Source organism: Roseobacter sp. AzwK-3b, from assembly GCF_000170875.1.
Taxonomy (GTDB): domain Bacteria; phylum Pseudomonadota; class Alphaproteobacteria; order Rhodobacterales; family Rhodobacteraceae; genus Roseovarius; species Roseovarius litoreus.
In genome coordinates this window covers 793,110-847,370 of the sequence record NZ_ABCR01000001.1, presented here as the reverse complement: position 1 = coordinate 847,370, position 54,261 = coordinate 793,110, and the positions used below count along the sequence as shown (strand labels likewise).

The following is a 54,261-nucleotide window of genomic DNA, read 5'->3' as shown; positions in this document are numbered from 1 at the left end:
GCCACGCAGATCGACGGGATGCAATGGAAACCGGCATCGTTCTATGCGGTCTATGTGGGGTTTCGGTGTGTTTATGAGTGAGGGGTTGGTGTTGGGTGGGTGAGAGCTGGCTTTTGCGGACCTTAATGAGAGTGTCCGACCTTTTGTGTATGAGTGATCCGGTTCATGCTTCACCAAAAGGAAGCATGAATGACCATCTCGAAAGAACTCCTCGACGAACTGCTGAAGGGCGTGGAGCGCCCTGAAGACCTGCTTGGCGATGCCGGGCTGATGAAAGAGCTGAAGATCAAGCTCATGGAACGGATGCTTGGTGCCGAGCTGACGGCGCATCTTGGCTATGAAGAGGGCAAGGACGCGCCGACGGACCAGAAGAACCGTCGTAATGGCACATCGGCCAAAGTGTTGAAGGGCCACGACGGCGAGATGCCGATTGCCGTCCCCCGCGACCGGGACGGCAGTTTTGAGCCCGAGCTGGTGAAGAAGGGCCAGACCCGGATCGACGGGATGGATGACAAGATCATTGGGCTCTATGCCGCCGGGCTGACGGTGCGCGACATACAGGCTCATCTGCTCGATCTCTATGGCCTGAAGGTGTCACCCGACCTAATCAGCCGCGTCACCGATGCCGTTCTGGACGAGGTCCGCGAATGGCAAAGCCGTGCGCTGGACCGGATGTATCCCATCGTGCTTTTCGACGCGCTACGGGTGAAGATCCGCGATGCAGACAGCCGAACGGTCAAGAACAAGGCCGTCTACGTCGCTCTTGGCGTCACCCGTGATGGCCAGCGTGAGGTTCTGGGCCTGTGGATTGCCGAGAACGAGGGGGCAAAGTTCTGGCTCTTGGTGATGAACGAGCTGAAAAACCGAGGCGTCCAGGACATCCTGATCGCCGTCGTGGATGGGCTGAAAGGCTTCCCCGAGGCGATCACAGCGGCCTTCCCTGACACGATGGTCCAGACCTGCATCGTGCATCTGGTGCGCCATTCTCTGAACTTCTGCTCCTGGAAGGACCGCAAGGTGGTGGCCGTCGACCTGCGCCGGATTTACAGCGCTCCAACCGCCGATATGGCTGAGACCGAACTTGATGCTTTTGAAGAAAAATGGGCTGGAAAATACGCCTCCATCGCCCCGGCCTGGCGTAGGGCATGGCAAGAGGTGATCCCGTTCTTCGGCTTCGATCCAGCGATCCGCAAGATCATCTACACGACGAATGCCATAGAAAGTCTGAACCGTGTGATCCGCAAATCAATCAAGACGCGCGGCTCCTTCCCGAGCGACGAGGCGGCGACCAAGCTGATCTATCTCGCCATCCGCAACTTTGAAAAGGATGGCAGAAATGTCAGGGAATGGTTTGCAGCCCGTAACCAGTTCGCCATAATGTTCGGCGAGCGCTTCGACGCTTGAGTATCTGAAACCGCGTGGACCGGGGCAGATACACAAAGTTCAGGACACTCCCGACCTTAATTCCCACTGCGACTAACCGCAGCTACGAGTCCAACGCGATCATCAGTCGAGAATACAGCATCCAGTCCTAAGGGCGGAGAGCGGACGCTCGCTGCACCTTGCACGTATGTCTGTTTTGGTCCGGGTGCGAAGCCCCCCCATGCTCCAGAAGCGACCGCAACGCCGCGCACTTCGAAAGATGCCAAATTTTCGGCACATTTCTCTTGCAATAACCTTATATATCCATGGCTTGGAGATTTCGATGGCGCAGCCTGTGTCAGTGCTTGTCGATGGTGACAACATCAGCGGTAAGCACGCAGGAAAAATTCTTTCAGTCGCCGCTCAGCACGGCGAGCCAACTCTGGTTCGGGTCTATGCCGATGCACAGCGTCCCTCTGACTGGCATAGTGCGATTGGATACCGAATGCTGCATTCGGGAACGGGTAAGAACGCCGCCGACATTCTTCTGGCACTGGATGCGCTGGAATTGCTGCTGGCCAAAAATATGCGCTGTTTCGTAATCGCAAGTTCTGACGGTGATTTTACCCACCTGGCAACCAGATTGCGTGAGCACGGAGCAAAGGTCATCGGGATTGGTGAAGTAAAGGCGCCCAGCGCCTTTCGTGCATGTTGTAGCGATTTTGTAGAAATCGGCACGCCGCTGCACGTGCGTCTGGTGCCGGAGCCGCCGACGACTGTCACGGCGCTCGACCAGAAGATCCGGGCCATGATTGCGGCGCACAGCAAGAAAGGCATGGGCATGCACATCGCTGAACTCGCCCCGAAGATGCATACCCAACATGGGATTCGGATCAGCACATATCCCGAGCGGAGTTGGCGCGCCTACCTGGCTGCGCGACCATCACTCTACGAACTGGACCCTCGCGGCCCTGAAGCCATGGTTCGCTTCCGTCCCGAAGGCTTTACTCACGCAGCGTAAGCGCCAAACGGCATCCGGCGCGAGCCTGTCCTTGGTCACGTTACGGCTAAAAGCATGAATGACAGAAATGCGGCTTGCGGCTGCAGCCTCTCAGGGTGGCGCTGGATGTCGGCTCAGGGCCGATAGTGGTGGTTAGGTCCGCGCAAGCCAAGGTCTGAAAAGTCTGCACTGCCGACCTTGGCTCCGACAAGAGCGAACGACCGCCCTCCAACACCCGCTGCCAACCCCACCGCCTGGCACCCCCGGACACCTAGAAGCCGTGCAGTCTCTTGGCCCATTGGAAGCCGATGAACACGCCTTTGATACGGGGCAGGATGACCAATGCCAGAGCCGTGGAAAACGCCACCATGAAGAGCGCAACCCAGAGGGGCCGGGGCGTGAAGAGTGAATAGATCAGGCCGAACATCGGAAAGACGATGGCAACCACGACCAGCAGGGTGAAATAAGCCGGGCCGTCATCGGTGCGCGCATGGGTGAGATCCTGTCCGCAATGGGCGCATTGATCTTGGACCGTGAGGTAGCCGGAGAGGACTTTGCCCTGCCCGCAGGATGGGCATCTCAGCATGGCCCCTCTGAAGATCGCTTGTCGTGTGTCGCGTTGGTCGTCCATATGCCTGGCGCTTTCCAGTTTGTCGCTGCCTGACGGCAACAGGCGCATGTCATCGCACGAGGCTCGCCGGACAGCAACAGGGTCAGAAGAGGTGTCTTTGGAGGCGCGAACGCGCATGAGCGCCCCCTCCCGCGGGCCAAAAACCGGCCCCTGCCCTATAAATCCTGATGTGTCTGCCGTTTGAGTGTTGGAACAAGCGGGACGGAACGCATGACAGACACAGAGTTTCAGCCGGCAAGGATGCCGGCCAATGAAGAGCGGCGGTTGGCTGCGGTGAAGCGCAGCGGGCTGATGGGGAGCAAGGCGCTGTCGAGGTTCGACATCTATACCGAGCTCTTTCGGCATATCGCGGGGGTGCCTGTGTCGTATACGGGCCTGCTGGATGAGGCGCGGCAATATTTCCTGTCGGAGAATTTCACCGGCTGCCTGACCGGCGCGACCGAGGTGGCGCGGGAAAACACGATCTGTCAGCACGCGTTGCTGGATACCAAGCCCGTCATCGTGGGCGACATGCGCCAGCACCCCACATTCAAGGCGCATCCGCTGATTACGGGCGATCCGCATTGGGTGTTCTGGGCGGGCTTTCCGCTGGTCACGGCGGAAGGCTACGTTCTGGGCACGATCTGTGCGGTGGATTTCGAGCCAAGAGAGTTGAGCGAGGATCAGGTGGAACTGTTGAGCGGGGTTGCGGCGGAGATGGTGCTGAGCATTCAGATGCAGACCGACCGGCAGGAGCAGACGGCGCGCGATTGCGAGCGCATCCTGCGGGAATTTCAGAACGCCGGTCTTAACGAGACGGGCACGGCGCGGGCGTTTCTGAACCTGTGCATGGGTCAGCCGGTGGCGCGGGAGGAGCGCACGTCGCTGCTCGCGCTTGGGCTGGCGCTGGAGACCGAGACCGGTCTGGAGCTGAGCGAAGAGGGCGCGACGCTGAAGACCGGAAACGGCCTTGGGCCGACGGACTACAAGCGGGCGGTGTCGCCGCTGAAGAACACCGAGTTGCTGGACGCGATGTTCGCGCTTCTGGATTGAGAGGGATCGCGACATGTACAGTCGGGTTTATACGCTGCGCTTCAAGTCCCTCGATCAGGCCAAGATCGGGGTGTCGCTTCTGTCCGAGGAAATCGGCGGCGCGATCGCGGAGGCCAATATCTCGAGCCTGAGCATCCTGATCGACAAGGGCGCCACGGTCACGCTGATCGTGCGGTTCGACCAGCAGGACGAGCTGGATGCCTTCGTGAAAGGCAAGATCGACGTGCTGCAACGGCTCAAGACCGCGTTTGAGCTGACGGAATATAGCGAAAGCACGGCGGTGGCGGTCTATCTGTTCGACCGGGAGGCCGGGTCGCTGAGCTGATCGAGAGATCATGAGGGCTTGCCCTGACGCCCCGTCCCGGGCAAGCCTGTGCAGGATATGGAGATCGGACCTTATATCCTGCTGGCCTCGCTCGAGGGGGCGGTGACGGCGGCGGTGCTGGCACTGACGGCGGTGGGCCTGTCGCTGGTGTTCGGCGTGATGCGGGTCGTCAATATCGCGCATGGAGAGTTCTTCATGCTGGGAGCGGTGATCGCATGGTATGTCGCCCATTGGATGGGCGGGCATCCCGCACTGGGCTTTGTCGCGGCACTGGTTGTGGCGCCGCTGCTGGTGGGCGCGATCGCGGTGGCGGCCGATATGACGATCCTCAAGCGGCTGGACTATGATCCCGAGCGCACGATCGTGGCGACCATCGGGCTTCTTTACATCATCCAACAGCTGACGCTGATGAGCTATGGCCCCGAGGCCCGCCCGGTGGAGGCGCCGTTCAACCAGCGCATCGCCCTGCCCTGGATCGAGAGGGGCGAGAGCGGCTGGCAATTCTATTATCCGTGGGGGTTGTCGACGACCAGCTACAAGCTGGCGGTGATCGGTGCTGCGGGCGCGGTGCTGTGCGGGGTGTGGGCGCTGATGACACGCACCCGCATCGGGCTGGTGATGCGCGCCACGCAGGCTGACCGGGAGATGGCGGTGGCCTTCGGCATCCCGGTGGAAAAGGTCTATGCGCTGGTCTTCGGGCTTGGCGCCGGGCTGGCGGCGCTGGCGGCGGTGCTGATCGTGCCCATTCAGCAGGCGCATTACCTGATGGGGGCCGATCCGCTTTTGTTGTCGTTCATCGTGGTCATCATCGGAGGGCTTGGCAGCCTTCCCGGCACGGTGCTGGCGGCGGTGCTGATCGGGCTGAGCGACGGGATCATCTCGGTCTTCTTCTCGCCGACACTGGCCGAGATCCTTGCGACACTGCTGGTCGGGCTGGTGCTGGTGTTCCGGCCCCAGGGGCTTTTCGGGACGCGGGCGGCATGAGCATCGAGACGCGGCGGGTTCTGGCCCTGCATGGCGGGCTTGTGGCTCTGCTGATCGGGCTGCATTTCGTGCTGCCGGCCTATCACCACGGCAATCTGGCGCGGATCATGGTGCTGGCGAGCTATGCGATCGGCTACAACATCCTGTTCGGCTATACCGGCCTTTTGAGCCTTGGTCATGCGCTGTTCTTTGCGGCGGGCATGTATGGCATGGCGCTGACCATCCAGCATGCGGGCTTCACCCCGGCGCCGGCGCTGTTAAGCGGGATCGTGGCGGGCGCGCTGGTCTCGGGGGCGCTGGCGCTGCTGGCGCTCAGGACGACGGGCGTGGCCTTCATGATCGTGACGCTGATGTTCGCGCAGGCGGGATATCTGACGATCCTCTATTTCGGAGAGTACACGCGGGGCGACGAGGGCTTCGTGATCCAGACTGCACAGCGCGTGCTGTGGGGCATCGACCTGAGCGATCCGGCAAACCGCTATTTTGCGGCGCTGAGCCTGTTTGCGATCTGCCTTGGCCTGAGCCTGTGGCTGGTGCGCGCGCCCTTTGGCCGGGTGCTGGTGGCGATCCGCGAAAACGAGGAGCGGGTCAGGATGCTGGGTTATGACACCTATGCCCACAAGCTGGGCGCGATGGTCATCTCGGGCACGATGGCCGCCGCGTCTGGGGCGGTTTACGGGCTGCTCTTCGGCTATGCCGGGGCCAGTTTCGCCAGCGTGCAATATTCGATCTTCCCGCTTCTGTGGGTGCTTCTGGGGGGCGCGGGCACGGTGCTTGGCCCGTTCATCGGCACATTGTTCATGTTCTACCTCATCGATCTGAGTTCGGGGATCACCAGCGCTTATATGCTGATCGCGGGGGTCACGCTGGTGGCGCTGACGCTTTTTGCGCCACAGGGGCTGGCCGGAGAGGTCCGGCGCCGGATCTGGAAAGGTCTGCCATGAGTGGCGCGCTGCTGTCGACGCGCGGCCTGTCGAAGCGGTTCGACGGGCTGCAGGCGGTCACGGACGTGGATTTCGATCTGGCGCGGGGCGAGGTGCGGGCTTTGATCGGCCCGAACGGTGCTGGCAAAACGACGCTGGTGGGGATGATCTGCGGACGCGTGGCCCCATCGGCGGGGACGGTCCTGTTCGACGGCGCCGACATCACCGGCCTGCCCGCGCATCGCCGCATCCGGCGTGGCATGGCCTATACGTTCCAGATCACCTCGGTCTTTGCGGGGCTGAGTGTGCATGAGAATGTGGCCCTTGCCGCAAGGCGGCGTCTGACGGGGGCTGTGCGCGTGGACGCGGCGGTGTCCGAGGCGCTGGCGCGGGTGGGCCTGAGGGATCGCAGCGAAGAGGAGGCGGGCAACCTGAGCTATGGTCATCAACGGCTGCTGGAGATTGCCATGGGACTGGTGCAGGCGCCCCGGCTGCTGATCCTCGACGAGCCGACGCAGGGCCTGTCGGATGGCGAGATCGAAGGCTTCAAGGCGCTGATCCGCGAGGTGAGGGAACACGCGGCGATCCTGCTGATCGAGCATAACATGCATGTGGTGATGGAGCTGGCCGACCGGGTCACGGTGCTGAATTTCGGCGCTGTTCTGGCCGAAGGGACACCTGCGGAAATCCACGAGAACCGCGCCGTGCAGGCGGCCTATCTGGGGACGGGATGATGCTGCGGCTGGAGGCGATCAGCGCAGGCTATGGCAAGGCGCAGGTGCTGCGGGCGTTTTCGCTGGACGTGGCGCAAGGCGAGATCGTCTGCCTGCTGGGGCGCAACGGGGCGGGCAAGACCACGGCGATGAAGGCGGCGATGGGACTTTTGCCGCTGATGGGGGGCGCGTGCTGCTGGATGGCGAGGAGATCAGCCGACGGCCCGCCCATGAGGTGCCGCGCGCCGGGCTGGGATATATCCCGCAGGGTCGGCGCCTGTTCACCGGGCTGAGCGTGGCGCAGAACCTCGAGATCGGGTTGCGGGCGCGGCGATCGGGGCGCGACACGCTGGAGGAGGTGCTTGAGCTGTTCCCCCGCCTGCGCGAGCGGATGGACCAACCGGCGCAGACCCTGTCGGGCGGCGAACAGCAAATGTTGGCCACGGCGCGCGCGCTGTGCCTGAGGCCCAAGGCGCTGCTGCTGGATGAGCCGACCGAAGGCCTGCAGCCGTCGATGATCGACGCGATCCGGCAGGTGATCGTGACGCTGCGCGAGGCGGGCGTGGCGATCCTTCTGGTGGAGCAGAGGGTGGATGCGGTGCTGTCGGTGGCGGACCGGGTGGCCTTTCTTGAAAACGGGCGCGGCGGCGCGGTGATGGAGGCCAGCGCGCTGCGCGAGGATCACGGTCTTGTGGAGCGCTATATCGGGGTATGAGCCTTGCGGCGCGCGACGCAGGGGGCCCTGCCCCCGACGCTGAAATCCCTCAAGGGGGATTTCAACGCTTCCCCCGGGATATTTCAGGCCAGAAGAAACGACAGGGCGCTGCGGGGGATTGCGGTCAGAGGAAGCTGCCGAAGGGCAGGAAGCGCACCGGGGTTCCCGGGGTGATATGGGCAGCACCATCGGGCAGTTCGACAAGGCCCTCGGCCCAGCTGAGGCCGCTGATCCGGCCCGAGCCTTCGGATTTGAACACCTCGGCGCGGCCATCGCGCATCCGCGCACGCAGATATTCGCGGCGGCCCGGTTTCTTGGATTTCTCGAAGGCGGCGGGCAGATCGAAGCCCTGCGGCGCCTGCCAGTCCGCGCCGCCGAGACGCGCCATGGCGGGGCGCGCGAAGATCAGCGTGCAGACAAGCGCGGCCACAGGATTGCCGGGCAGGCCGAAGACCGGCGTGCCGGACCACAGGCCAAGCGCCAGCGGGCGGCCCGGTTTGACGGCGATGCGCCATTCGGTCATAGCGCCCGCCTCGTTCAGCAGGGCTGAGACATGGTCTTCGTCGCCCGAAGAGGCGCCCCCGGAGGTGAGGATCACATCGGCCCCCGATGCACCCCGGTCAAGGGCGGCCCGCAGGGCGGCGCGGTTGTCGGGGACGCGGCCCAGATCGAGCGCCTCGAAGCCGAATTGCTGCACGAGGCCCAGAAGCATCGGGCGGTTGGCATCGAAGATCTGCCCGAGCCCTGCGGGATCGCCCGGCTCGACCAGTTCGTCGCCGGTTGAAATGACAGCGACACGCAGGCGCTCATGCACCGGTAGGCTGGCGTGGCCGGTGGCGGAGGCCAGCGCGAGATCCGCCGGGGTCAGGCAGCGGCCCGCGGAGAGGATGGGGGTGCCGGCGGTCACGTCTTCGCCGGCGCGGCGGGTGTTGGCGCCGGGCTTGAGGCCGGGGCGGAAGGCGATATGGGTGTCGGTGGCGGTCACATCCTCTTGCAGGATGACGGTATCGACACCTTCGGGCAGCGCGGCACCGGTCAGCACGCGGATCGCATGGCCGGGCGGCACGGCGCCGTCAAAGGGCAGGCCGGCGGCGGCGCGGCCCTGGACAAGGGGCAGCACCTGATCGCCGGTGGTGAGCGAGGCATGGGCGAAGCCGTAGCCGTCGACGGCGGTATTGGGCTGGGGCGGGTTGGCGCGCAAAGCGGTGACATCCCGCGAGAGGATGCGGCCAAGCGCCCCGGAGAGGGGCAGCTCGGTCTGTGCGACGACCGGGTGCAGGCGGGTGCGCAAGAGCGCCAATGCGTCGTCCACCGGGGTCCAGTCCACACCGGCGGGCAGCGCGAAGCAATCGTCGCGCAGCGGCGGCGGCGCCAGCGGGGTGGCGGCGCCCGTTTCGGCGGTGGCCGCCTGTTCGAGTTTGTCCTCATTGCCAAGGCCCATGATCCAGCCCTCCTCGGGTGCGTCCACCTGCAACATGGCGCGCAGCGCAGGCGCAGGCAAGCGCGAGAGCGCCCGCGCCAGCAGACGGACCTGATGCGCATCGCGAATGCCGCCCTTAGCCTCGGCGCGTTTGACGGCGCCGGCGATCAGGCTGGGCCAGATTTCGACGAAGGCCACCGGCGCCTCCAGAGGCTCGAACGGCCAGACGGCGATCTGTCCTGCAAAGCGGCGCCGCAACCGGGCCAGAACCGGCAGGCCCATCAGCACCTGGGAGCCAACAGCGCCTGCACCGGCCAGTTGCCAGCAGGTGAAGCTGCCGGGGGCGGCGCGTTCCACGGCGCGGCGATCGGGAAACGGGTTGGCGTAGCCTGCCTTGGTGCGCGGCAGGCCCGCAATGTCATGGCGGGGGCGCGCATTGCCCCAAAAGGGGCCACGACCCTGTCCAAAGGCGCGATTGATGGCGCCTGCGACCTCGAACCGGTTATTGGCGCGGGGCGTGTCGGTGATCCGCTGATCGAGCCAGTCCCAGACGCCGAGGGGATCGGCCTGCCCGGTGAGCGCCTGCGCAAAGCCCGACGGATAGGCGAAGGGGAAATCGAAGCCGATCAGGAGCCTGCGGCCCGCCGAGCGTTCGGTGTCGATCAGGGTGGCGAGGGCGGTTTCCGCCGCGGTGCGGTTGCGCAGATAGGCGGGCGGCTGGTCCTGCCCCTGCCGGGTGACGCCCAGCCAGATCGCATCGCGGCGCGGGCGCGGGCCGGTGTCGTTGCCGCCCGACCAGTCGACGATCGCGACCGTGTCGAATGGGGTCACAGACCGACCTCGGACAGGATGAAATCGGCGATGGCCACGGTGTCGTCGAGATCGAATACCGGACGGTCCAGATCGAGGGCCGTGTCGCTGGCCACGGCGCGCACGGTGGGATCGTCGGGCGCGATCAGGGGATTGCCGGTGACGGCGCGATGCGCTTCGACCTTGGGATGGGTGTCACGCTTGTAGCCTTCGACGAGGATCAGATCGACGGGCGAAAGCTTGGTCAGCAGATCGGCCAGGGACGGCTCGGGCGTGTCGCGCAATTCATGCATCAGGGCGACGCGATTGCGCGAGGCCAGAAGCACCTCGGTCGCGCCGGCGATGCGGTGACGGTGACTGTCCTTGCCGGGGTGATCCACATCGAAGCTGTGATGGGCGTGCTTGACCGTCGAGACGGAAATGCCGCGGCCCGTGATTTCGGTGACGAGGCGCTCCATGAGCCCCGTCTTGCCGGCGTTCTTCCAGCCGACGACGCCGTATATCCTCATGACGCGGACTCCAGCATGGCCCGTGCCTGTTGCAGGTCCTCGGGCGTATTGACGTTGAAGAAGGGATCGCCCGGCCCCTCGAAGAGCGCCTCGCGGCCGGAATGTTTCTCGGTCCAGAGAACGACCTTGCGCAGCCCGTCCGAGAGGGCGCAACGCAGATCGTCCCGCAGGGCGACGGGCCAGAGGCCGAAGGTGGGATGACGGATCAGCCCGGAGCGGCTCATGGATTTGGTGTGTTCGTTGTCGGGGCGCGATGTGGCGGCCAGCACCAGCGGATGCGTCATGTCCCGCCCCTCATGGAGCAGGCGGGCGACCAGGTCGGAGGGGAAGAACGGCGTGTCGGCGGCGACGGTCACAATGGTCTCGGCGCCCATGGATGCGGCCCAGTCGAGCCCTGCGAGAACGCCCGCGAGAGGGCCGGGGAAATCGGCGATGCTGTCGGGCAGAACGGGCAGGCCAAGCGACGCGAAGCGGGCGGGATCGCCATTGGCATTGAGCGCCAGCCCCGCCACCTGTGGTGAGAGCCGACGGGTCACATGGCCAAGGATCGTCGTGTCGCCCAAGGGCAGCAGGCCCTTGTCGCCTCCGCCCATGCGGGTGGCCTGACCGCCGGCAAGGATCACGCCGAGCGGCAGGCTCATTCCATGCCCCCCTTGCGGCGGTGCTTGCGGTCTTCATCGGGCACGGCGTCGGGATCGGCGTCACGCAAAAGGCGCTCTTCTCCGGCCAGGCAGACAAAGCGCCGCCCACGCATACGGCCGATGAGAGTGAGGCCCACCTGACGCGCGATTTCCACGCCCCAGGCGGTGAAGCCCGACCGCGAGGCCAGCACGGGAATGCCCATCAGAGCGGTCTTGATGACCATTTCCGAGGTCAGCCGCCCGGTGGTGTACAGCGTCTTGTCGCCCGGCCCGACCCCTTCGGAGAACATCCAGCCGGCGATCTTGTCGACGGCATTGTGGCGGCCCACATCCTCCATGTAGACCAGCGGGCGGTCACCTTGACAGAGCACGGTGCCGTGGATGGCCCCCGCCTCGAGATAGAGAGACGGCGTGCGGTTGATGATCGAGGCCAGCGCATAGAGATCCGAGGTGCGCACCTGTATGTCGGGCAGGGTGACCTTTTCGAGCCCCTCCATCATGTCGCCGAACACGGTGCCCACGGCACAGCCCGAGGTGCGGGTCTTTTTCTTGAGCTTCTCTTCGAAGGTGGTCTGCCCGTCGGTGCGCACCACGACCGTATCGAGATCCTCGTCATACTCGACGCGGTGCACGGTTTCATCGGCAAGCAGCATCCCCTGATTGCGCAGGAACCCGAGCGCCAGATATTCGGGATAATCCCCGATCGTCATCGCGGTGACGATTTCCTGACCGTTGAGAAAGATCGTGAGGGGGCGTTCCTCGACCACGGAAATGGTGGTGGGCTGGCCGTCATGATCCACGCCATCGACAGCACGTGTCAGGCGCGGTGCGCCCGGATCCGGCGCGATCAGATAGCCCGAGATATTGTCCTGTGTCGCCAATTGCATCTCCCTGAGCTTCGGTCTAGGCCGGAGCCATGCGTTAGGCAATCTAAGGCGGGAACGTGACGACGGAAACCACCAAATCGATCTTTTGGCAGGGTGTGCGGGACGGCGCGCCCTTCATCCTCGTGATTATTCCGTTCTCGACCCTGTTCGGCGTGGTGGCGACCGAGGCCGGGTTGAGCGTGTTCGAGACGCTGACATTCTCAGTTCTGGTGATCGCGGGCGCGGCGCAGTTCACGGCGGTGGAATTGCTGCGCAACGATGTGCCCACGGTGATCGTGCTGATTTCCGCCCTGGCGGTGAATTTGCGGATGGCGATGTATTCAGCCTCGCTGACGCCGTATCTGGGGGGTGCGCGCCTTTGGCAACGGGCGCTGGCTGCGTATTTCACGGTCGATCAGACTTATGCCTGTTCGATCGTGACATTCGAGCGCAACCCGGATTGGACGGTGGGACAGCGCCTGACCTATTTTTTTGCGGTGGCCGTGCCGATCTGCCCGCTGTGGTATGCGTTCACAGTGGTGGGCGCGGTGATCGGCAGCGCTATCCCCGAAGGGCTGGCGCTCGATTTCGCGATCCCGATCACCTTTCTGGCGATCATCGCGCCGATGCTGCGGACCCGCGCGCATGTGGCCGCGGCGCTGGTATCTGTCGTGGCCGCGCTGGTGCTGGCGTTCCTGCCCTATAACCTCGGGCTGCTGGTGGCGGGTATCCTTGCCATGATTGCCGGGGCCGAGGTGGAGCGGCAGGTCGAGCAGAGGGCCGAGCGGAGGGCCGAGAAATGATCGAGCCTGTCGCGCTGTGGACCGTCATCATTCTGTTGGGACTGGGCAGTTTCGGGCTGCGCTTCGTGTTCACCGGGCTGGTGGGGGACCGGCCCTTGCCGGCATGGGTGCTGCGGCATCTGCGCTATACGGCGGTGGCGGTGCTGCCAGGGCTGGTGGCGCCGCTGGTGGTGTGGCCCGAGGCGACGGGCGGACAGTTGGACGCGCCGCGCCTTGCGGCGGCGCTCGTCACGCTGGCGGCGGGGCTGTGGACGCGCAACGTGGTGCTGTCGATCTGTCTGGGAGCGGCCACGCTTTATGGCGGGCTGTATCTGTTGGGATAACGCCGCGATCAGCCGCCTCTGGCGGCCTGTGCGACGCGGTTGGGGTCCCAGTCGTCCAGCACCTTGCTGTTGTCGTCGCTGTCATATTCGCGCAGCCGACGTTCGGTCACGCCCGGTAGGGTGGCGAAATCCTCGGCCAGTCGAACCGGCGACCATGTCGGACGCACCGCGCCGGGATACACTTGCGACAGGATCGTGGATGTGGAGCGCGCACATTGCGCCGAGGGCACCGCGCCATAGGATTGCGCCAAGCGGAACACGCGTTCGGCGGTTTCCGGCGGCACATCGAGGTTCTGCACCCGGACATGATACGTCTCGCGCGCATGATAGCGCGTGTAGACATCTTCGACCGGGGGGGTAATGCCATAGACCACGTCGTTTCGTTCCGGCAGGGTTTCGTGTTTGAACGAACCTGCCGGATCGAAGATCACCCGCTGCGACCCGTTGATCATCAACGAGGTATGCGCACCGGCGCCGGTGCGGTTGTTGATCATCGTGTAGAGCGTGAGGCGCGGCGGGCCGTCATGGCGATAGGCCGATTTTGCCACGGCGTCATCGGGCGCCCAGACCTCTTGGCCCACGCATCCGGCCAGCATCACGCAGGCGCATATCGCAACGATCCAACCGCGCATCACCGACACTCCCGCCTGCGACGAGACGACAAGCCTCAGCCGTTGACCATCGCGATGAACAGCAGGAGCACGATGCAGGCAACCGCAGTCCATGTGACCCATTTGATGAAACCTTCGAAGGTTTTTTCCTGCACTTCGATATTCATCTCGCCATGCTTGTGTTCAGCCATGTTTCCGTGTCCTTCGTCTTGGGCATAGCCCGAAAAATCCGACATCTGGATACTGCATTTCCAAAGGGCTGTCACCCGCCAAGCTGCCGCAGTTTACAACGAATTTTCAAGCCGTGATCCAGCGCATGACACGGGCGGTTCACCACGAGCGAACCTGTCAGGACTTCGCCTGCCAAAGCCATGCGCCGTCGGCGCGGCGGGTGCGGGTCACCTCGCCCGCATGGAGCAAATGGTTGAGATGGGCCACCGCCTCGACCAGAGCAAGGCCATAGGTGCCTTCATCGATCCGGCGTTTGAACAAGGGCGCGAAACATTCGGCGGCGGTGCGGGGCGTTGAGAGATGGGCGCGCAGGCGATCGAGCGCGCCGTGGTGATTCTCGATCAACTGACGCATCCGCACAGGCAGGCCGGTGAATGGCAGCTTGTGACCGGCGAGCACCAGATGATCCTCATTGGCCAGCGCCGCCAGCCGCCCGCAGGCTTCCAGCCAGTCCGCCACGGGATCGGCATCCGGCTCGGTGGGATAGACGCCGATATTGGGGCTGATGGAGGCGATGATCTGATCCCCGGCGATGACCAGATTGTCATCGCGGCTCCAGAGGGTCAGATGCTCGGGCGCGTGGCCATTGCCGATATGCACATCCCAGACGCGCCCGCCCGCGTGCAGGCTGTCTCCCTGCGCCAGACGCGTGTAGCCCACAGGGATCGGGTGACAGGTGTCGGCGAAATTATAGGGGCGCGCGGCTTTGCGGGCCTCATAGATTGCAGGGTCCATGCCCGCAGCGCGCCAATGGGCCAGCGCCTGCGGGGTCGGACGCTCTTCGACATCGAGGATCAGCATCCGCGCCATGAGCCATGCGGTGCGGGTCGTGACCAGTTCGGCGCCGAAGCGGTCCATCAGCCAGCCCGCCATGCCGATATGATCGGGGTGATGATGGGTGAGGATCACCCGCGAGACGGGCCTGCCCTGTAAGGGACCGGCAAGCACCTGTTCCCAAAGGGCGACAGAGCGGCGCGAGTGGATGCCGGTATCCACGATGGTCCAGCTGTCGCCGTCATCGAGGGCATAGATATTGACGTGATCCAGAGCCATCGGCAGCGGCAACCGTATCCACAGAAAGCCCGGCGCCACCTGGATCGCGGCGCCATGCTCAGGCGCCTCGGGCCAAGGATAGCGCAAGGTGCCGCCTGCCCCGTCCATCACGCGGCCAGATCGTCGGGCGAGAGCGCATAAAGATCATCGGCCCCGGCGGTGGCATGGGCCAGAAGCCCGGCATGTTCCGGCAAAAGGCGGGTGAGGTAGAACCGGGCGAGCCGCGTGCGCGGGCCATTGCCCTGCCCCGCGGCGGTTTCGGCCATGGCGGCGGCCAGATGGTAATGCCCGCCAAGCACGCGCGCGAAAGCCCGCAGGAAAGGCACGGCCCCGGCGAATCGCTGAGTGAGGTCGGACTGCGCAATCATCCAGTCCAGCCCCTCGCGCAGGGTTTCGGAGGCCTGCCACAAAGGCTCGGCCAGATCGGGCAGAGTGGCGCGGGCGGCTTCGGCCTGCGCCTCGATCTCGTCGATGAGCGCATGGGCCGCCTCGCCGCCATCCATCAGCTTGCGCGCGGCCAGATCCATCGCCTGAATGCCGTTGGTGCCTTCGTAGATCGCGGTCACGCGCACGTCGCGCAGATATTGCGCGGCGCCGGTCTCTTCGACAAAGCCCATGCCGCCATGCACCTGCACTCCCAGATTGGCCACCTCGATCCCGGTATCGGTGCCGAAGGCCTTAGCGATGGGCGTGAGAAAGGCCGCCCGCGCCGACCAGTCGGGGGCGCCGGTTGCGGTTTCCATGTCGATGGCCACGGCGCAGGCCAGGGCGATGGCGCGGGCGGCGAAGATATCGGCCTTCATGGTGGTCAGCATCCGGCGCACATCGGCATGATCGACGATCGCGCCGGTGCCGCCTTCGACAGGCGTGCGGCCTTGCTTGCGGTCGGTGGCATAGGCGAGCGCGTGCTGCAAGGCGGCCTCGGCCACGCCGATCCCCTGCCCGCCCACGCCAAGCCGGGCATTGTTCATCATCGTGAACATGGCGCGCATCCCGTCATGCTCTCGCCCCACCAGCCAGCCGGTCGCGCCGTCATATTGCATGGTGCAGGTGGGGCTGCCATGCAGGCCCATCTTGTGCTCGACCCCGACCACCTTGAGGTCATTTGCACGGCCCGGTTTGCCGTGCTCGTCGGGAAGGAACTTGGGCACCAGAAACAGGCTGATGCCCTTGGTGCCCGGCGGACCATCGGGCAGGCGCGCCAGAACCAGATGCACGACATTGTCGGTGAAATCGTTGTCGCCCCAGCTGATGTATATCTTCTGGCCGGTGATCGCATATGTCCCATCGCCGCGCGGCTCGGCGCGGGTGGTCAGGGCGCCGACATCGGACCCCGCCTGCGGTTCGGTCAGGTTCATCGTGCCGTTCCATTCACCGCTGACCAGCTTGGGCAGGTAGGTCCGTTTCAGAGCGTCCGAGGCATGATGCTCGAGCGCGTCGATCTGCCCCTGGGTCATCAGGGGGATGATCTGAAGCGCAAGGCAGGCGGAGCTCATCATCTCGTTCACGGCGGTGGCAAGCGCCATCGGCAGGCCCATGCCGCCATGATCGGGGTGGGCCGAAATCGACACCCAGCCCCCGTCGGCAATCGCCTTGTAGCCCTGATCAAAGCCCGGAGAGGTGCGCAACACGCCGTTTTCCAGCCGGGCGGGGTGCTGATCGCCGCTGCGGTTGAGCGGAGAGAGCACCTCCTGGGACATGCGGCCCGCTTCGGTCAGGATCGCGGCTGTCACATCGGGTGTGGCGTCGGCGAAGCGGTCGGTGGCGGTCACCTGCTCCAGTCGCACGACGTGATCCAATATGAACTGATATTCAGCGACCGGGGCATGGTATGGCATCTGAACGCTCCTGATCTTGGTACAGGGTGCGGCTTGGCATCGCCACGGCACCCGTATATGCATGATTGTCGCCGCCAAGACTAGCCCACCTACCGCCACCAGCAACCGGAACGCAGCGTCAGAGTCCCGCATGATCCTTTCCACCGAACGCCTGTTGCCGGATGCGCAGGGCTATGCCCGCGCCGCCGAAATCCTGCATGAGGGCGGGCGCGTCGCCTTTCCGACAGAGACGGTCTATGGGCTGGGAGGGGATGCGCGCAACGATATGGCCGTGGCCGGAATTTTCGAGGCCAAGGGGCGGCCACGCTTTAATCCGTTGATCGTCCATGTCGAGAGCGCACAAGCGGCGCAGGCCTATGTCGCATGGTCCGATCTGGCAGAGCGGCTGGCACGGGCGTTCTGGCCCGGACCTCTGACGATGGTACTGCCGCTCAAGCCCGACACGGGGTTGTCGCCGCTGGTCACCGCCGAGTTGCCCACGCTGGCGATCCGGGTGCCGGCGCATCCGGTGGCGCAGGCCTTGCTGCGCACCTTCGGGGGACCGGTCGCGGCGCCATCGGCGAACCCGTCGGGGCGGATCAGCCCGACCCTTGCGGCGCATGTGCTTGCCGGTCTGGACGGGCGGATCGAAGCGGTGCTCGATGGCGGCGCCTGTGATGTGGGCGTGGAATCCACGATCCTCGGGCTGGCCGATGGTCCGGTTCTGCTGCGCCCCGGAGGCATCGCCGCCGAAGAGATCGAAGCGGTGATCGGCGCGCCGGTGGGGCATCACGCAGAGGGCAGCGCGATTTCCGCGCCCGGACAGCTGGCCTCGCATTATGCGCCGGGGGCGTCTGTGCGTCTGAACGCGGAAACACGGCAGGACGGAGAGCTGTTGCTGGGCTTCGGGCCGGTGGCGTGTGATCTGAACCTGTCACCGAAGGGCGATCTGCGCGAGGCGGCGGCGAACCTCTTTGGCCATTTGCACGCGCTCGATGGGCAAGGCGCGGACGCGATCGCGGTATCGCCCATTCCCGACACCGGACTGGGGCGGGCGATCAACGACCGTTTGCGCCGCGCCGCAGCCCCCCGCCCCGGCACGGATCGGCCGTGACCCCCGGATTGTACCGACGGTTCGGGAGGACCCCCCCGACAGCTTGCGAATCGTGAATGGAAACCGGTTGTCCTGCTTGCGCGGAAGATGTCGCTTGGGGTTGCGGGCAAAAAACCGCTACAGCCAAGAGGTGAAATATCCCGGGAAACCATCAGGATTTGTATGTTTTGGCCTTCTTTTCGACAAAGTTACGGCGCGAATTCGCACTCTTTGCCAATCACCTTAAGTCCTTGGCAAGTCAGGTGACTTTCCGGTTGGCCAGTTCTAGCGTCTTTTGTTGCTTTGGTTGCCCAGTTCGTTTGACGGGATGATCACCTCCGTCACGAAACAAGTTCTGACCCCGTTTGTCGTATTTTGTTAAAGCAAGGCCAAGCACGGCCGCACCGCTTTTGGCGTGCGATCGTGTTGATGTCCGGAATGGCCCTACCCTTGCCTGCCGCGTTTTTGGAACGCGGCAACTATTGGGAAGGACGACGACAATGAATTTTCTTCCGCGACTTGCAAGATGCATGCGCGCCTACAGGAAAAAGAGCGACGGCACCGTTTCGGTCGAATTTGTCCTGTGGATGCCGCTTTTTCTGGTGATTCTCGCGCTGGCGATTGATGTCAGCCTGCTGTTCATGAGCCAGTCGAACTATTGGAGCGTCTCGCGCGATACCGCCCGGCTGGTCGCGCGTCATGCGATGGATGGCACCACCGCCAAGAGTTACGCCGAGATGCGGGCAGGCAGCTTTTTCGGCCAGCCTCAGGCAACGGTCGAATACGGGCCGTCGACGGTGACGGTCACCCTTTCAGCGCCGGCACGGTCGATCATGATCTTCGATGGAATGGGCTTTGCCCGGGATCTGAACATCAACGCCCGGATCACGCAGGCCCTGGAGCCGATCTGATGGGCAGCCGAGCGATCAACCCATCCCGCACAAGCCGCCGCATCCTGCACCAGGAGGACGGTGCCGGATCGGTTTTCGGCATCTTCGCCGTGGTGATGATACTGCTGTTGGGGGGCGTGGCGCTGGATGCCACGAACCTCTGGCGTTACCAGCAGATGCTCAAGCAGACGGCCGATGTCGCGGCTCATGCCGGGACCGTGCAACTGGCCAGTGGCGGGGACGCGACCAATGCCTATAACGCCGCCTTCGCCCTGGTCGAGGCGAACATGCCGCAAAGCTGGTACGGCAACCTTTTCGCGAACCCGCAGGCCGATATCGAGGTGGTGCATTATGATCCCGACACCGATCTGCTGGGAGGCTCGGGCCCGCTGAACGCCGTCGCCGTGACGCTGCGCCGGGATGGAGACTCGGGCAACCCGGTGCCGACCTACCTGCTGCGCATCGCTGATATCATGAATATGGGCGACAGCACCGATCTGTCCCAATGGAACGTCAAGACGCGCGGGGTCGCGGCCTTTGTCGGCACCAAGAAATGCGTCAGCACCGACGGGCTTTATGCGCAGGGTGAGTTGAGCCTGACCTCGAGCAGCGATTTCGGCCCCGGCTATTGCCTGCACAGTCAGGAAAAGGTCTGGATGCCGCAACAGAATGCTTTTGCCAAGGGCACAGGTATCAGCATGCCCAATCTGGATAATTGCAAGGGAAAATGCGATGATGCCGCCAATCCCGGAGCGACAAGCGCATCCTTCGAGCGCAACCTGATCATGCCGAACCTGTCGGATCACATCGCCTCGGTCGAGCAAGCGTTTCTGGGGACCGGCGACTCGGCGATCAGGGATAGCTTTTTCCGGGACAAGACCCTTGGCGACCTGTCGCCGCTGGCGGCCATCGGCATGAACACGGGCAGCATCACGCAAAAGGGCCAGAGGATCAATCTGAGCCAGTCGGACTTTGAATCCCTAACAGTGATTCCAAGCGGTCTGACGTATAATGTCTCCTGCTCCGGCGGGGCCAAGTCGATCCAGTTCGGCTCGCCCAAGGGAAACACGAAAAAATCCGGTTTCGGCGGCGGCACGATCGACGTCAGCGACGTGGCGGTGGTGACCAATTGCGCCTTGGATTTCGGATCGGATGCGAAAGTGGCGGCCTCGATGATCCTCACGACGCTGGAAAGCTCGAACGCATCGATAACCGCCAGTTCGGGCGCCACGGTCGGCACCGCCACGGGGGTCTGCAATGCCTCTGAGCAGAGCGTTATTCTGGGCAAGTCCGACATGAATGTACCGGCTGATTTCGCCGGATCGAATGTCGGCTTCGTGATCGATGGGGATATTCATCTGTCGGCGAGCAGTTCATCGTCGGCGATCAATCACAGCGGCCTCAGCCTGCATGCCTCGGGTGAGATCAAGGTGGCCGCCAACCACACCTTCGATCCCTGCAGCAACCCACCGAGCGGGTTGATCCCGGCGCTGAAGGTGATCCGGCATGTGGTGCCGACCGGAAATTTCTTTGTGACTGCAAGCACTTCGGTGAATTGACAGTCACAGGCAGCGAAAATGCATTCAGGGCCCCAAAGGGGCCCTGTGTCATGTTCGGCCACGGGGCAAGATCACTTGCAGCGGCGTTCAGCCTCTTCGACAGCGGCGGTGTAACCCAGAAGTGAGAACGTATCCTTGGTCTGGGTGCCACGCGACGAGCGGGCCGTGAAGACCGCATCGGTGCCGCGCTTCATCGCCGCGATGATCTTGGCGTCATCCGATGTGCTGGCAGGCCAGGCCCATTCGCCATCGGTGAACAGCTCGAACTGGGTGCCGCCGATATTGACGTTCACCGTAGAGCCGCCGGCGAAGGGATAGCCACCGGTAAAGGCCACCTGCCCCTGCACATCCGCATCGGGGCGATAGAATGTCATCAGAAGGATGTCCCCGCGACGCACGGCAACGACACGGCCATCCTGTGTATTGACCGTTTCCGTGGGCGACGACACCGCCCAGCATTCACGTGGATCGTTGTCCTCGAACACGCTCCATGCGGTTTCTGCCGCAACTTGATTGGTGCTTTCATTCTGGGCGAAACCGGCTGTCGCCATCAGGGCGAAGGCCAATCCAGCCAATCCGCCTGCTATTCGTGATACCATATGTCCAGCCTCCAAGCTGTCCTTAGCCTCAATCTTCGGGCCGCAACCCTCTGGAAGGGGAGTTGTATCTTGCGCGGCCTTTTCATACTCGACATAGCAAGTTTAGCCCGAAACAGGCGAGACATGAAAGACGCAATTGGCGGAAAACCGCACAGCGGCGCCGCGACCGAAACGCAGAGGCCCATATGACCGAACCTGTTAAAATGACCGAAATCTGGCGCGGACCGCTGGCCGAAAGCGTTCATCGGGGACATGCGGTGATCTGTGATGCGGCGGGCGAGATCGTGGACGCCTGGGGCGATCCCGAAACCATGGTGTTGCCGCGCAGTTCGGCCAAGATGCTGCAGGCCCTGCCACTGGTCGAAAGCGGCGCAGCCGAAGCGCACCGGCTTACGCCTGAGCATCTGGCGCTGGCCTGCGCCTCGCATGAGGGGGCGGCGATCCATACCGACCGGGTCGGCGCATGGCTGGCGAATCTGGGGCTGTCGGATGACGATTTCCGCTGCGGGGCGCATATGCCCAAGGACAGCGAGGCCCGGAACGCCCTGATCCGCGCGGGTAAGGAACCGTGCCAGATGCACAATAACTGCTCGGGCAAACATGCGGGTTTCCTGACGCTGGCCAAGCATATGGGATGGGGTCCGGACTATGTGGAGCCGGAGCACGAGGTGCAGAAAGCCTGCCTGCAGGCCTTCGAAGAGATCACCGGCGAGACCAGCCCCGGCTTTGGGATCGACGGCTGTTCGGCGCCGAATTTCGCCAGCTCCCTGCATGGCATGGGCCGCGCGATGGCGCGGTTCGCCGCCGCCGAGGACGGGCGCAGCGCCCGCGAGAGTGCCGAGGTGCGGCTGTGGCAGGCGATGATCGCGCATCCCGATCTTGTCGCAGGGGAAGGCCGCGCCTGCACCGAGCTGATGCGGGCCTGCAAGGAACCTGTGGCGCTCAAGACCGGGGCAGAAGCGTTTTTCATCGCGATCCTTCCGACCCGCAAGCTTGGTATCGCGCTGAAGATCGTCGACGGGGGCACACGCGCCGCAGAATGCACCATCGCGGCCCTGCTGGTGCGGCTTGGCGTGCTCGACGCGGATCACCCGGCGACACGCAAATTCATGAACGCACCGATCACCAACTGGCGCGGGATCGAAACCGGAATGATAAAGCCCGTCGATTCGCTGCTGTAACGGCGAGCGGCACCTTTCTGCCTGTCGGGGCGGGCGCCGCTTTTCCGCGGTCCCTTGCCCAAAAGGACACGCAGTGCGCGCAGGTTCCCGCCTTCGGGCATGAAGAGCACGACAGGCAGCAGCGATGCGCCGACGGCAGCGGTGCGATTGGGCCTTTTTCCGCAGCTTTCCGGCTGATCCGGCGCACCGGCAAGACAGGCCGCGATATTCCCATCACTCTGCATCGTCGAGGGCCGTTGCGCCCTCGTACACAAGCCATGAGGAAAGGGAGTATCCCATGTTCAAGACAACGACAGCCGCAACTTTCGCACTTGCCATCGCTCTGCCCGGAGCCGTGCTGGCCGAAATGGACGCGAACGGCGACGGCGCGGTGACGATGTCCGAATTTCAGGACGCATATCCCGACGCCGAGGCAGGGACGTTTCCGGCGCTGGACACCGACGCCGATGGTGCGCTGAGCGAGGCGGAAATCGCGGCCGCTGTGGATGCCGGTATCCTGCCCGATACGGCATCATAATCCCGCAACGCCACATTATGAAACATCGGGGAGGGGCGCGGCTTGCGCCCCTCTTTGATGTTCGGGGTCAGTCGGCTTTCTGGAGCATCCGGCCCAGAGGACGCCCCGCAAGGATATGCACATGCAGATGCGGAACTTCCTGAATAGCGGCCTCGCCCGCATTCGCGATCATGCGAAATCCACCTTCTTCGACACCGGTCATGCGGCACACCTCGCCGATGGCGCGGGTATAGTCGAGGATTTCGGCATCCGAGGCCTCTTGCGCGAAGTGATCGTAGCACACATACGGGCCTTTCGGGATCACCAGCACATGCACTGGCGCTTGCGGTTGAATGTCGTGGAACGCAAGGCTGTGATCGGTTTCAAGAACGGTCTTGTTGGGAATTTCGCCGCGCAGGATCTTGGCGAAGATGTTCTGGTCGTCATAGCTGTAGGGCATGGGGCAATCCTCAATCGGCGAAAAGGTGCTTTGTCTCGGCAACCTCTAGCGCCTTGTCATACCCGACATCAAGGAACTGCGCGAGCAGGGTCGCGTGATGTTCGGACGCGTCGCCTTCGCGCAGGATCATGTGATTTTCGAATTCCGCGTCGCGGATGCGGTCGCTTTCGAAATTCATATCGCCACGGATCGTCGGCATCAGCCGATCCATGGTTTCCTGTGGCGTCTGTTCCCCGGCCAGACCAACCCGCCGCGCATGACCTTCGAGATAGGCACGCGAGAACTGGCACTGCACCTCGAGAATACGGGTGGTGGACCGGTCCGACGCGAAATCATGCAGCAAATCAAGGCTGGACGGATCCATGCAGACGATGAGGCGATCCGTGTCGAAATAGTCGAACAGCATCCGCATCAAGGCCCGACGGTGGCGCGTTCGCTTGCCCAGACTGGCCTGAATGCCGCCCAGATCGGGCAAGGCGGTGTCTTCCTCGTGGAAGAGATATTCGATGGCGGGCACGTTGGTGACATGCCGGACCATCGACAAGAGCCGTTTGGCGACATGCCATTTCTTGCACACCACGATCAGCAAGGTCCGGTCGCGCCCAAGGGAGCTTTCGGTTTCCCAGAACCGGCTGGCAAAGCGCCGCCCGATACGGCCGCGCCCGGTGAGAAACTGAAAGAGGCTGCGGCCCTCGTTGGAAATCTGGAAGGTGGCTTTGTCGTCGGCATAGAGCGCGCCGAGGCGCGACTTGAGCTCGACCGCTTCGGGGCTGATCTTGCGGGCGAAAAGCGCGTCCTGACTGAGCAGCAGATCGTAATGGTCGTTATAGAAGGTCACCGGCATGCCGTAATCGGTGAACATCAGCAAGGTCAGTGTCCGGCTGCGGATCTCTTTCTGGGGCACGAGATGATTGACCAATGTCTGAAAAAACGTCTCGTCGGGGATCCATGTGGTGCGAAAGAACCGCATCACATCGCGGCGCCGGCGGGTGAAATCCAGAATCCATTCGATCGTACGGCGGCGCAGGCACCACCACTGGCTGCCGATTTGCACCTCGATGTCATCGGGGATGCGCCGGGTCAGTCCCAGACGTTTCTGCAGCCCGAAAGACGCGTAGAACAGGCGCGACTGTGTCCTTTCGTTGAAGAAATGACGATAGATCAAACGCTCTTCCTTGATGCCGGTCTTGATCCAGTCGCTGTCGAAGTAATCGAAATTCTCGATGTAATCGACATCCTCGGCATCCAGAAACTGATGCGCGTAATGGGCGGACTTGATCGCGGCGCAATCGCCGGACAGCATGTAGAAATGCGTCGCTCGCGGAAAGGCATCGACCGCCGCCTCGACGGCATTCAGCGTTGCCTGCACCAGCGACCATTCCCCCCACCCGCATTTGAGGCGCTTCCTGGCGAAAGTCACGTTGGGATTGTCGGCCAGAGCGTTGCGAATCCTGTCGTAATATTCCGGCTTGGCGCGGGCGTCGAAATGGATCGCCATGTAATCCCCGGCCGCCGTCAACATGCGGGCCTGCCCGATGATCGCGTCCGGATCCTTGTGACACAAAAGTATGAACGCGATTTTCGCCATTTCAGAACCGGAACACCAACTGCCATCGCAATGCTTTAGAGTGATACCCCTGAACTGGAATTGAATAAACAGGCTTTCTCTGCTTTTTTGAACCGGTTAGAAATGTTTTTGCCTGAATACTCGGGTAAATGGTTTGGAGATCACGGCATGGGCTTTCCCGGAACGTGGATGACCGAGAGTGAAAGTGTGGTTTACAGGGTGGTTCCGAAATGCGCCTGTTCGACCATCGGACAGATCATGTACTACTCGGACCATGGCGAATTCTTCGATGGTGACATCCATGATGCCGCCACCGGCCTTCACAAATGGGCGCGCGATGAAAGTCAGGCGCTCATCAATGACAATGTAAAGTCGCATGCGTCCTACGCGTTCACCTGCGTGCGCAATCCCTATACCCGGATCCTGTCGAGCTTTTTCGACAAGATCTGCGGCATACAGCGCAACGGCAAGCGGTATCGCGGCAAGCTGGTGCCGCTGCTGACGCAGAAATACGGGATCGAAGTGGGCGGCGACGACGGCAAGCAGGAGTTTGACCAGATCGAAAGCTTCCGTCGCTTTCTGCTGTTCGCGCGCGACACGATCCGCTGGCGTCGCCCGATGGAGCCGGACATTCACTGGTCGTCAATGTCCGGCCATGTATCGACCTTCATCATCAATGGAGGGCACTACGACAAGATCTTCTGGACCGAGGCCTTCAATGACGGCATGGGGCAGGTTCTGGACGCGATCACCACCCCCCACAAGGTGGATCTGGACACGATCCCGCGCTTCAACGAATCCGAGGGTCATGGCCCCAAACGCGCCCACCCGGTCGAGGAGTATTTCGACGATCTGTCGATGCATCTCGTTTACGAGATCTATCACCGGGATTTCGACCTGTTCAAATACGACTTCGAAAACCCGGCGAACAAGATGCCGGTGGGCGAGATCGACCTTGACGAGGTCCATGCCAAGCTCGGCGAGTGACGCCATACACCGCTTTCTGGCAACGAAAGCACCCGCGTCACGCGAGCGACCCAGGGGGCCCTGCCCCTCTTGGCCTGCGGCCAATTCACCCCGGGGTATTTGGCCCAAGAAGAAGCGCTTAAGGAAATGATAACCTTCTGCGCGTAACGTGAGCGGGCGGTACAGGCTGGGGAGCCGATGACCGCCCAAGGAGAAGCCGCCCCCGGGGCCCCGGCCTGCATCGGGACAGACACCGACCGAATGCCGCGGCTTCGGGGGCGCGCCTCATGTCTTCTTCTTGGCGAAAATACCCATTGGACCCTCGCCACCCGCACCGGCGTCTGGCCAAGCTGCTCAGCCGTCAGCCAGAAGGGGCTGCGCGCCCGGCCATCAGGCCGGGCCAGCGGTCAGACCAGGCCTTCGGCGCGGAACATCTCCAGCACATCCGCCTCCGCGCGCGCGCCGTAATGGCCGATTACCTCGGCGGCGGCGATGCAGCCCATGCGCCCCGCCACGTCCAGCGGCTTGCCTGTGGCTACGCCGTAAAGAAACCCTGCGGCGAATTGATCGCCCGCGCCTGTGGTATCCAGCGGCGTCACAGGGGTGACAGGCACCGACACGCTCTGTGCTCCCTTCACGATCACCACATCATGGCCCGAGCGTGTGCAGACGATGAGATCGCTGTCCTGCGCCGCCTGTTCGAGCGCCGCGCCCAGATCTTCCGTCTCATAGAGCGAGCGCCATTCGTGTTCGTTGCCCAGCACGATATCCAGCCCTTTGACCAATGCGCGGAAATCGGCACGGTGCCGATCGACGCAGAACGGATCCGACAACGATATGCCGGCCGTGCCACCGCCTGCACGACAGGCGCGCGCGGCGGCGTGAAAGGCCTCTTTGCCCTTGGGCTTGTCGAACAGATAGCCTTCGAGAAACAGCAGCTCGGCCTTGCCGGCCACGGCATCGTCCACATCGTCGGGGCCAAGTTCGGCGGAGATGCCCAGATAGGTGTTCATCGACCGCTCGCCATCGGGCGAGACGAAGATCATCGAGCGCGACGTGGGGAACTCGCCGCCGGGCACCGGCGCGTTGACGAAATCGGTGCCATCCTCGGCCATGGCGGCGGCATAGAACCGGCCCAGTTCATCATCCTGAACCCGACCGATGAAGCCGGTCTTGAGGCCCATCGCGCCGAGTCCCGCGATGGTATTGGCCACCGAGCCGCCCGGCATCTGGCGCCGGCTTTCCATGGCGTCGAAGAGAAATTCTCCGCGTTCCTGCTCGACAAGCTGCATGACGCCCTTGTCGATGCCCATGCGGGTCAGAAAATGATCGTCACACTGGCTGATGACGTCGACGACGGCGTTGCCGATACCGACGGCCTGATACTTGGTCATTGGGTCTTGTCCTCGAATTGGCAGAGATCACGTATGATACAGGTGGGGCACATCGGCTTGCGGGCCTTGCAATGGTAGCGCCCATGCAGGATCAGCCAGTGATGCGCATGTTGCTGGAAGTCGACGGGGATATTGTCTTCGATGGCACGCTCGACGGCGACCACGTCCTTGCCAGGGCAGATACCCGAGCGGTTGCCGACACGGAAGATATGGGTGTCCACTGCCTGCGCCGGATAGTGCCACCACATGTTCAGAACCACATTGGCGGTCTTGCGACCGACCCCCGGAAGCGCCTGAAGGGCGGCGCGGGAATTGGGCACCTCGCCGCCATACTCCTCGACCAGGATTTTGGACAGCTTGATGACGTTCTTGGCCTTGTTGCGATAAAGCCCGATGGTCTTGATGTGGTCGATCAGACCGGCCTCGCCCAGATCCAGCATCTTTTGCGGCGTGTCGGCGATCTTGAACAATTCGCGGGTGGCGCGGTTCACGCCGACATCGGTGGCCTGCGCCGAGAGGGCGACCGCCACGACCAGCGTATAGGCGTTGACATGCTCCAGCTCGCCCTTGGGTTCGGGGTCTGCCGCCTGAAAGCGGGTGAATATCTCGCGGATGGTATGGTAATCGAGCTGTCTGGCCATGGCCTTGAATGGCATGATGGCCGATAGGGCCGCAAGATGAAAAGGGTCCACGCGGGGGAGCGCGGACCCTTCGATGAGACGGAGGGGGAGAAGCCCGTCTCGGTGCCTGCCGGACCAGAGCCCGGTCACGGCGTCATGCCACCATGGTCTGCTTGCGGCGATAGCGAAGCCCGGCCAGGGCTGCAAACCCCGTCAACAGGAGGGGGAGGCCCGCCGGCAAGGGGATCGGCGCGATCGAGGTGGTGCGCAGCGTGAAGGTGCTGCCACTGAAATTCGAGCCAAGATTGATCGCGAAGTTCAGGTTGAGATTGGCAAGGTCTTCGATCGCATCATCGAACAGGGGAATCCCTTTGAGGAAGGCCTCAACCCCCGAGATATCGCCATAGTCGTAATATCCCCATTGGTCTTGCGCGAGCGCGAAGACATCTTCTGCGGTGATTTTTGTATTGTCGCCGTCAAGGCTGTTGTTAATGCCGCGGCGCACCTCCCATTGGGAGCCGTTGTCCCAGGCCATCACAAGCGGATCGGCGGCGCCAGAGGCGTAATCCCACAGAAGCCCGAGAGGCACATCTTCTTGCGACAGCCAATTGCCGAAAAGCGTGCCATAGCTGCCATAAAACCCTGTGCTGACGATGCTGTCTAGGCTTTGGACCACGTTGTAGCCCGCGCGGCTGGTGGTGTCGAAAAACCCTGGCAGTTGCAGGGGGTTGGGGTTGGGCTTGTCCAAGCTGCCGAACAGACCAAAGGGAAACTGAGAGAAGGACGATGCAAAATCCGGCCCCATCGATACCGTGGACGAGAAGGACAGGCCATCGTTATCCGTAGACGCCTTGAAGTCACCACCAATGTCAGTGCCAAGCTCGATCTTGAAGCCACCAAGCGCCTCGCCGGTGACGTTGATCAGGCGCTGGAACACCCGGTAGACCGAGTCGGTTTCGTTTTCGGTCACATTGAACACAAGGTCGACGGCGCCTGTATCGGTTGCTTGCACCTTGAAACGCTTTCCACTTTGAAACTCGCCGTCGCAGGCTGTCCCGCTGGTCGCCAAGATACAGCCGGTATAGTTGTCTTGCGACTGGGTAAACGGCACGTTCGACACCGTCATGCCCGGTGTGTCCGCCTCGGGCGCGGTATAGACGATCTGGCCATTGGTGGTGGCCGATGCATCCGGCAAGACACGGTCATAGACCACGCTTTCGCCGGTGGCGGTTCCGGTCACCTCTGGACCCTTGATGACATTCGACAGGTTCCAGCTGTCGATTGTTGCGGCGCCCGCGATGGCAGGCAGAAATCCCGTGGCAATCGCCACAGGGATAGCAAGTTGAATGGTTTTTTGTCTCATATTCATTTCTCCTGTTACTCACTTAGAAATAAGGGATCGGCGTAAATGATTTTTGCGCAGGCGATGCGCTGGAATGCCTTGCCCAAAATGCAGGACCCGACGTCGAATCAGAAAATCGGACCCGTGGCAGGATGAGTCGTATTCTTATTTCAGAATTTAAAATTGACGGTCGTCAACGAGCTGTCATTTTTTAATGACAGGGCCTGTCAGCCGATCCATTGCGCAACATTCGGGTCGCGCCTCGGGCCGGGCGCCCCTAAGGTTCACATGACAGCATGAGGACCCGAACGATGACCGTTTCCCCGCAGAACAGCTATCATTACTCTGTCATGCGACGCGCGCTGGACGTGATAGATGCGGCCGAGGCGCCGTTATCGCTTGAGGAACTTGCGGGCCGGATGCAGTTGAGCCCCAGTCATTTTCAACGCCTTTTTTCCGCTTGGGTGGGCGTGTCGCCCAAGCGGTATCAGCAATATCTGACGCTGGATCATGCCCGGAGGCTGCTATGCGACCGTCACACCGTGCTCGACACCGCCGAGGAGATGGGGCTGTCCGGCACCGGGAGGCTTCACGATCTGTTCCTGAGATGGGAGGCCATGAGCCCCGGTGATGTCGCGCGGCGCGGCGAGGGGTTGACGATCCGATACGGATGGTTCGCCAGCCCCTTTGGCGAGGCGTTGGCCATGGCCACAGACAAGGGGCTGTGCGGTCTCGCTTTTGCCGAGGAATGCGGGCACGAGGCGGCATGGGATGACATGGCGCAGCGCTGGCCCGAGGCGCGGTTTCTGGAGGACCCGAACGCCATTTCCCCTTGGGTCGAGGCGGCATTCGCCGCCAAGGGCGAGGCGTGTCTACACATGATCGGAGCGCCCTTTCAGATCAAGGTCTGGGAGGCGCTTTTGCAAGTGCCCACCGGCCATGTGACAACCTATTCCGACATCGCGCGCGCCATCGGATCGCCCCGCGCGGTGCGCGCAGTGGGCACCGCTGTCGGTCGCAATCCGATCAGCTTTCTGATCCCCTGTCACCGCGCGCTGCGCAAGTCGGGCGGGCTTGGCGGGTATCACTGGGGGCTGCCGGTCAAACGCACGATGCTGGCATGGGAAAGCGCCCGAACCGAGGCCTGATACCAAGGGAAATGCGCGGATTGCTGCCGAAACACGCGCGGTTTTTCCTTGGGTCCGGGACGCGCATTGCCTATCCTTGAAGCAGACCCAAGCGTATGGGCAGTTACATGAGGCATTGAAATGATCCGAGCACGACACTCCCTTCTCGTCCTTTCGGGCGCGTCGCTTCTGGCGGTGGCCGCCTGTACCGATCCGGCGATGGTCGGGACCGGCACCAATCCCTATCAGAAAACCCAGCAGGGCGCCTTGCTTGGCGGTCTCATCGGCGCGGGCGTGGGCGCCGTAGTCAGCGATGACCGGGCCAAGGGAGCCCTGATCGGGGGCGCCATCGGTGCGGCGGGCGGCGCCACCTATGGCAACATGCTGGACCGCCAAGAGGCGCAACTGCGTCAGCAACTGGATGATGATCGCGTGCAGATCACAAATACAGGCGACCGCCTGATCGTGACCCTGCCTCAGGATATCCTGTTCGATGTGGACAGCGCCTCGGTGCGGTCCGGTCTGCGAGACGATCTGATGACCGTGGCCAGCAGCCTGCGCGATTACCCGGATTCGACCGTGCAGGTCGTGGGACATACCGACAATACCGGCGATGCAGGCTATAATCAGCAGCTTTCCGAGCGCAGGGCCAATGCCGTGGCGGATGTGCTGATGGATGGCGGCGTGGCCTTTTCGCGCATTCAGACCTTTGGACGTGGCGAGAACCAGCCGGTCGCCGACAACCTGACCGATGCGGGCCGCGCTCAGAACCGCCGTGTCGAGATCGTGATCCTGCCAAACGCCGCCTGATCGGGCGACGGCGGGAGCTGATGATAAAAACACCCGGCAAGGTGATGGGCCTTGCCGGGGTGCTTTGTTCCATATTGGCCGGAATACGACGGGTTACATCGCCTCGATCATCTCGGCCTGACGAACGATCACCTCGGCCTGTTTGATCGACGCGATATCGACAAGACGACCCTTGTAGGTGGTCGCCCCCTCGCCGCGGGCTTTCGCCTCATCCATCGCCTGCAGGATCTCGCGCGCCTCTTGAACCGCCTCGGCGGAGGGGGTGAAGATCTCGTTGGCAAGCGCGATCTGCTTGGGATGGATTGCCCATTTGCCCACCATGCCAAGCGTGGCGGAGCGGCGGGCCTGCGCGCGGAACCCCTCATCATCCGAGAAGTCTCCAAACGGGCCATCGACCGGCAAGAGACCATGGGTGCGGCAAGCGGCGACAATGGCGGTTTGCGCCCAATGCCACGGATCGGACCAGTATTTCGCGCCCTCATGCAGCATGTAGTAATTCTCCTGGGTGCCGCCGATGCCGGTGGTCGCCATCCCCATGGACGCCGCGAAATCCGCCGCCCCAAGGCTGAGGGCCTGCATCCGGGGGCTTGCGGCGGCGATCTCTTCCACATGGGCGATACCAGCGGCGGATTCGATGATCGCCTCGAAGCTGATCCGCTTGCTGCGGCCTTTCGCGGCCTCGATCGACGTGACCAGAGCATCCACGGCATAGATATCCGCGGCGCATCCCGCCTTGGGGATCATGATCTGGTCCAAACGGTCGCCCGTCTGCTCCAGCAGATCGACGACGTCACGATACCAGAACGGTGAATCAAGCCCGTTGATCCGCACCGAGAGGTATTTCTTGCCCCAATCCACGGTATTGATCGCCTCGATCGTCTGTTTGCGGGCGAGATCCTTGTCCGAGGGGGCCACGGAATCCTCGAGATCGATATTGACCACATCGGCGGCGCTGGCGGCCATTTTCTCGAAGAGTTTCGCGTTCGAGCCGGGGCCGAACAACTGACAGCGGTTCGGACGGGCCGGGGCGGGGGGTTGCAGGCGGAAGCTCATGGCGGGCACCCTCTTTTCAAAAGTTTCGTTTCATATCGCCCGATCGGTATTAAATTGCGCAGGGCATCGCAACACGATTCTGCAGGTGCAGCAAGAATGCTGCGCTTGCGAGTTGCGCACCAAAGGCATCCGGGTTGGGCATTGTCGGCAGGCCAAATGCTTTTGGAACATTCTTCGATCAATATATGAAATTTCCGAACGATCTTGCACAAAATCCCGTCTGATGCCGAGACTATCGCATGACATCGCAGCGAGAGGATAGGAAACTTCGCCAAACTCGATTCCCGAAAGGAGCTGCCATGATCCAGACCCCTTACCTGCTGTTTTTGGGCGATGCGCCCGATATGCTGGCCGCGAAGGTGGCTATCGGCATCCGCGACTGGCGCCCTGAAAATGCCGTGGGTCAGCTCCGCCTCGAGGGGTGCGGCGCTGATCTGGGCCTGACCGACATGACACTGGCCGAGGCCAAGGCCGCGGGCGCCAAGACGCTTGTGATCGGCGTGGCCAATCGGGGCGGCGTGATTTCGAAGGAATGGAAGAAGGTTCTGGTGACCGCGCTCGAGGAAGGTTTCGATCTGGCGGCGGGTCTGCACAATCTGCTGCGCAACGAACCCGATCTGGTGGCGGTGGCCGAGGCGACCGGTCGCAGCCTGCACGACGTGCGCGTGCCGGAAGTGAATTACCCCATCGCGGACGGCAAGAAGCGTCGCGGCAAGCGCTGTCTGGCCGTGGGCACCGATTGCTCGGTCGGGAAAATGTATACCGCAATGGCGATGGAACGTGACATGCACGAGCGGGGCTTGAAAGCCACGTTTCGCGCCACGGGCCAGACCGGCATCCTGATCACCGGCGATGGCGTGCCGCTGGATGCGGTCATCGCGGATTTCATGGCCGGGTCGATCGAATGGCTGACGCCCGACAACGACGAGGATCACTGGGATCTGATCGAAGGTCAGGGCAGCCTGTTTCATGTGTCTTTCTCGGGCGTCACGCTCGCGCTTATTCACGGTGGCCAGCCCGATGCGCTGATTCTGTGCCACGAGCCGACCCGCAGCCAAATGCGCGGTCTGCCTGAATACACCCCGCCCTCACTGGAGGATCTGCGCGACACGGCGCTGCCGCTGGCGCGCATCGCCAATCCCGCCTGTCAGGTTGTGGGCATGTCGATCAACACCCAGCACATGACCGAGGACGCGGCCAAGGCCTATCTGGCCGAGGTCGAGACCCGGATGGGTCTTCCTGCGACCGACCCTTATCGTTTCGGTTCGGGCAAGCTGGTGGACGCGCTGGCCGCGCTGTGATCTGATCGCGTCGAGCGGGGACCGGTGATGGCCCCCGCGACACATCAATTGCCAGCAGAAAAGGAGAGGGCCGTGGAGATTTCGGTCACCCGCGACACGTTCCGTCTGGCGCAGGTCTTCACCATAAGCCGAGGCTCGCGCAGCGAGGCGAAGGTGCTGACGGTCCGGATCACCGACGACGGCATCACCGGCTGGGGAGAATGCGTGCCCTATGCCCGCTATGACGAGACGCTGGACAGCGTCACTGCGCAGATCGAAGGCCTGCCCGCGCGGTTTGATCGCCAGGAATTGCAGGGGCTTCTGCCCGCCGGTGCCGCGCGCAATGCGGTGGACTGCGCCCTGTGGGATCTGGAGGCGAAACGCAGTGGCAAACGGGTCTGGGAGCTGGCGGGGCTGAGCGCGCCCGGACCCGAGATCACCGCCTATACGCTGTCGCTGGACACGCCGGAAAAGATGCAGGCCGAGGCTGCGAAACATGCGCATCGCCCGCTTCTCAAGATCAAGCTGGGCACGCCCGACGACATGCTGCGGGTCGAGGCGGTGCGCGCGGGCGCCCCGAAGGCGCAAATCATCGTGGATGCCAATGAAGGCTGGAGCACCGAGGTCTATGCCGATCTGGCGCCGCATCTGGTCCGGCTTGGGGTGAGCCTTGTGGAACAGCCCCTGCCCGCAGGACAGGACGAGGCGCTGCGCGGGATCGACCGCCCCTTGCCCGTCTGTGCCGACGAATCCTGCCATGATCGCAACAGCTTGCCGGGATTGGCGGGCAAATACGACGTGGTGAATATCAAGCTGGACAAGACCGGCGGTCTGACCGAGGCGCTGGCGCTGCGCGATGCGGCCTTGGCGCAGGGGTACAAGGTGATGGTCGGCTGCATGATCGGCAGTTCGCTGGCGATGGCCCCGGGCGTGCTGGTGGCGCAGGGGGCGATAGTGACAGACCTTGACGGGCCGCTTCTGTTGGCCGAAGACCGCGACAACGCTTTGACATTCGACGAGGCCGGGGTGCATCCGCCCGAGGCCGCATTGTGGGGATAAAGACATGCGCACCGTATACGTGAATGGCGACTACCTGCCTGAGACCGAAGCGAAGATCTCGATCTTCGACCGGGCCTTTCTGATGGCTGACGGGGTCTATGAGGTGACCAGCGTTCTGGGCGGCAAGCTGATTGACTTCGCGGGACATCTGACGCGGTTGGAGCGGTCGCTGAATGAATTGGACATGAAGAAGCCCGCCGCGTTCGACGACCTGCTGGAGATCCACCGCGAGTTGGTGCGGGTCAACGAGATCGAGGATGGTCTGGTCTATCTGCAGGTGACGCGCGGCAGCGATGGCGACCGCGATTTCGTCTTTCCTGACCCTGAGACGACCGAGCCGACGCTGGTGCTGTTCACACAGTCCAAGCCAGGTCTGGCGAATAGCCCGCAGGCCGGAAAGGGTTTGAAAATCATAAGCATAGACGATCTTCGCTGGGGTCGGCGCGACATCAAGACGGTGCAGCTTCTGTATCCGTCGATGGGCAAGATGATGGCCAAGAAGGCCGGCTGTGACGATGCCTGGATGATCGAGGATGGCCACGTGACCGAGGGCACGTCGAACAATGCCTATATCGTCAAGGGCAACAAGATCATCACCCGCCAGCTGTCGAACGACATCCTGCACGGGATCACCCGCGCCGCTGTTCTGCGCTTTGCCCGCGAGGCCCAGATGGAGGTCGAGGAACGCCCCTTCACCATCGACGAGGCCAAGGCGGCGGATGAGGGCTTCATCACGTCGGCCAGCGCCTTTGTGATGCCGGTGGTGGAGATCGACGGGCAGACGCTTGGCGACGGTGCGCCGGGGCCGGTCGCGCGGCGGCTGCGGGAAATTTACCTTGATGAAAGCCTGAAAACGGCGGTCTAAGGCGAATCGGGGTTAGCACCCCGATTTTACTGGAAAATCCTGTTCGGTATCACGTCGGTATAACGTCGGTATCGCGTCGGTGCGCGGCGCGGTATCCACCGGCGTTAACAGAGCGCACGCTGTGCCCGCCACGTGGTCGGGGATTTTATGCTGGTCAAGACTGGAATAGCTGGTGTCCTGAGAGGTGATGCGGGCGGGCGCAGCGAGGCGCGCCCGGCCCGTCCGCAAGCGGTTAGCTCAGCTCTTGCCGGATTTTGGCGATGGTGGCCTTGCGCTTGGCGCGCGCGGCCAGTGCCGTTTCCATGTCGACATTTACGAACTTGACCTGCGTGTTTGGCTGAAGCTGCCCGATCAGGTCCATATCCGCCGAGATTACAGCCCCAAGGGTGAAATAGCCCCCGCCCGACACGGCGTCGCGGTGCAGCACGATGGGTTCGGTGCCGCCGGGCACCTGAATGGAGCCGTAGGAATAGCACCCGTCGACGATATTCGACGGATCGGCACCGGCACCGAAGGGCGGTTCGCGATCGACGAAATCAAGCGGGCGCCCGCCCTTGAATCGGTAGCCCATGCGGTCGGCCTCGGCGGCGACGGTCCAAGTGTCGTCGAAGAAGCTGCGGCCGGCCTCTTCGGTCAGGCGGTACCAGTAGAGGCCGGTGAGCACGCGAAGCTCGGCAGGATTGCCGGGACCGCGGCGCAGCTCCATGGGCACGCTGCGGCCTTCGGCCACCAGCGGCGCGTCGCCCACGGGCAGCTCGTCACCGGGTTGCACGGCACGACCACCGACGCCACCCAACGCGCCGATCGGATAGGTGGAGCGGCTGCCAAGATCCGGTTCGGTGGCGATGCCGCCCGAGACCGCGATATAGGCGCGCGCGCCGGCCTGCAGGAACCCGAAGCTGAGCACCTGACCGGCCTTGACGGTGATTGCGGTCCAGGTTTCACGCGGCTCGCCGTCGATCATCACGGGGAGTTCGGCGCCGGTGATGGCGATGCTGGCGTCGCGGGTAAATTCGATCTCGGGGCCCATGAACACAGCCTCGAGGCCCGCGGCATCCTCGGGGTTGCCGACAAGCATGTTTGCCGCGCGCAGCGCCAGCCGGTCCATCGCACCGCCTTCGGGGATGCCGAGATGGAAATAGCCGGGACGACCGAGATCCTGAATGGTGGTGGCCAGACCTGATTTGACAATCTTAAGCGTCATTGAGAGCCTCCATCAGCTTGGCGTTGTAGCCGACCATGTCCTTGTTGAACTCGTCGAGATCGAACTCGACCTCGGCGATGCGCGGCGTCCAGGTGTTCGCTTCGACCGCGGCAAGGATGCGGTCGTATTCGGCGCGGTCGATGGGGTTCCATTTGACGATGTCACCGGGTTTGAAGAACACCATGAAGTCGCTCAGATAGGACACATGCTGTCGCGGGTCATAGATGGTCATCGGCGTGATGCCGAACATCTGGTAGCCGCCTGCCCCGCGCACCGAATAGACGCATGAGAAGCTGCCGCCATAGCCGACCGTCTGCTTGGGCGTGTCGGTGCGGGGGCGCAGATATTTGGGGACCTGGATCTGACGGTCGCGTTCGACCAGCTGATACAGGAAGGGCAGGCCCGACACGAAGCCCACCATCGACACGAACCACGGCTGGGAATGATGCGCCTCGATGAAAGCCTCGACGCTGTCATAGCCGTTGATCCGGGCGGCGTAATCGAGATCGCTTCCCGAGGGATCCTGATGGCGTTCGCGGAAGCGCATCAGGGTCTCGTGGGTCCAGGGATCCTGATAATAGACCGGGACTTCGATGATCCGGGTGGTCATCCGCTTTTCGGCCTTGTCGGCCATGTGTTCGAGATCCTTGATCCGGGACAGCATCTGTTCGGGCGGGGTCACGTCGGGATTGTAGCGGACCTGAAAGGATGCGTTGGCCGGGCAGATTTCGGTCACGCCGGGGATGTCGGCCTCTCGGACGGCATTGGACATGGAGAGGGATTTGAAGAACGCCTCGAGCGACATTTCCTCGTCCATTTCCACGTAGACATGCTCGTCTCCACCATATGTGTAACGTGTCTTCACGAAGCACCTCCTGTTGCTGCGGGGGTCAGATTTCCGGCATCCAGCCACGGTTCCAGCCATTGGGTATGGACCGTGCCCGCCTGAACCTGCGGGTCGTCCGCCAGCGCCAGATGCAGGGGGATTGTCGTCTTGAGACCGTCGATCGACAAGCTCTGCAGTGCGGTGCGCAGGCGGGAGATCGCTTCGGCCCGGTCCGAGCCATGCGCGATCAGCTTGCCGATGAGCGAGTCGTAAAAGGGCGGGATCTGATAGCCCTCGTAGAGAAAGTGATCCATGCGAATGCCCTCGCCCTCGGGCAGGCGCATGGCGCCCACGGTGCCGGGGAAGGGCATGAATTGCAGATGCGGGTCTTCGGCGTTGATGCGCACTTCGATCGCATGGCCGGTGACGGCGATCTGGTCTTGCGTGAGGCGCAGCGGCTCGCCGCCGGCGATGCGGATCATTTCCTGCACGAGGTCGATGCCGGTGACCATTTCGGTCACGGGATGTTCGACCTGGATGCGGGTGTTCATCTCGATGAAGAAGAACTGATTGCTGGCCTCTTCGTAGAGAAACTCCAGCGTGCCTGCGCCCTTGTAGCTCACCGCCTCGGCCATGGCGACCGCTGAGGTGCAAAGCTGCTGCCGGGTGGGCTCGTCCAGACAGACGGCGCCGGCCTCTTCCCAGACTTTCTGGCGGCGGCGCTGGATCGAGCATTCGCGCTCGAAGCAATGCACGGCGCGGGTGCCGTCGCCGAGGATCTGCACCTCGATATGGCGCGGATCGCGCAGCGCGCGTTCCAGATAGAGCCCGCCGTCGCCAAAGGCGGCCTGTGCTTCGGACTGGGCCTGGGGGGCGAGCTTGCGCAGCTCGTCCTCGTTGGCGGCGATGCGGATGCCACGCCCGCCCCCACCGGCGGCGGCCTTGATCATCACCGGGTAGCCCACTTCGGCGGCGGTGGCGACGGCATCGTCCAGCGTTTCGATGCGACCCTTCGAGCCGGGCACGACCGGCGTTCCCGCGGCTTCGGCGGCCTGTCGCGCGGCGACCTTGTCGCCCATCCGTTCGATCGTGTCGGCGGAGGGGCCGACATAGGTGATCCCGGCCTCTTCCAGGGCACGGGCGAAACGGGGGCTTTCCGACAGGAACCCATAGCCGGGATGCACGGCATCGGCGCCGGTCTGCCGGGCCGCTTCGACGACACGGGCCACGTCGAGATAGGAGTTCTTGGCTGCCGCCGGTCCGATGCACACCGCTTCATCGGCCAGCCGGACCGCCAGCATGTCGGCGTCAGCCTCGGAATGGGCCTGAATGGTGTGGATGCCAAGCTCGCGGGCGGCCCGGATGATCCGGACCGCGATTTCGCCGCGATTGGCGATCAGAAGGCGCGATATGGCCATGCTCAGTCGTCCAGCGTCGCCAGAACCTGCCCGGCGGTCACCGGCGCTTCGTTGTCGGCGGCATAACCGGCGAAGGTGCCGGCGATTTCGGATTTCACCTCGATGAAGGTTTTCATCACCTCGACCAGCCCAATCACGTCGCCGACGGCAACGGCATCGCCCTTGGACTTGTAGGGGTCATCCTCGGGGGAGGGGCGGTGATAGAAGGTTCCGGGAAGGGGGGATTGGATATCTGCCATGTTGGTTCTCCTGACGGTAAATCGTCTCAGCTTGCGCGTTCGAGCACGGTTGCGGCGGCGGCGATGGTGATGCCGTTATCGGTGAGCGTGCTGCGGATGGCGCGCCCGATCTCAAGCGCACCCGGCGTGTCGGAATGAAAACAGATCGATTCGAACTCGATCGGGATGTCGTTGCCATCGACGGTCCGGACGACGCCTTCCTGGCAGGCGCGCAGGCATTTCGCGGCGATCTGCTCGGGATCGGGGCGGGCCACCTGACGCTTGAACACGATCGAGCCGGTATCGTCGTAATCGCGGTCGGCGTAGAATTCGCGCACCACGGGATGCCCAAGGCGCTTGGCCGCCTCGTAGGTCTTGGAAATGCCCATGCAGAAGATGATCGCGTCGCTGCTGGTCTTCTGCAGGGTATCGACCATCAGCTGCGACAGCTCTTCGTTGACGGCGGCTTCCATGTAGAGGGCGCCATGCGGCTTGACGTGCTGCAAGGCGATGCCATAGCGGCGGCCGAATTCGCGGATCGCGCCGATCTGGTAGACGATGTCGTTGACCAGTTCCTCGGCGCTGGTGCGGATATAGCGCCGCCCGAAGCCCTGCAGATCGCGGTATCCGGGATGTGCGCCCAGCCCGACGCCATATTGCTGGGCCAGCTTCACCACACGGTCCATGGAATTGGGATCGCCCGCATGGAAGCCCGCCGCGATATTGGCCGAGCTGATGAGCGCCATGAGATCCTCGTCCGGGGCCTCGCCCAGGACCCACTGGCCAAACCCTTCGCCCATGTCACAGTTCAGATCGACTTCTGTTTTCATCGTCCTGGTCCTCGTCTGCTGGTGGCGACAGGATGACAATGCGGGCCGCGTCTTGTAAATTTCCAATATTTGTTCGGCCCATATCTGAATTTCAGAACATACCGGGATAAAAGACCCGGTCTAACCTTTTGAATTTCCCATATATGGTCAAAGATTCAGCGGTTTGTGAATACTATTATCTTTTTTTTCGATACTTGCTATTCTGATATTCATCAGATCGAAGCGGAGACCCTGGGCCTTTGATGAATTTCCGGCATCTCAAGTATTTCGTCGCGACCGCAGAATCGGGACAGGTCAGCCGTGCGGCAACGGCGCTGTCGATCTCGCAATCGGCGATCACCACAGCGATCCGCGACCTCGAGACGGAACTGGGCGCGGATCTGTTTCTACGCTCGGCGCAAGGGATGGAAATGACCGATGCGGGGCGCGAATTTCTGGCCTCGGCGCAGGATATCCTTGCGCGGCTGGACGAGGCCAAGAACCTGACGCAGCGCCGGTCGACGGCGGAAGGCGTCATCTCGATCGCGGCGACCTATACGGTGATCGGGTATTTCCTTCCCTATCATCTGGACCGGCTGGCGCATCTCTATCCGGGCATCAAGATCCGGCTGAGCGAATTGAACCGCGAAAGCATCGAAGAGGGGTTGCTGTCGAACCGGTTCGACATGGCGGTGGTGCTGACGTCCAATCTGACCAATCCCGAGATCGAGACCGAGACGCTTTTGAAATCCACACGGCGTCTTTGGGTGCCGGCGAACCATGCGTTTCACCGGGCGGGAAAGGCCAGTTTCGCCGAGATCGCCGAGCAGGATTACATCATGCTGACCGTCGATGAGGCGGCCCATACCACGATGAAATACTGGTCGGACACCAATTATCAACCCAAGGTCAAGCTGCGCACCGCGTCGGTCGAGGCGGTGCGGTCGATGGTGGCCAATGGACAGGGGGTCACGATCCTGTCGGACATGGTCTATCGGCCCTGGTCACTTGAGGGAAAACGCATCGGCACCGCCGCGACGACGCATGACATCCCGTCGATGGATGTGGGTCTGGCCTATAGGCGCGGGACGGATATCACCGGGCCGCTGGCGTTGGTGCATGATTATTTCCGCGAATCCTTTGTGGAGCCGCAGAGCTATTTCCAAAACCAGCGCCCCTGAGGCGAAGGCGCAGGGTCAGCCCTTGTCGCCCACATTCTCGGCGAAGGATTTGGTGAATGCCGCCTGCTGATCGGGGCTGGCTTCGGTCTGATGGGTGGCTTTCCACTCGTCATAAGGCATGCCGTAGAAAACCTCGCGCGCCTCGTCCTTGGACATGTCGATGCCACGGGCGTTGGCGGCTTCCTGATACCAGCGCGACAGGCAGTTGCGGCAAAAGCCTGCAAGGTTCATCATATCGATGTTCTGCACGTCGGCGCGCTTGTCCATGAGATGCTCGCGCAGGGTGCGGAAAGCGGCGGCTTCAAGCTCGATACGGGTCTGATCGTCCATGGGTATCCTCCTGTTTAAAGCGTTTCGCGAAAACCTGGCTCACAGATTTTCGCGAAACGCTTTAATGTTACAACATGCGCTTGAGATAGGGCGGGTTCAAGTCGGTGAGGCGCACTGTCAGGCTTCCGGCATCGGGCAGATGCGCCTGCAAGGTATCCATGACGATCCCCGCCAGATCGTCGCGCGTGGCGTCATCACGACCGGGGATCAGCAGCAATGTGGCATGAGCAAAGGCTTGCGGCACAACGCCAATGCGCGATGCGGTGGCGGCGATGGTGCGGGTGCGCACCGTTTCGGGGCCATTGACCGATGGATGGGCGGCAAGACGTTCAAACAGATCGTCGCAGAGCGCCTGCAAATTGTGGCTGTCCTGCAATCCGGCGGAATGTTCGACGATGACATGGGGCATGGGCGGATCCTTTCAGCGCAACATTAGGCCCGGCAAGGGCGCTTCGCGCAAGCCGGTCTTTGCGGCACGCGGCGGTCAGATCCCGGCGCGGTCGGCGGCCTCGTTCAGGATCGGGGCAAGGCGGCGCGCCCATGCGATCTGATCGTCGTGCTGTTCGATCAGGTCATTGCGCAGCTCCAAGAGGACATTGGGGCGCTGATAGGCGATGGCATGGCGCGCGATGGCGTCGCCGGGCAGATGCCCGCCGTAAGGTTCGTTCTCGCCCACGCAGAGATCCTGTTCCTCGCGCAGCCGGGCAATGAGCGGGCGCGACAGGCGTTCATCGGCGGCATAGAGCACACCAACTTGCCAGGGCCGCGGCGGTCTTCCCTGCAATTGGCGGGTAAAGCTGTGGACCGAAATCAGCACCGTATCGGGCCGCCGCGCCGCCAGTTCGGCCAGCGCGGTATGGTAAGGCCGGTAACAGCGGTTCAGGCGTAGGGTCAGCTCATCATGTCCGGCATGGCGGTTGCCGGGAATGATCGTGCCGTCATAGAGCTTCATCAGGAGGGTGGGGTCATCCTCGCCCCGGTTGGGGTCGATCACGAGGCGCGAGAAATTCGACAGGATCACCGGCGCATCAAGCTGTGCCCCCAGTTCGCGCGCGACACCGGCGGCGCCCACGTCATAGGCGATGTGGCGCGCCATATCTGCGGCCCCCAGACCAAGGCAGCCGCCATTGACGAAGGGCGGCACGGTATTGGCGGCATGATCGCAGGTGATCAGCCAACGGGAGGGGCGATCTGCGCCTTCGATGAAAAAGGGGTGGTATGTCATCGGGGTGTCATGTCCTTTCATCACCGTCTAGGACAGTTGAAAGGTGAAGTGAAATAGGTAATAACCGTGACGCGGGCTGTTAGCGTTAACATGCGTTGCGGCAGGCCTTCCCCGATCGCGATAGCCCCATTGACATGACGCGTCCGGACGTCGAAACCGGGCCAGAACATACAGGAAAGACACCGGATGAGACGCCACAGAAACGTCAAGATCGTCGCCACGCTTGGCCCCGCCTCGTCGGATTACGAGATGATCCGCGCGCTGCACGAAGCCGGGGCCGACGTGTTCCGCCTGAACATGAGCCATGGCAGCCACGAGGATATCGCCGAGCGGCACCGCATCATCCGCCAGATCGAGACCGATCTGGACAGCCCGATCGCCATTCTGGCCGATCTTCAGGGCCCCAAGCTGCGGGTCGGGGTCTTTGCCAATGGCGAAGAGGAATTGGAGGAAGGCGCCGAGTTCCGGCTTGATCTGGACGAGGCCGAGGGCGATGCCAGCCGCGTCTGCCTGCCCCATCCCGAGATTTTCGCGGCGCTGGAGCCGGGGGCGAGCCTGCTGGTCAATGACGGCAAGATCCGCCTGAAAGTGACAGAATGCGGCAAGGATTTCGCCCGGACCGAGGTGGTGATCGGCGGCACGATCTCGAACCGCAAGGGGGTGAATGTGCCCGATGTGGTGCTGCCGGTGGCGGCGCTGTCCGAGAAGGACCGCAAGGATCTGGAATTCGTCTGCGATCTTGGCGTGGACTGGCTGGCGCTGAGTTTCGTGCAGCGCGCGGAAGATGTGACCGAGGCGCGCGAGCTGGCCGCGGGTCGGGCCGCGATCCTCAGCAAGATCGAGAAGCCCGCGGCGGTGGAACGGTTCGATGCGATCCTTGCGGCATCGGACGGGATCATGGTGGCGCGCGGCGATCTGGGGGTGGAGCTGCCGGTGCAGAACGTGCCGCCGATCCAGAAACGTCTGGTCCGCAAGTGCCGCGCCGCCGCCAAGCCGGTGATCGTGGCGACGCAGATGCTGGAATCGATGATCGAAAGCCCGATGCCCACCCGCGCCGAAGTCAGCGACGTGGCCACCGCGATCTATGAGGGGGCAGATGCGATCATGCTCTCGGCGGAATCGGCGGCGGGCGACTATCCGATCGAGGCGGTGACCACGATGGACAACGTGGCCCGCGAAGTCGAGGATGATCCGACCTACACGGAAATCATCGAGGCGTCGCGCCGGGCCAAGCGCGAAAGCGTGGCCGACGGCATCGTCGCCGCCGCCCGCGAAATCGCCGAAACCACCGATATCAAGGCGATCTGCTGCTTTACCCAATCGGGCACGACGGCGCTGCTGGTGGCACGCGAGCGGCCCCGAGTGCCGATCATCGCGCTGACCAATCTGCGCGGCACCGCGCGGCGGCTGGCGCTGAGCTGGGGGGTGAATTGCGTGATGACCGGCGAGCTGGAACGCTTCAAGCAGGCGGTTCTGAATGCCGCGCGCGCCGCACGGGAGCAGGGCTATGCCGAGGCGCTGGATCAGATCGTGGTGACGGCGGGCGTGCCCTTCAACGTGCCGGGAACCACCAACATCCTGCGCGTCGCCCCCTGTCAGGAAAGTTTGATTTATTCGACCGATCCGGGATAAGTTGTAACAAGTTTATTGCAGTTATTGGTTTGGAGGGTTCGATGGATCCCGATCTGGCATTAATACTGGGGCTTGTTCTTATCGTTCTGTCGATCCCGTCCATGGTCGCGGCGCTGTCTGACGGGCATGCACCGCGCGTCGCGGCAATTACCCTGATTGCAGGCGGCGCCATGGTGGTCTGGGCCATCACGACCAAGCCCGGCGGATATACGATCCATGACGTGCCCGACACGTTCATAAAGGTCGTGGGCAGGTATCTTGCCTGAGAAATAAGGGCACCCCCCTTGCGAAACAGCAGGACGTGGCGTATACGGCGCGCCTGTCTGTGCGCGTCCGGCCAATGTGGCATGCCGAGTCGCGCGTTCAACCGACCGAAAGAGGAGCCGGAAATGCCCAAGATGAAGACCAAGTCGAGCTGCAAGAAGCGGTTCAAGGTGACAGCCACTGGCAAGATCAAGACCGCGCAAGCGGGCAAGCGCCATGGCATGATCAAGCGCACCAAGAAGTTCATCCGCGATGCCCGTGGCACCACGGTCATGTCAGAGGCCGACGCCAAGATCGTCCGGCCAATGATGCCCTATTCCCGTTAAGGCCGAAGGAGAACCTATAGATGTCACGCGTCAAAGGTGGAACCGTCACCCACGCCCGTCACAAGAAAGTCGTCAAGGCCGCCAAAGGCTATTACGGCCGTCGCAAGAATACCTTCAAGGTGGCCCGTCAGGCCGTCGACAAGGCCAACCAATACGCCACGCGCGACCGCAAGAACCGCAAGCGCAATTTCCGCGCGCTGTGGATCCAGCGGATCAACGCTGCGGTGCGCGCCCATGATGAGGGCCTGACCTATTCGCGCTTCATCAACGGTCTGGCCAAAGCCGGCGTTGAAGTGGACCGCAAGGTTCTGGCCGATCTGGCCGTCCGTGAGCCCGCCGCGTTCGGCGCGATCGTGGATCAGGCGAAAAGCGCTCTGGCCAACTGAGCCAACCACAGATTACCGGACAGTGAAGCAGCCATCGACCCCAGCGGGTCGGTGGCTTTTTCGTCACGTGGAGGCGGGTTCGGGGACACTCCGTGACTTTGCCCTAAACTCGGCGCGATTTTGCCCGATCTGTTAACCATTACAGACAGCAAGCCCTCATCCACCGAGCATCCGGCGCGCCACATGAGCAACCACACCCTGTCCCAAAAACCCGTTCCGCTGAGCGAAAAGGCCCGCCGCCTGCTTGAGGCCCATGATCGTGAAGTGAGACAGCAGATCACATCCGGCTGAACACGCGAGGCCCGGGGTGTCGTTGCGCGACAGGGCAGTCGTGCGCCGTTCACTCCCTTGCGCTGAGACGCCAAGCGCTGTAACCCGCCCGTAATGCCAAACGGGTGAGACAGATGGACGATCTCCGAGACAAATACCTGACCGCCATTGCCGATGCCGCCGGGGAATCGGCGCTTGAGGATCTGCGGCTGGCCGCCGTCGGCAAAAAGGGCGAGATCAGCCTGAAGATGCGCGAACTGGGCAAGATGAGCCCCGAAGAGCGTCAGGTGATGGGCCCGAAGCTCAATGCGCTGAAGGACGAGATCAACAGCGCGCTTGCCGCCAAGAAACAGGCGCTGTCGGATGCCGCGCTGGATGAGCGACTGCGCACCGAGTGGCTGGATGTCACCCTGCCCGCGCGACCGCAGCGACAAGGCTCGATCCACCCTGTGAGCCAGGTCACCGAAGAAGTCACCGCGATTTTTGCCGATATGGGCTTTGCCGTGGCCGAGGGGCCGCAGGTGGAAAGCGACTGGCACAATTTCGACGCGCTCAACATCCCCGGACACCACCCGGCCCGCGCCGAGATGGACACGTTCTATATGCATCGCGCCGAGGGCGATGAGCGCCCGCCGCATGTGCTGCGGACCCATACCAGCCCGGTGCAGATCAGGTCGATGGAGCTGTCGGGCGCGCCCTTGCGGGTGATCTGCCCCGGTCGCGTCTATCGCGCCGATTACGACCAGACCCACACGCCGATGTTTCATCAGGTCGAGGGGCTGGCGATCGACAAGGACATCTCCATGGCAAACCTGAAATGGGTTCTGGAGGAATTCGTCAAGGCGTTCTTCGAGGTGGATGAGGTCGAATTGCGGTTTCGCGCCTCGCATTTCCCGTTCACCGAACCCTCGGCCGAGGTGGATATCCGCTGCAGCTGGGAAGGGGGCACGCTCAAGGTGGGCGAGGGCGACGACTGGCTGGAGATTCTGGGCAGCGGGATGGTGCATCCCAAGGTGCTGATGGCGGGCAATATCGATCCGGCTGCATGGCAGGGCTTTGCCTTCGGGGTGGGGATCGACCGGATCGCGATGTTGAAATACGGCATTCCCGATCTGCGCGCCTTCTTCGACTCGGATCTGCGCTGGCTGCGGCACTACGGGTTCGCGGCGCTTGATGTGCCGACGATCCGGGGCGGGCTGAGCCGCTGATCGGCGCAACACTGGATGGGAGTGGCGAGGAATTTTTTGAAAATTCCTCGCTGTTTTCTTTTGAAGAAAACATTCCCCCCGGACGGTTGTGGCATCGACAGGCTGCATCGAGGTCACTAGGCTGCCGGAAAACAGGGAGCCTCGCATATGCCGCTTATCCAATTCGTCTATGCCTCGCGTCCTTTCGGCTTCGATACGGCGATCCTGTCGAATATCCTGCTGGATGCACGCCGGCTCAATGATCGGGACAACATCACCGGCGCGCTGATTGCCCGCAGTGATCTTTATCTTCAGCTTCTGGAGGGTCCGCGCGACAAGGTCGAAGCCGCCTATGAGCGCATTCGCCGCGATGACCGCCATGTGGAGGTGACGCCCCTGTTGACCCGCAGCATCGAAAAACGGCTGTTTCCGGGCTGGGCGATGCGGGACGATCCGGCGCAAAGCTGGGTCTGGAGCATCGAGGCGGTGCGCGATGGCGCGATCGAGCGCGCCACCAAAGAGGAAGTCCTCGGCTTTTTCACGCAGCTTGCGGAAAAAGGCGTGGTGCCGCCGCGCGGCGGCTGACCCGGTTTGAAATGGCGCAAACGCCCACAGGGTGTTGCAGGGGTTTTCCCCTTCTCCCGGATAGGATAAAGCCGCGGCAACCCTTTTGTCTTGCGTGGATCAAATCCGATGAAATTCACCCTTTCGTGGCTGAAAGACCATCTTGAAACCGAGGCCAGCCTTGACGAGATCGCCGAGGTGCTGACCGATTTGGGGCTCGAGGTCGAGGATATCTCGAACCCGGCCGCAAGGTTGGATCAGTTCACCATCGGCAAGGTCATCAAGACGGAAAAGCATCCCGACGCCGACAAGCTCAGGGTCTGTCAGGTCGAGACCGCCGATGGCCCCACCCAGATCATCTGCGGCGCGCCCAATGCCCGAGAGGGGATCACCGTGGTCGTGGCCAAGCCCGGCGTCTATGTGCCCGGCATCGACACGACAATCGGGGTGGGCAAGATCCGCGGGATCGAAAGCCACGGCATGATGTGCTCGGAGCGCGAGATGGAGCTGAGCGAGGAGCATGACGGCATCATCGAGCTGCCCTCGGGAGAGGTGGGTCAGCGCTTCACCGACTGGCTGGCCGAGAACGATCCCGCCAAGGTCGATCCGGTGATCGAAATCGCCATAACCCCGAACCGTCCCGATGCCTTGGGTGTGCGCGGCATCGCGCTGGATCTGGCGGCAAGGGGTCTGGGCACCATGAAGCCAGCGCCGAAAGCGCATGTGGAAGGGGCTTTCCCCTGCCCGATCACCGTGACCATCGAGGAGGACGCACAGCAGAACGGCTGCGAGGTCTTTGCCGGGCGGTTGATCCGGGGCGTGACCAATGGCCCCTCGCCGCAATGGCTGCAGGACCGGCTGCGCGCAATCGGTCTGCGGCCGATTTCGGCTCTGGTGGATGTGACCAACTTCTTCACCTTCGATCGCAACCGGCCGCTGCATGTGTTCGATGCCGACAAGGTGCAGGGCAATCTGCGGGTCCATCGCACCAAAGGCGGCGAGACCCTGACCGGGCTGGACGAGAAGGAATATACCTTTGGCCCGGGAATGGTGGTGATTTCCGACGACGCTGGTATCGAAAGCATTGGCGGCATCATGGGCGGGCTGGCCACGGGCTGCATCGACGAGACCGTCAACGTGTTCCTTGAAGCCGCCGTCTGGGATCATGTGCAGATCGCCACGACGGGCCGCGCCCTCAGGATCAATTCGGATGCGCGCTATCGCAATGAACGCGGCATTGACCCGGCCTTCAACATGGAAGCGATCGATCTTGCGACGCAGATGATCCTTGATCTGTGTGGCGGAGAAGCCTCCAGCACGGTGATCGCCGGGAAGGTGCCGGATGTCAGCCGCGCCTACCGTCTGGACCCGGAACGCGTGCAATCGCTGGTCGGCATGGACATCCCCGAGGCCGAGCAGCGCCGCACCTTGACCGCGCTTGGCTTCAAGCTCGAGGGCGACATGGCGCAAGTGCCGAGCTGGCGGCCCGACATTCTGGGCGAGGCCGATCTGGTGGAAGAGGTGGCGCGGATCGCGTCTTTGACCAAGCTGGTGGGCAAGCCCCTGCCGCGCATGAAAACCGGCGTGCCGCAACCGATCCTGTCACCGATGCAAAAGCGCGAGCAGATCGCGCGGCGCACCACCGCCGGGCGCGGTTACAACGAATGCGTGACCTACAGTTTCATCGACCACGCCAGCGCCACCCTGTTCGGCGGCGGCCATGATGCGACGATGCTTGCCAACCCGATCAGCTCGGATCTGAGCCATATGCGCCCCGATCTGCTGCCGGGCCTGTTGCAGGCGGCGGCACGCAATCAGGCGCGTGGCCATATGGACCTGGCGCTCTTCGAGGTGGGCCATGCCTTTCACGGAGGTGAACCCGAAGAACAGCATCTGCAGGTGAGCGGCCTTCTGGTAGGGCGCACAGGTCCGAAGGACGTGCATGGCGCCATGCGTCCTGTGGATGTGTTCGACGCGAAAGCCGATGCCGAAGCAGTGCTGGCGGCCCTTGGCGCGCCCGACAAGGTGCAGATCCTGCGCGATGGCCCGGACTGGTTCCATCCGGGCCGGCACGGGCGCATTTGTCTTGGCCCAAAGAAGGTGCTGGGCATTTTCGGAGAGCTGCACCCCCGCGTGCTGGAGGCGATGGACGTCAAGGGACCGGCGGTCGCCTTTACGCTGTTCCCCGCCGAACTGCCGCTGCCGCGCAAGAAAACCACCGGGCGCGGCGCGCTTGCGATCCGCGATCTGCAGGCTGTCGAAAGGGATTTCGCCTTTGTGGTGGATGCCGATGTCGAAGCACTCACCCTGGTCAATGCAGCCGCCGGCGCCGACAAGGCCATGATCGAGGATGTGCGTGTCTTTGACGAGTTCATCGGTGGCAGTCTGGGCGAGGGCCGGAAATCTCTCGCGGTGACCGTGCGACTTCAGCCGGTCGAGGCGACGCTCAAGGAAGCGGAGATCGAAGCGGTGTCGAAAGCGATCGTCGAGAAGGTCGAGAAAGCCACCGGAGGCAAATTGCGCGGGTGAGGTGACGGCAAGGGTACGTCGCCCTAAAGCGTTCCGCCTTTACCCTGAGGCTTAAGCGACAGGCGGAACGCGAGCACCGATTGAAGCGAGCACCGCATTTCGCGAAAATATGTGATACAGGTTTTTCGCGAAACGCTTTAGGTAAGCGCACAGCATGATAGTGAGGACCAAGGGGATACCATGACACTCAACATATATCTTTCCGGCGAAATCCACACCGACTGGCGCGACCAGATCATCGCAGGCGCCAAGGGGCTTGATGTGAGTTTCAACAGCCCGGTTACCGATCATGCGGCAAGCGATGATTGCGGTGTCGATATCCTTGGCGCCGAGGATGACAAATACTGGCATGACCACAAGGGCGCGATGATCAACGCGATCCGCACCCGCAAGGGGATTGCCGATGCCGATGTGGTCGTGGTGCGCTTTGGCGACAAGTACAAGCAATGGAACGCAGCGTTTGACGCGGGCTATGCAAGCGCGCTTGGCAAATCGCTTATCATTTTGCAGCCGCCCGAGCATGACCACGCCCTCAAAGAGGTGAACGCCGCCGCACTGGCGATGGCGCGCACACCTGAACAGGTGGTGCAGATCCTGCGCTATGTTCTGGAAGGCAGCTTGCCCGTCTGACCGCGTTCGGCGCAAGTTTGCCACACCGGACAGGCCATCGCCTATCCGACATTTCATTGTCTCGCTTTTTTCAAAAAATGCGCATTATTGTCCCGCCAACGTGGACAATGGGGCCATGTCTAACGAGTGAAACAAAAAAGGGGACAGTGAAAATGATTCAGGAATTGAAGGACTTCATCGCCAAAGGCAATGTCATGGACATGGCTGTCGGCATCATCATCGGGGCGGCATTTACCGCCATTGTCAGCTCGCTCGTGGGTGATCTTATCAATCCGATCATCAGTCTGTTCATGGGCGGAATCGATTTCGCCGGGCAATATGTCGTGTTGGGCGCGGGCGAATTCGCCTCGATCACCGAAGCGGAAGAGGCCGGTGTCGCGGTCTTTGCCTGGGGCAGGTTCGTGATGGCCGTGATCAATTTCCTGATCATCGCCTTCGTGGTCTTCCTGCTGGTCAAGGCAGTGAACCGCGCGAAGGACGCAACCGCCAAGAAAGAGGCCGCCCCCGCCGAAGAGGCGCCCGCAGGGCCGACCGAACTGGACCTGCTGATGGAAATCCGGGACGCTTTGAAGAAGTGACCCGGACAGGCTGAGGAAAGTCACGGGGGCCTGCAGACGTGCAGGCCCTTTTCCTTTGGCGCCAAGGCGGGTTTTCCAAACGACCCGGGCGGCCCCTGTCAGCCGCGGCCGATAAAGGGCATCGTGGTGGCCATCAGCGTCATGAACTGGACATTGGCCTCGGCGGGCAGCTCTGCCATATGCAGCACGGCACGGCCGACATCGGCCACATCCATCGTCGGTGGCGCATCTTGGGGATTGGCCGCGATGATCCCCTCCAGAAGCTCGGTCCGGGCGTTGCCGATATCGATCTGCCCGCAAGCAATGCCGAACGCCCGCCCATCCAGAGACAGCGATTTGGTCAGACCGGTGATCGCGTGCTTGGTGGTGGTATAGGCCACCGACAGCGCACGCGGCGCATGCGCACTGATCGAGCCGTTGTTGATGATGCGCCCGCCCTGCGGGGTCTGTGCGCGCATTCGGGCAAAGGCCGCACGGGCACAGTTGAACATGCCGTGCAAGTTCACATCGACCACCTGATGCCACTCCTCATGGCTCAGCTCGTCAATCAGGGCGGCGCGCCCGAAACTGCCCGCGTTGTTGAACAGAACATCCAGCCGACCGGCCTGTGTGGTGAAGCTGTCGAACGCTGCCTCGACCGCGCGCGGGTCGGTCACGTCGCAGGGCAGGATCACGGCGTTGGGATGGTCCTGTGCCATGTCGCGCAAGGCATCTTCGCGCCGCGCCAGACAGCCGACATGCCAGCCCGCCTCCAGAAACGTTCTGGCGCAGGCCGCACCGATCCCGGCGCTGGCCCCTGTGACAAGGATGGTTTTCATGGGTTGGCGTCCTCTTCGGGCTGGAGTTGCAAAGGCACCGGCGCCGCGCGCAGATCGTCGATCCGCAAGGGGCCTGTCGGTTTGGCAAGGCGGTTGCGCACCACCCAATGCAGCCGTTCTTCGGCGCGGGTGATCGCCACATAGGCCAGCCGCTTCCACAAGGGTTGGCCGGCTTCGGTGCGGCCCATGCGCGAGGCGGCATAAATGTCCGGCGCAAAGACCTGTACATCGCGCCATTGCGAGCCTTGCGCCTTGTGGATCGTCACGGCGGCACCATGCAGAAAAGTCGCCCCCATGCGCGCCGCGAAGGGGATGAACGGCTCTTCCTCATCGGGCTTTTCGATCTTCACGATGCTGGCCGCACTGACGCGCGGCTCTTCGGCGCCGATCACATGCAGCCGCGAAAACCCGGGCTTGCTGCCAAGGCCAAGATAGATGACCTGCGCCCCCTTGATGAGGCCGCGCGCCTCGAGATCCAGCCGTTTCTTGCGATGCTTGAGAGGCAGTTCAATACCGTCGCAGATCAGCGGCTCACCTTCGAGAAGGGCATCCTCGGGGGCGCCGTGGACAGCCCGGAACGCATTTATCAGCCGGATGCGGGTGGCATTCCGCCAGACCAGAACCGGCGAGCGCGCCATCAGATCGACCTCGACCCGCTGCGCCCAACGCACACGGTCATCGTGGCGGGACTTTTCTTCGACCATCTGTTCGAACGCCGCGAAATCCAGCTGTGGATCGGCCAGCGCATGCGCCAGATCAAGGATCGGGTTATCGGCATCCTGCCGGTGGATGCGGTGCAGGATCAGCTTGGAATTGTCCGGCAGCGCATCAAACACCATCGATCCGGACTGGTTCACCGGCGCAAGCTGCGCAGGATCGCCGAACAGCAGGAGATTGGGAAAGATATCCTTGAGATCCTCGAACTGCTTGTCGTCGAGCATCGACGCCTCATCCACCAATCCGATATCGAGCGGCTCTTCGCGGCGCTTCCAGCCAGTGATGAAATCGCTTCCGCGCAGACCCGCCGCAGCCAGCGCACCGGGCACGGACTTGTTCGACTGATAGAACGCAAAGGCCCGGTCCAGCGCCTCGTCGGTCAGGCCCTCGATCTCGGGGCGCTCGCCATTTCCCGCCAGCCATTCGGCGATCTTTTCGTATTCCGGATGATAGACGGGGGTATAGAGGATCCTGTGAATCGTGGTCGCCGGCACCCCACGCAGCCGCAACACGCTGGCCGCCTTGTTGGTCGGCGCTAGGATCGCCAATGTGCGTTTGTCACGTCGCTTGCGACCTTCCCAGTCGCCCGACACGATATCCACCCCGGCCTCTTCCAGCGCATGGGTCAGCGCGGCGAGCAGCAGCGTCTTGCCCGACCCGGCCTTGCCGACAACCGCCATGACGCGAGGTTTGCCCTCGCGCGCGGGCAGGACAAGCCCTTCCTCCAGATCGACACCCGCCGCCCGCAACATCTCGGAGATGCGGTCATGGGCTTCGGCCTGGTCGTCGGAAAAGGTCAGTGTGCTCTGGGACATGCGCGCGACCCTAGCCGCACGCGCCCGCCTGTGCCAGAGGCAGAACGCCCCGTCATGTGTTCGGGGCGAGACCTGCGGTCGATCTGGTCCCGAGGCTCCGGCGGAACCACAGGTCCGATACGGCTGGCGCGATCCCCGCCCGCCGCGCCACACGCGCCCGCGCCGCATCGCTGAACGCCCACAGCCCGACCGCGATCCTGTCGCGCCCGGTTCCCGCGCTGCCCAGCTCTTGCGGGCTGGCGCCGATCTGCCGGTAAATGCGCACCATGCGCGCATCGAACACGCCGGCGAACCGGCTGATCCCGTAGCCGCGCATCACCTCGCCACCGCCAAGCATCAGCCCCGCAGCCACGCGCCCGCCCGCCTTCGCACCAAGGCAGAACCGGGTGCATTCCCATGTCTTTCGGCTGGCCAGAACATGCCCTTGCAAGAGATGCGCGAAGTGATCCGCAATCATCGTCGGCCCGGTGGTCGGCAGGAACCGCATCGAGCCGCGATGCAACCCGTCCGCCCCCTGCCAGATCACGTAGAGCGGGTTCAACGCGTCGTAGGCGTCTGTCTCGAAGCCCTGCGCATCCACCGTAACCGGCCAGCCCAGCCGGGCCGAGAACTGATCGGCACGGTCGCGGAACATGCTGTCACGCAGGCGCGGATGCAAGTGCAAATCACGGGCAGGAAGATAGCGGAGCATGGCGAAGCCTCTTGGCATGAAGGCCCGCATGTTTCGAAGGTAATCCTTAATGAAACCGTTCGCTGCCGCGCGTTGCGCTTCAGGTGATGACGATCAGACCACGGGTGATCGCCCGGGACACCGCATGCAGCGTGTTGATCGCCCCCAGCTTGAGCCGCGCCGACTCGACATAGGTGCGCAAGGTATGTTCCGAGATCATCAGCGTCTCGGCCACCTGAGCCCGGCTATAGCCCATGGCCAGAAGGGTGATCACATCCACCTCTCGCGGGGACAGGGGCTGCGCGGTGAGCGGGCAACGACCCGGTTCCAGCAAAAGCGCCTTGTGGTTGAAGTAATGCGCGATAAGGATCAGCGTCCGGCGATGGGTGTCGGTGAACATTGCCCAAGCTTCATCGGTGCAGTGATGGCTGACGCTGAACAGGGCGAATTGCCCGTTGGGACCGCGCAGCGGCACGGAATATCCCTGATTGCCGATGCCATGTGCCACCGCATCGGACAGAAAGGCGCGCGCGG

At 62.8% G+C, this 54,261-nt stretch carries 59 protein-coding genes and 1 pseudogene (2 of these 60 running past the window's edge); 32 read left to right on the top strand and 28 right to left on the bottom strand.

What is annotated here, in order from left to right; genetic code table 11:
- The 3 genes from RAZWK3B_RS21985 to RAZWK3B_RS03910 form a co-directional block, all read left to right on the top strand.
- On the top strand, window positions 1-81 hold the 3' end of the coding sequence (locus tag RAZWK3B_RS21985; RefSeq protein ID WP_007812394.1) for an SUMF1/EgtB/PvdO family nonheme iron enzyme. Its footprint begins 156 nt before the window's first position; only the last 81 of its 237 coding nucleotides appear in the window; its start codon lies off the left edge, out of view; the stop codon is at window positions 79-81.
- Window positions 82-189: 108 nt separating this feature from the next.
- Window positions 190-1,404: an IS256 family transposase gene (locus RAZWK3B_RS03915; protein WP_007812393.1), complete on the top strand. Its 1,215-nt coding sequence runs from the start codon at window positions 190-192 to the stop codon at window positions 1,402-1,404.
- Window positions 1,405-1,705: 301 nt separating this feature from the next.
- Window positions 1,706-2,383, top strand: coding sequence for an NYN domain-containing protein (locus tag RAZWK3B_RS03910; protein ID WP_007812390.1), 678 nt, complete (start codon window positions 1,706-1,708; stop codon window positions 2,381-2,383).
- Between the two features lie 250 nt (window positions 2,384-2,633).
- Here RAZWK3B_RS03910 and RAZWK3B_RS03905 read toward each other — a convergent pair whose 3' ends face one another.
- Window positions 2,634-3,110 carry a DUF983 domain-containing protein gene (locus RAZWK3B_RS03905; RefSeq protein WP_232279472.1) on the bottom strand — a complete coding sequence of 159 codons (477 nt, stop codon included), beginning with the start codon at window positions 3,108-3,110 and terminating at the stop codon, window positions 2,634-2,636.
- 93 nt (window positions 3,111-3,203) lie between these two features.
- Between RAZWK3B_RS03905 and RAZWK3B_RS20105 the strand changes: the two genes are divergently transcribed.
- The 6 genes and pseudogenes from RAZWK3B_RS20105 to RAZWK3B_RS21015 all read left to right on the top strand — a co-directional run bounded on the left by RAZWK3B_RS20105 (window position 3,204) and on the right by RAZWK3B_RS21015 (window position 7,685).
- Window positions 3,204-4,025, top strand: coding sequence for a GAF domain-containing protein (locus RAZWK3B_RS20105; protein WP_007812387.1), 822 nt, complete (start codon window positions 3,204-3,206; stop codon window positions 4,023-4,025).
- Between the two features lie 13 nt (window positions 4,026-4,038).
- On the top strand, window positions 4,039-4,350 hold the full coding sequence (locus RAZWK3B_RS03895; RefSeq protein ID WP_007812385.1) for a hypothetical protein: 312 nt from the start codon (window positions 4,039-4,041) through the stop codon (window positions 4,348-4,350).
- A 57-nt stretch (window positions 4,351-4,407) separates the two neighbouring features.
- Window positions 4,408-5,334 (top strand): branched-chain amino acid ABC transporter permease, encoded by a 927-nt coding sequence (locus tag RAZWK3B_RS03890; RefSeq protein ID WP_007812383.1) that lies wholly within the window; start codon window positions 4,408-4,410, stop codon window positions 5,332-5,334.
- Window positions 5,331-6,278, top strand: coding sequence for a branched-chain amino acid ABC transporter permease (locus RAZWK3B_RS03885; RefSeq protein ID WP_007812381.1), 948 nt, complete (start codon window positions 5,331-5,333; stop codon window positions 6,276-6,278). Before RAZWK3B_RS03890 ends, RAZWK3B_RS03885 begins: the two co-directional genes overlap by 4 nt.
- On the top strand, window positions 6,275-6,991 hold the full coding sequence (locus tag RAZWK3B_RS21020) for an ABC transporter ATP-binding protein (protein ID WP_007812380.1): 717 nt from the start codon (window positions 6,275-6,277) through the stop codon (window positions 6,989-6,991). Before RAZWK3B_RS03885 ends, RAZWK3B_RS21020 begins: the two co-directional genes overlap by 4 nt.
- Window positions 6,988-7,685 (top strand): annotated as a pseudogene (locus RAZWK3B_RS21015) (ABC transporter ATP-binding protein). Before RAZWK3B_RS21020 ends, RAZWK3B_RS21015 begins: the two are co-directional and overlap by 4 nt.
- 124 nt (window positions 7,686-7,809) lie before the next feature.
- On the opposite strand, the gene RAZWK3B_RS03870 reads toward RAZWK3B_RS21015, so the two are convergent.
- Genes RAZWK3B_RS03870 through RAZWK3B_RS03855 form a run of 4 tightly spaced genes read right to left on the bottom strand, consistent with a single transcriptional unit; the run spans window position 7,810 to window position 11,952 of the window.
- The gene (locus RAZWK3B_RS03870) at window positions 7,810-9,936 is read right to left on the bottom strand and encodes a molybdopterin-binding protein (RefSeq protein WP_007812374.1); all 2,127 of its coding nucleotides are present in this window, start codon (window positions 9,934-9,936) and stop codon (window positions 7,810-7,812) included.
- Window positions 9,933-10,424, bottom strand: coding sequence for a molybdopterin-guanine dinucleotide biosynthesis protein B (gene mobB, locus RAZWK3B_RS03865; protein WP_007812371.1), 492 nt, complete (start codon window positions 10,422-10,424; stop codon window positions 9,933-9,935). Before mobB ends, RAZWK3B_RS03870 begins: the two co-directional genes overlap by 4 nt.
- A complete protein-coding gene (gene mobA / locus RAZWK3B_RS03860; RefSeq protein ID WP_007812369.1) occupies window positions 10,421-11,065 on the bottom strand; it encodes a molybdenum cofactor guanylyltransferase MobA in 645 nt (214 codons plus the stop codon). The genes mobB and mobA overlap by 4 nt, the downstream gene beginning before the upstream one ends.
- On the bottom strand, window positions 11,062-11,952 hold the full coding sequence (locus RAZWK3B_RS03855) for a formate dehydrogenase accessory sulfurtransferase FdhD (protein ID WP_007812367.1): 891 nt from the start codon (window positions 11,950-11,952) through the stop codon (window positions 11,062-11,064). Before RAZWK3B_RS03855 ends, mobA begins: the two co-directional genes overlap by 4 nt.
- 56 nt (window positions 11,953-12,008) lie before the next feature.
- Here RAZWK3B_RS03855 and RAZWK3B_RS03850 point away from each other — a divergent pair, with 56 nt between their 5' ends.
- Window positions 12,009-12,734, top strand: a complete 726-nt coding sequence (locus tag RAZWK3B_RS03850) for an AzlC family ABC transporter permease (RefSeq protein ID WP_007812365.1) — start codon at window positions 12,009-12,011, stop codon at window positions 12,732-12,734.
- On the top strand, window positions 12,731-13,057 hold the full coding sequence (locus tag RAZWK3B_RS03845) for an AzlD domain-containing protein (protein ID WP_007812364.1): 327 nt from the start codon (window positions 12,731-12,733) through the stop codon (window positions 13,055-13,057). Before RAZWK3B_RS03850 ends, RAZWK3B_RS03845 begins: the two co-directional genes overlap by 4 nt.
- 8 nt (window positions 13,058-13,065) lie before the next feature.
- On the opposite strand, the gene RAZWK3B_RS03840 is transcribed toward RAZWK3B_RS03845, so the two are convergent.
- The 4 genes from RAZWK3B_RS03840 to RAZWK3B_RS03825 form a co-directional block, all read right to left on the bottom strand.
- Window positions 13,066-13,689: a hypothetical protein gene (locus RAZWK3B_RS03840; protein ID WP_007812362.1), complete on the bottom strand. Its 624-nt coding sequence runs from the start codon at window positions 13,687-13,689 to the stop codon at window positions 13,066-13,068.
- A gap of 35 nt (window positions 13,690-13,724) precedes the next feature.
- Entirely contained in the window at window positions 13,725-13,859 is a 135-nt protein-coding gene (locus RAZWK3B_RS03835) for an aa3-type cytochrome c oxidase subunit IV (protein ID WP_083798983.1), read from the bottom strand.
- Window positions 13,860-14,016: 157 nt separating this feature from the next.
- Entirely contained in the window at window positions 14,017-15,060 is a 1,044-nt protein-coding gene (locus RAZWK3B_RS03830) for an MBL fold metallo-hydrolase (protein ID WP_007812358.1), read from the bottom strand.
- The gene (locus tag RAZWK3B_RS03825) at window positions 15,060-16,790 is read right to left on the bottom strand and encodes an acyl-CoA dehydrogenase (protein ID WP_007812356.1); all 1,731 of its coding nucleotides are present in this window, start codon (window positions 16,788-16,790) and stop codon (window positions 15,060-15,062) included. Before RAZWK3B_RS03825 ends, RAZWK3B_RS03830 begins: the two co-directional genes overlap by 1 nt.
- 130 nt (window positions 16,791-16,920) lie before the next feature.
- On the opposite strand from RAZWK3B_RS03825, the gene RAZWK3B_RS03820 reads away from it, so the two are divergent.
- The 3 genes from RAZWK3B_RS03820 (at window position 16,921) to RAZWK3B_RS03810 (ending at window position 20,311) form a co-directional block, all read left to right on the top strand.
- Window positions 16,921-17,883 (top strand): L-threonylcarbamoyladenylate synthase, encoded by a 963-nt coding sequence (locus tag RAZWK3B_RS03820; protein WP_007812355.1) that lies wholly within the window; start codon window positions 16,921-16,923, stop codon window positions 17,881-17,883.
- Between the two features lie 479 nt (window positions 17,884-18,362).
- Entirely contained in the window at window positions 18,363-18,773 is a 411-nt protein-coding gene (locus RAZWK3B_RS03815; RefSeq protein ID WP_007812353.1) for a TadE/TadG family type IV pilus assembly protein, read from the top strand.
- Window positions 18,773-20,311, top strand: coding sequence for a Tad domain-containing protein (locus RAZWK3B_RS03810; protein WP_007812351.1), 1,539 nt, complete (start codon window positions 18,773-18,775; stop codon window positions 20,309-20,311). Before RAZWK3B_RS03815 ends, RAZWK3B_RS03810 begins: the two co-directional genes overlap by 1 nt.
- A gap of 71 nt (window positions 20,312-20,382) precedes the next feature.
- On the opposite strand, the gene RAZWK3B_RS03805 is transcribed toward RAZWK3B_RS03810, so the two are convergent.
- Window positions 20,383-20,910: an invasion associated locus B family protein gene (locus RAZWK3B_RS03805; RefSeq protein ID WP_037294851.1), complete on the bottom strand. Its 528-nt coding sequence runs from the start codon at window positions 20,908-20,910 to the stop codon at window positions 20,383-20,385.
- 185 nt (window positions 20,911-21,095) lie between these two features.
- Between RAZWK3B_RS03805 and RAZWK3B_RS03795 the strand changes: the two genes are divergently transcribed.
- Window positions 21,096-22,091: an asparaginase gene (locus RAZWK3B_RS03795; RefSeq protein WP_037294849.1), complete on the top strand. Its 996-nt coding sequence runs from the start codon at window positions 21,096-21,098 to the stop codon at window positions 22,089-22,091.
- Between the two features lie 277 nt (window positions 22,092-22,368).
- Window positions 22,369-22,608, top strand: coding sequence for an EF-hand domain-containing protein (locus RAZWK3B_RS03790; protein ID WP_007812345.1), 240 nt, complete (start codon window positions 22,369-22,371; stop codon window positions 22,606-22,608).
- Between the two features lie 67 nt (window positions 22,609-22,675).
- Here the strand turns inward: RAZWK3B_RS03790 and RAZWK3B_RS03785 are convergent, their stop codons facing one another.
- Window positions 22,676-23,047, bottom strand: coding sequence for an HIT domain-containing protein (locus RAZWK3B_RS03785; RefSeq protein ID WP_007812343.1), 372 nt, complete (start codon window positions 23,045-23,047; stop codon window positions 22,676-22,678).
- Window positions 23,048-23,057: 10 nt separating this feature from the next.
- A complete protein-coding gene (locus RAZWK3B_RS03780) occupies window positions 23,058-24,635 on the bottom strand; it encodes a DUF5928 domain-containing protein (protein WP_007812341.1) in 1,578 nt (525 codons plus the stop codon).
- A gap of 147 nt (window positions 24,636-24,782) precedes the next feature.
- On the opposite strand from RAZWK3B_RS03780, the gene RAZWK3B_RS03775 reads away from it, so the two are divergent.
- Window positions 24,783-25,601, top strand: a complete 819-nt coding sequence (locus tag RAZWK3B_RS03775) for a sulfotransferase family protein (RefSeq protein ID WP_007812340.1) — start codon at window positions 24,783-24,785, stop codon at window positions 25,599-25,601.
- A 386-nt stretch (window positions 25,602-25,987) separates the two neighbouring features.
- Here the strand turns inward: RAZWK3B_RS03775 and RAZWK3B_RS03770 are convergent, their stop codons facing one another.
- From RAZWK3B_RS03770 to RAZWK3B_RS21560, 3 genes are all read right to left on the bottom strand, one after another.
- Window positions 25,988-26,974 carry an adenosine kinase gene (locus RAZWK3B_RS03770; protein WP_007812338.1) on the bottom strand — a complete coding sequence of 329 codons (987 nt, stop codon included), beginning with the start codon at window positions 26,972-26,974 and terminating at the stop codon, window positions 25,988-25,990.
- A complete protein-coding gene (gene nth / locus RAZWK3B_RS03765) occupies window positions 26,971-27,615 on the bottom strand; it encodes an endonuclease III (protein WP_037295017.1) in 645 nt (214 codons plus the stop codon). Before nth ends, RAZWK3B_RS03770 begins: the two co-directional genes overlap by 4 nt.
- A gap of 133 nt (window positions 27,616-27,748) precedes the next feature.
- Window positions 27,749-28,957, bottom strand: coding sequence for a choice-of-anchor F family protein (locus RAZWK3B_RS21560; RefSeq protein WP_007812332.1), 1,209 nt, complete (start codon window positions 28,955-28,957; stop codon window positions 27,749-27,751).
- A gap of 290 nt (window positions 28,958-29,247) precedes the next feature.
- Here RAZWK3B_RS21560 and RAZWK3B_RS03755 point away from each other — a divergent pair, with 290 nt between their 5' ends.
- Entirely contained in the window at window positions 29,248-30,084 is an 837-nt protein-coding gene (locus RAZWK3B_RS03755) for a methylated-DNA--[protein]-cysteine S-methyltransferase (protein ID WP_007812330.1), read from the top strand.
- 120 nt (window positions 30,085-30,204) lie between these two features.
- Window positions 30,205-30,873, top strand: coding sequence for a YiaD family glycine zipper/OmpA-like lipoprotein (locus RAZWK3B_RS03750; protein ID WP_007812328.1), 669 nt, complete (start codon window positions 30,205-30,207; stop codon window positions 30,871-30,873).
- Window positions 30,874-30,966: 93 nt separating this feature from the next.
- Here RAZWK3B_RS03750 and RAZWK3B_RS03745 read toward each other — a convergent pair whose 3' ends face one another.
- Window positions 30,967-31,926 (bottom strand): L-malyl-CoA/beta-methylmalyl-CoA lyase, encoded by a 960-nt coding sequence (locus RAZWK3B_RS03745; protein ID WP_007812327.1) that lies wholly within the window; start codon window positions 31,924-31,926, stop codon window positions 30,967-30,969.
- Between the two features lie 299 nt (window positions 31,927-32,225).
- On the opposite strand from RAZWK3B_RS03745, the gene dgcN reads away from it, so the two are divergent.
- The 3 genes from dgcN to RAZWK3B_RS03730 all read left to right on the top strand — a co-directional run bounded on the left by dgcN (window position 32,226) and on the right by RAZWK3B_RS03730 (window position 35,130).
- The gene (dgcN, locus tag RAZWK3B_RS03740; RefSeq protein ID WP_007812325.1) at window positions 32,226-33,227 is read left to right on the top strand and encodes an N-acetyltransferase DgcN; all 1,002 of its coding nucleotides are present in this window, start codon (window positions 32,226-32,228) and stop codon (window positions 33,225-33,227) included.
- Window positions 33,228-33,299: 72 nt separating this feature from the next.
- Window positions 33,300-34,265, top strand: a complete 966-nt coding sequence (gene dgcA / locus RAZWK3B_RS03735) for an N-acetyl-D-Glu racemase DgcA (protein ID WP_007812324.1) — start codon at window positions 33,300-33,302, stop codon at window positions 34,263-34,265.
- A 4-nt stretch (window positions 34,266-34,269) separates the two neighbouring features.
- Window positions 34,270-35,130, top strand: coding sequence for a D-amino-acid transaminase (locus RAZWK3B_RS03730; protein WP_007812322.1), 861 nt, complete (start codon window positions 34,270-34,272; stop codon window positions 35,128-35,130).
- Window positions 35,131-35,362: 232 nt separating this feature from the next.
- Here RAZWK3B_RS03730 and RAZWK3B_RS03725 read toward each other — a convergent pair whose 3' ends face one another.
- From RAZWK3B_RS03725 to RAZWK3B_RS03705, 5 genes are read right to left on the bottom strand one after another with little or no spacing between them, the layout of a single operon-like run.
- On the bottom strand, window positions 35,363-36,334 hold the full coding sequence (locus tag RAZWK3B_RS03725) for a 5-oxoprolinase subunit C family protein (protein ID WP_007812320.1): 972 nt from the start codon (window positions 36,332-36,334) through the stop codon (window positions 35,363-35,365).
- On the bottom strand, window positions 36,324-37,199 hold the full coding sequence (locus RAZWK3B_RS03720; RefSeq protein ID WP_007812318.1) for a 5-oxoprolinase subunit B family protein: 876 nt from the start codon (window positions 37,197-37,199) through the stop codon (window positions 36,324-36,326). Before RAZWK3B_RS03720 ends, RAZWK3B_RS03725 begins: the two co-directional genes overlap by 11 nt.
- Window positions 37,196-38,578: an acetyl-CoA carboxylase biotin carboxylase subunit gene (locus RAZWK3B_RS03715; RefSeq protein ID WP_007812315.1), complete on the bottom strand. Its 1,383-nt coding sequence runs from the start codon at window positions 38,576-38,578 to the stop codon at window positions 37,196-37,198. The genes RAZWK3B_RS03720 and RAZWK3B_RS03715 overlap by 4 nt, the downstream gene beginning before the upstream one ends.
- 2 nt (window positions 38,579-38,580) lie before the next feature.
- On the bottom strand, window positions 38,581-38,817 hold the full coding sequence (locus tag RAZWK3B_RS03710) for an acetyl-CoA carboxylase (RefSeq protein ID WP_007812313.1): 237 nt from the start codon (window positions 38,815-38,817) through the stop codon (window positions 38,581-38,583).
- 26 nt (window positions 38,818-38,843) lie between these two features.
- Complete coding sequence (locus tag RAZWK3B_RS03705) at window positions 38,844-39,626, bottom strand: 5-oxoprolinase subunit PxpA (protein ID WP_007812311.1); 783 nt, start codon at window positions 39,624-39,626, stop codon at window positions 38,844-38,846.
- Window positions 39,627-39,868: 242 nt separating this feature from the next.
- Here RAZWK3B_RS03705 and RAZWK3B_RS03700 point away from each other — a divergent pair, with 242 nt between their 5' ends.
- Window positions 39,869-40,786 (top strand): LysR family transcriptional regulator, encoded by a 918-nt coding sequence (locus tag RAZWK3B_RS03700; protein WP_007812309.1) that lies wholly within the window; start codon window positions 39,869-39,871, stop codon window positions 40,784-40,786.
- A gap of 15 nt (window positions 40,787-40,801) precedes the next feature.
- On the opposite strand, the gene RAZWK3B_RS03695 is transcribed toward RAZWK3B_RS03700, so the two are convergent.
- The 3 genes from RAZWK3B_RS03695 to RAZWK3B_RS03685 form a co-directional block, all read right to left on the bottom strand.
- Entirely contained in the window at window positions 40,802-41,116 is a 315-nt protein-coding gene (locus RAZWK3B_RS03695) for a DUF1244 domain-containing protein (protein WP_007812307.1), read from the bottom strand.
- A gap of 67 nt (window positions 41,117-41,183) precedes the next feature.
- A complete protein-coding gene (locus RAZWK3B_RS03690; RefSeq protein ID WP_007812305.1) occupies window positions 41,184-41,525 on the bottom strand; it encodes a tautomerase family protein in 342 nt (113 codons plus the stop codon).
- 75 nt (window positions 41,526-41,600) lie between these two features.
- The gene (locus RAZWK3B_RS03685; protein WP_007812304.1) at window positions 41,601-42,341 is read right to left on the bottom strand and encodes an N-formylglutamate amidohydrolase; all 741 of its coding nucleotides are present in this window, start codon (window positions 42,339-42,341) and stop codon (window positions 41,601-41,603) included.
- 186 nt (window positions 42,342-42,527) lie between these two features.
- Here RAZWK3B_RS03685 and pyk point away from each other — a divergent pair, with 186 nt between their 5' ends.
- The 9 genes from pyk (at window position 42,528) to mscL (ending at window position 50,707) form a co-directional block, all read left to right on the top strand.
- Window positions 42,528-43,973 carry a pyruvate kinase gene (gene pyk / locus RAZWK3B_RS03680; protein WP_007812302.1) on the top strand — a complete coding sequence of 482 codons (1,446 nt, stop codon included), beginning with the start codon at window positions 42,528-42,530 and terminating at the stop codon, window positions 43,971-43,973.
- Between the two features lie 41 nt (window positions 43,974-44,014).
- Window positions 44,015-44,239 carry a hypothetical protein gene (locus tag RAZWK3B_RS03675; protein ID WP_007812301.1) on the top strand — a complete coding sequence of 75 codons (225 nt, stop codon included), beginning with the start codon at window positions 44,015-44,017 and terminating at the stop codon, window positions 44,237-44,239.
- A 123-nt stretch (window positions 44,240-44,362) separates the two neighbouring features.
- The gene (gene rpmI / locus RAZWK3B_RS03670; RefSeq protein ID WP_007812300.1) at window positions 44,363-44,563 is read left to right on the top strand and encodes a 50S ribosomal protein L35; all 201 of its coding nucleotides are present in this window, start codon (window positions 44,363-44,365) and stop codon (window positions 44,561-44,563) included.
- Between the two features lie 20 nt (window positions 44,564-44,583).
- Window positions 44,584-44,949: a 50S ribosomal protein L20 gene (gene rplT / locus RAZWK3B_RS03665; protein WP_007812299.1), complete on the top strand. Its 366-nt coding sequence runs from the start codon at window positions 44,584-44,586 to the stop codon at window positions 44,947-44,949.
- A gap of 404 nt (window positions 44,950-45,353) precedes the next feature.
- Entirely contained in the window at window positions 45,354-46,427 is a 1,074-nt protein-coding gene (gene pheS / locus RAZWK3B_RS03660; RefSeq protein WP_007812298.1) for a phenylalanine--tRNA ligase subunit alpha, read from the top strand.
- 147 nt (window positions 46,428-46,574) lie between these two features.
- Window positions 46,575-46,991, top strand: coding sequence for a BLUF domain-containing protein (locus tag RAZWK3B_RS03655; RefSeq protein WP_007812297.1), 417 nt, complete (start codon window positions 46,575-46,577; stop codon window positions 46,989-46,991).
- A gap of 108 nt (window positions 46,992-47,099) precedes the next feature.
- A complete protein-coding gene (gene pheT / locus RAZWK3B_RS03650; protein WP_007812296.1) occupies window positions 47,100-49,499 on the top strand; it encodes a phenylalanine--tRNA ligase subunit beta in 2,400 nt (799 codons plus the stop codon).
- Between the two features lie 180 nt (window positions 49,500-49,679).
- Window positions 49,680-50,129 (top strand): YtoQ family protein, encoded by a 450-nt coding sequence (locus tag RAZWK3B_RS03645; RefSeq protein WP_007812295.1) that lies wholly within the window; start codon window positions 49,680-49,682, stop codon window positions 50,127-50,129.
- A 152-nt stretch (window positions 50,130-50,281) separates the two neighbouring features.
- The gene (gene mscL / locus RAZWK3B_RS03640) at window positions 50,282-50,707 is read left to right on the top strand and encodes a large conductance mechanosensitive channel protein MscL (protein ID WP_007812294.1); all 426 of its coding nucleotides are present in this window, start codon (window positions 50,282-50,284) and stop codon (window positions 50,705-50,707) included.
- 98 nt (window positions 50,708-50,805) lie between these two features.
- Here mscL and RAZWK3B_RS03635 read toward each other — a convergent pair whose 3' ends face one another.
- From RAZWK3B_RS03635 to RAZWK3B_RS03620, 4 genes are all read right to left on the bottom strand, one after another.
- Complete coding sequence (locus RAZWK3B_RS03635) at window positions 50,806-51,525, bottom strand: SDR family oxidoreductase (protein WP_007812293.1); 720 nt, start codon at window positions 51,523-51,525, stop codon at window positions 50,806-50,808.
- The gene (locus RAZWK3B_RS03630) at window positions 51,522-53,057 is read right to left on the bottom strand and encodes an AAA family ATPase (protein ID WP_007812292.1); all 1,536 of its coding nucleotides are present in this window, start codon (window positions 53,055-53,057) and stop codon (window positions 51,522-51,524) included. Before RAZWK3B_RS03630 ends, RAZWK3B_RS03635 begins: the two co-directional genes overlap by 4 nt.
- A 52-nt stretch (window positions 53,058-53,109) precedes the next feature.
- On the bottom strand, window positions 53,110-53,748 hold the full coding sequence (locus RAZWK3B_RS03625) for an acyl-homoserine-lactone synthase (protein WP_007812291.1): 639 nt from the start codon (window positions 53,746-53,748) through the stop codon (window positions 53,110-53,112).
- Window positions 53,749-53,827: 79 nt separating this feature from the next.
- Window positions 53,828-54,261, bottom strand: partial view of a helix-turn-helix transcriptional regulator gene (locus tag RAZWK3B_RS03620; RefSeq protein WP_007812290.1) — the 3' portion only. Its footprint extends 295 nt past the window's final position; the window shows 434 of its 729 coding nt (coding positions 296-729); its start codon lies beyond the right edge, outside the window; it ends in the stop codon at window positions 53,828-53,830.

Coding starts and splice junctions, on each gene's coding strand:
- RAZWK3B_RS03675 (WP_007812301.1), top strand. CDS start 44,015: ATGGATCCCGATCTGGCATTAATACTGGGGCTTGTTCTTATCGTTCTG.
- RAZWK3B_RS03645 (WP_007812295.1), top strand. CDS start 49,680: ATGACACTCAACATATATCTTTCCGGCGAAATCCACACCGACTGGCGC.
- RAZWK3B_RS03915 (WP_007812393.1), top strand. CDS start 190: ATGACCATCTCGAAAGAACTCCTCGACGAACTGCTGAAGGGCGTGGAG.
- RAZWK3B_RS03725 (WP_007812320.1), bottom strand. CDS start 36,334: ATGACGCTTAAGATTGTCAAATCAGGTCTGGCCACCACCATTCAGGAT.
- RAZWK3B_RS03795 (WP_037294849.1), top strand. CDS start 21,096: ATGACCGAACCTGTTAAAATGACCGAAATCTGGCGCGGACCGCTGGCC.
- RAZWK3B_RS03755 (WP_007812330.1), top strand. CDS start 29,248: ATGACCGTTTCCCCGCAGAACAGCTATCATTACTCTGTCATGCGACGC.
- pheS (WP_007812298.1), top strand. CDS start 45,354: ATGGACGATCTCCGAGACAAATACCTGACCGCCATTGCCGATGCCGCC.
- pyk (WP_007812302.1), top strand. CDS start 42,528: ATGAGACGCCACAGAAACGTCAAGATCGTCGCCACGCTTGGCCCCGCC.
- RAZWK3B_RS03625 (WP_007812291.1), bottom strand. CDS start 53,748: ATGCTCCGCTATCTTCCTGCCCGTGATTTGCACTTGCATCCGCGCCTG.
- RAZWK3B_RS03685 (WP_007812304.1), bottom strand. CDS start 42,341: ATGACATACCACCCCTTTTTCATCGAAGGCGCAGATCGCCCCTCCCGT.
- RAZWK3B_RS03780 (WP_007812341.1), bottom strand. CDS start 24,635: ATGGCGAAAATCGCGTTCATACTTTTGTGTCACAAGGATCCGGACGCG.
- RAZWK3B_RS03815 (WP_007812353.1), top strand. CDS start 18,363: ATGAATTTTCTTCCGCGACTTGCAAGATGCATGCGCGCCTACAGGAAA.
- RAZWK3B_RS03695 (WP_007812307.1), bottom strand. CDS start 41,116: ATGGACGATCAGACCCGTATCGAGCTTGAAGCCGCCGCTTTCCGCACC.
- RAZWK3B_RS03890 (WP_007812383.1), top strand. CDS start 4,408: ATGGAGATCGGACCTTATATCCTGCTGGCCTCGCTCGAGGGGGCGGTG.
- RAZWK3B_RS03895 (WP_007812385.1), top strand. CDS start 4,039: ATGTACAGTCGGGTTTATACGCTGCGCTTCAAGTCCCTCGATCAGGCC.
- RAZWK3B_RS03715 (WP_007812315.1), bottom strand. CDS start 38,578: ATGGCCATATCGCGCCTTCTGATCGCCAATCGCGGCGAAATCGCGGTC.
- RAZWK3B_RS03805 (WP_037294851.1), bottom strand. CDS start 20,910: ATGGTATCACGAATAGCAGGCGGATTGGCTGGATTGGCCTTCGCCCTG.
- RAZWK3B_RS03750 (WP_007812328.1), top strand. CDS start 30,205: ATGATCCGAGCACGACACTCCCTTCTCGTCCTTTCGGGCGCGTCGCTT.
- nth (WP_037295017.1), bottom strand. CDS start 27,615: ATGGCCAGACAGCTCGATTACCATACCATCCGCGAGATATTCACCCGC.
- rplT (WP_007812299.1), top strand. CDS start 44,584: ATGTCACGCGTCAAAGGTGGAACCGTCACCCACGCCCGTCACAAGAAA.
- RAZWK3B_RS03885 (WP_007812381.1), top strand. CDS start 5,331: ATGAGCATCGAGACGCGGCGGGTTCTGGCCCTGCATGGCGGGCTTGTG.
- RAZWK3B_RS03855 (WP_007812367.1), bottom strand. CDS start 11,952: ATGCAATTGGCGACACAGGACAATATCTCGGGCTATCTGATCGCGCCG.
- RAZWK3B_RS03840 (WP_007812362.1), bottom strand. CDS start 13,689: ATGCGCGGTTGGATCGTTGCGATATGCGCCTGCGTGATGCTGGCCGGA.
- RAZWK3B_RS03785 (WP_007812343.1), bottom strand. CDS start 23,047: ATGCCCTACAGCTATGACGACCAGAACATCTTCGCCAAGATCCTGCGC.
- RAZWK3B_RS03710 (WP_007812313.1), bottom strand. CDS start 38,817: ATGGCAGATATCCAATCCCCCCTTCCCGGAACCTTCTATCACCGCCCC.
- RAZWK3B_RS03830 (WP_007812358.1), bottom strand. CDS start 15,060: ATGGACGGGGCAGGCGGCACCTTGCGCTATCCTTGGCCCGAGGCGCCT.
- RAZWK3B_RS03700 (WP_007812309.1), top strand. CDS start 39,869: ATGAATTTCCGGCATCTCAAGTATTTCGTCGCGACCGCAGAATCGGGA.
- RAZWK3B_RS03910 (WP_007812390.1), top strand. CDS start 1,706: ATGGCGCAGCCTGTGTCAGTGCTTGTCGATGGTGACAACATCAGCGGT.
- RAZWK3B_RS03810 (WP_007812351.1), top strand. CDS start 18,773: ATGGGCAGCCGAGCGATCAACCCATCCCGCACAAGCCGCCGCATCCTG.
- RAZWK3B_RS20105 (WP_007812387.1), top strand. CDS start 3,204: ATGACAGACACAGAGTTTCAGCCGGCAAGGATGCCGGCCAATGAAGAG.
- RAZWK3B_RS03825 (WP_007812356.1), bottom strand. CDS start 16,790: ATGCCATACCATGCCCCGGTCGCTGAATATCAGTTCATATTGGATCAC.
- RAZWK3B_RS03630 (WP_007812292.1), bottom strand. CDS start 53,057: ATGTCCCAGAGCACACTGACCTTTTCCGACGACCAGGCCGAAGCCCAT.
- rpmI (WP_007812300.1), top strand. CDS start 44,363: ATGCCCAAGATGAAGACCAAGTCGAGCTGCAAGAAGCGGTTCAAGGTG.
- RAZWK3B_RS03775 (WP_007812340.1), top strand. CDS start 24,783: ATGGGCTTTCCCGGAACGTGGATGACCGAGAGTGAAAGTGTGGTTTAC.
- mobA (WP_007812369.1), bottom strand. CDS start 11,065: ATGAGCCTGCCGCTCGGCGTGATCCTTGCCGGCGGTCAGGCCACCCGC.
- RAZWK3B_RS03635 (WP_007812293.1), bottom strand. CDS start 51,525: ATGAAAACCATCCTTGTCACAGGGGCCAGCGCCGGGATCGGTGCGGCC.
- RAZWK3B_RS03905 (WP_232279472.1), bottom strand. CDS start 3,110: ATGCGCGTTCGCGCCTCCAAAGACACCTCTTCTGACCCTGTTGCTGTC.
- RAZWK3B_RS03835 (WP_083798983.1), bottom strand. CDS start 13,859: ATGGCTGAACACAAGCATGGCGAGATGAATATCGAAGTGCAGGAAAAA.
- RAZWK3B_RS21560 (WP_007812332.1), bottom strand. CDS start 28,957: ATGAGACAAAAAACCATTCAACTTGCTATCCCTGTGGCGATTGCCACG.
- mobB (WP_007812371.1), bottom strand. CDS start 10,424: ATGAGGATATACGGCGTCGTCGGCTGGAAGAACGCCGGCAAGACGGGG.
- RAZWK3B_RS03730 (WP_007812322.1), top strand. CDS start 34,270: ATGCGCACCGTATACGTGAATGGCGACTACCTGCCTGAGACCGAAGCG.
- mscL (WP_007812294.1), top strand. CDS start 50,282: ATGATTCAGGAATTGAAGGACTTCATCGCCAAAGGCAATGTCATGGAC.
- pheT (WP_007812296.1), top strand. CDS start 47,100: ATGAAATTCACCCTTTCGTGGCTGAAAGACCATCTTGAAACCGAGGCC.
- RAZWK3B_RS03770 (WP_007812338.1), bottom strand. CDS start 26,974: ATGACCAAGTATCAGGCCGTCGGTATCGGCAACGCCGTCGTCGACGTC.
- RAZWK3B_RS03845 (WP_007812364.1), top strand. CDS start 12,731: ATGATCGAGCCTGTCGCGCTGTGGACCGTCATCATTCTGTTGGGACTG.
- RAZWK3B_RS03820 (WP_007812355.1), top strand. CDS start 16,921: ATGATCCTTTCCACCGAACGCCTGTTGCCGGATGCGCAGGGCTATGCC.
- RAZWK3B_RS03790 (WP_007812345.1), top strand. CDS start 22,369: ATGTTCAAGACAACGACAGCCGCAACTTTCGCACTTGCCATCGCTCTG.
- dgcN (WP_007812325.1), top strand. CDS start 32,226: ATGATCCAGACCCCTTACCTGCTGTTTTTGGGCGATGCGCCCGATATG.
- RAZWK3B_RS03705 (WP_007812311.1), bottom strand. CDS start 39,626: ATGAAAACAGAAGTCGATCTGAACTGTGACATGGGCGAAGGGTTTGGC.
- RAZWK3B_RS03745 (WP_007812327.1), bottom strand. CDS start 31,926: ATGAGCTTCCGCCTGCAACCCCCCGCCCCGGCCCGTCCGAACCGCTGT.
- RAZWK3B_RS03655 (WP_007812297.1), top strand. CDS start 46,575: ATGCCGCTTATCCAATTCGTCTATGCCTCGCGTCCTTTCGGCTTCGAT.
- RAZWK3B_RS03690 (WP_007812305.1), bottom strand. CDS start 41,525: ATGCCCCATGTCATCGTCGAACATTCCGCCGGATTGCAGGACAGCCAC.
- RAZWK3B_RS21020 (WP_007812380.1), top strand. CDS start 6,275: ATGAGTGGCGCGCTGCTGTCGACGCGCGGCCTGTCGAAGCGGTTCGAC.